Raw genomic sequence first — 57,446 nt, forward strand, 5'->3', positions numbered from 1 at the left:
TTGTTCACGGACGACTAGTTATCCTTCAGAAACGCGATCAGCGCCGCATTCACTTCGGCCGGCTTCTCCTGCTGGATCCAGTGGCCGGCGCCGTCGATGATCAGCTTCTGCTTCAGATTGGGCAGCACCCGCTCGATCGCAGCGAGATGCTTGCCGCTCATCTTGTCTGAGATCACCGGATCGTTGCCGCCGGCAATGAACGCTGACGGCTGTCGGATCTGGGCGCCCTGCCAAGGGGAGGTCAGCTCCCAGTTTCGGTCGATATTGCGATACCAGTTGAGGCCGCCGCGGAAGCCGCTCTCTTTGTACCGTTCGATGAAGAAGGCGAGTTCGGCCTCGCTCAGCCATCCCGGCAACGGCAGCGTGGCGGCCGAGCGGCCGATGAAGCCGCGACCTTCGGGAACGAACAGCGACCGCGCCGGATCGGCGAAGCCGCCGCAGAGCATGCCGCGCATCGTCGCGGCGACGTCGCGCTCGAATTCGGTCTCAGCGACCCCGGGCTTCTGGAAATACTGCCAGTAGAAGTTGGTGATGCCCGCGGCGCGCAGCAGTTCCAGTGGCCGGCCCTTGCCGCGCCATGGCGGCGGCACGCTGAGGCCCGCCACCGCGGCGAACAGGTCCGGCCTGAACAGCGCGGCGTGCCAGGCCACCGGCGCGCCCCAATCGTGACCGATGATCGCGGCGCGGGTTTCGCCGAGCTCGCCCACCAAACCCACCATGTCGCCGACCAGATCGAAGATGCTGTAGGCCTCGACCGGTTGCGGAGCCGAGGAACGGCCGAACCCGCGCATATCCGGCGCCACCACCCGATAGCCGGCATCCGCCAGGGCGGCGATCTGATGCCGCCAGGAGTACGACAACTCCGGCCAGCCGTGGCACAGGATCACCAGCGGACCTTCACCCTGTTCACGCAGGAACAACTCGATGCCATTGACGGTGATCGTGCGAGTGGAAGCCATGATGTGTCCGCCCTGTTTGATTTTTTGAGTTGATCTGGAAGCGAGCTTGCGCCCACGGTAGGATTGATCGTCCGTACCTACAATCGAAAACGGCCGTGTCGGTTGCCTGGCCGACGCGGCCGCAAAGCTACTTGGAAATCCGATCGATGGCCGTCCCGACTTCGCTGCTTCCTCCGCGCTCGTCGCTCTGGCGCGGCCTGTTGGCGGGCTTGATCGCCGTCGCGCTCGGGGCAGGCCCGGTGACTGCTGCCAATCAGAGCGTCCAGGGCGCCAAGAAGGACGACGGCGGCTACGAGACCCAGGCGCCGACCGCGATCCTGATCGATGCCGAAAGCGGCAGCGTGCTGTTCGAGAAGAACGCCGACGAATTGCGCGCACCCTCCAGCATGATGAAGCTGATGACGGTGGAGGTGGTGTTCCACCTGCTCCAGACCGGCGAGCTGCAGCCGACTCAGGAGTACCGCGTGAGCGAGAACTCCTGGCGCTACGGCGGCGCTCCGGCCGGCAACTCGACGATGTTCGCCGAGATCCACAGCAGCATCTCGGTCGACAATCTGCTGCGCGGGGCGGTGATTCAGAGCGGCAACGATTCCTGTATGGTGCTGGCCGAGGGCATCGCCGGCAGCGAGGCTGCGTTCGTCGAGCTGATGACCAAGCGCGCCAGGCAGATCGGCCTGACGCAGTCGACCTTCGGCAATTCCACCGGGCTACCCAATCCCGACAACAAGATGAGCGTGCGCGAGCTGGCCAAGCTCGCCCGCCACATCATCCTGACCTATCCGGAATTCTATCCGCTGTTCGGTGAGAAGGAATTCACCTGGAATAAAATCCGGCAGACCAACCGCAACCCGCTGCTGAATTCGCTGGCCGGCGCCGATGGCTTCAAAACCGGCTACACCAAAGAAGGTGGTTACGGCATGGTCGGCTCTGCGGTGCAGAACGGGATGCGGCTGATCGTGGTGGTGAACGGGCTCGAGGATGCCGACGACCGCGCCAGCGAGACCAAGAAGTTGCTGGAATGGGGCTTCCGCAATTTCGAGTCGCGGGCGTTGTTCGCCGATGGCGCTACCGTCGGCTATGCCCGGGTGTTCGGCGGCCAGACTCGCTACGTGCCCCTGACCCCGGCCACCCCAGTGCGGGTGATGGTGCGCAAGAACGGCAGCGACAAGCTGCTCGCACGGATCGTGTATCAGGGGCCGGTGCCTGCGCCGGTCGAGGTCGGCCAGCGCATCGGTCTGGTGCGGGTGTGGCGCGGCCCCAATGTCGCCGTGGAGGTGCCGTTGAAGTCGGCCGAGGCTGATCCGGTCGGTTCGACCATGCGGCGCGCGGTCGACGGCGCCAGCGAGCTGATGATCGGGGTGCTGCGTGCCGGCCTGGCAAAGCTCTGAACATGGTTGAAAAGAAGCCGATAAAGTCTTCGATGCGCGGTCGCTTCATCACCTTCGAGGGCGGCGAGGGCGCCGGCAAATCGACCCAGATCCGGCTGCTGGCGAAGCGGCTGGAGAAGGCGCGGCTACGCGCGCTGGTGACCCGCGAACCTGGCGGCTCGCCCGGCGCAGAGGCGATCCGCAGCGCGCTTCTCGCCGGCATCGGCAAGCTGATCGGCGGCGCCGACGCCGAGGCGCTGTTGTTTGCAGCCGCGCGCGACGATCACGTTCGTACCCTGATCGAACCGGCGCTGGCACGCGGCGAATGGGTGCTGTGCGACCGGTTCTACGATTCCACCCGCGCCTATCAGGGCAAGCTCGGTGCGGTCAGCCTCGAGCTGCTCGACGCACTGCAGCAGGTGACGATCGGCGACATGAAGCCCGACCTCACCGTGATCCTCGATATTCCGGTCGAGATCGGGCTGGCGCGCGCCGCGGTTCGCCGCGGCAGCGACACACCGGACCGGTTCGAGTCCGAGGCGATCGATTTCCATCGCAGCCTGCGCGAGGTGTTTCGCCAGATCGCCGCGGACGAGCCCGAGCGCTGCATACTGATCGATGCCAATGCGGAGCCGGAGGAGGTCGCCGACCGGGTCTGGCAGGCGGTGCGCTTGCGCCTGCTCGAACCCGCTCGCGTCGGAGCGAAATCGGCATGAGCGCGCGCAAGACCGCTGTTAAGGCTCAGCCGCAGGAGTCCGCCATCCGCCATCCGCGCGAGACCACGGCGCTGTTCGGCCATCATTCCGCCGAGCAGGCGCTCCTCGATGCCTATCGCGGCGGCCGGATCGCGCACGCGTGGCTGATCGGCGGCGCGCAGGGCATCGGCAAGGCGACGCTGGCCTACCGCATGGCGCGGTTCGTTCTGGCGCATCGCGAGCCGCAGTCGGAGGCGGTGCAGGGCGCCGCCTCGCTGGCGGTCGATCCCGACCATCCGGTGGCACGCCACATCGCCGCCGAGGCGCACGGCGGCCTGCTGACGCTGGAGCGTTCGGCGAACGAGAAGGGCGTGCTGCGCAACGTCATCACCGTCGACGAGTCGCGCGAGACGATTTCGTTCTTCGGGGCCACCGCCGCGGTCGAAGGTTGGCGGGTGTGCATCGTCGACACCGTCGACGACCTCAACGCCAACTCGGCCAACGCGCTGCTCAAGGTGATCGAGGAGCCGCCGCAGCGTTCGCTGTTTTTGCTGCTGTCGAATGCGCCGGCGCGGGTGCTGCCGACCATTCAGTCGCGCTGCCGCAAACTGATGCTGCGCCCCTTGGCGACGGCCGACGTGATCGCCGCAGCGGTCGATGCGACCGATATGGACCCCAATGATCCCCAACTCGCCGAGGCAGCCGCGGCCTCCGAGGGCAGCGTCGCGCGCGCGCTGATGCTGATGGGCGGCGGCGCGCTCAGCCTGCAGCAAACCACGACCGCGCTGCTCGACAGCCTGCCCAACGTCGATCCGCGGGCGCTGCATGCGCTCGGCGATGCGATCGGCGGCACAGACCGGGCGACCCTGGCTGCGTTCATCGACGGCATCGACCGCTGGGTCGCGGCGCGGCTGCGCACGCCTGATCCCAACGCGGAACTGCCGCGCCTTGCACGGCTGGCGGAGGTATGGGAAAAGATCGGCCGCGCCGCACGCGACACCGAAGCCTACAATCTCGAGCGGAAACCGCTGGTATTTTCGGTGTTCGGGCTTCTCGCGGAGGCGGTGCGCTGACGCCGATCCGGCGATCGATCGCCCGGCATGGTCAGCGCCGCCGCGCTCAACCGATCCAGATTTGAAAGGCGTCCGCGCAGATGGCGCAGCGAAATTCTTTCTACATCACCACCGCGATCGCGTACCCGAACGGCGCGCCGCATATCGGCCACGCCTATGAGGCGATCGCGACCGACGCGCTGGCGCGTTTTCAGCGGCTCGACGGCAAGGACGTGTTCTTCCTGACCGGCACCGACGAGCACGGCCTGAAGATGATCCAGACCGCGCAGAAGGAGGGCTTGACGCCGCACGCGCTCGCCACCCGCAATGCCGGCCGCTTCCGCGAAATGGACGACCGCCTCGGCGTCTCCTACGACCGCTTCATCCGCACCTCCGAAGAGCAGCATCACGCTTCCGTCCAGGAGATCTGGAAGCGGATGCAGGCCAACGGCGACATCTATCTCGACAGCTATTCCGGCTGGTACTCGGTTCGCGACGAAGCCTATTACGCCGAGGACGAAACCGTCGTCGGCGAGGACGGCGTCCGCCGCGGCCCGCAGGGCACGCCGGTCGAATGGGTCGAGGAGAAGAGCTACTTCTTCAAGCTGTCGGCCTATCAGGACAAGCTCCTCAAGCTCTACGAGGAGCAACCCGATTTCATCGGCCCGGACTCGCGCCGCAACGAGGTGGTCAGCTTCGTCAAAAGCGGGCTGAAGGATCTGTCGGTGTCGCGCACCACGTTCGACTGGGGCGTCAAGGTGCCGGGCGATCCGGAGCATGTGATGTACGTTTGGGTCGACGCCCTGACCAACTACATCACCGGCGTCGGCTTCCCCGACGAGGCCGACGCCAATTGGCACTATTGGCCGGCCGACGTCCACGTCATCGGCAAGGACATCATCCGCTTCCATGCGGTGTACTGGCCGGCGTTCCTGATGTCGGCGGGCGTTCCAATCCAGAAGCGCGTCTACGCCCACGGCTTCTTGTTCAACAAGGGCGAGAAGATGTCGAAGTCGGTCGGCAACATCGTCGATCCGTTCAATCTCGCCGACCAATACGGCGTCGATCAGGTGCGGTACTTCTTTCTGCGCGAAGTGCCGTTCGGCTCCGACGGCAGCTACAATCACGAGGCGATCGTCAACCGTATCAATGCCGACCTCGCCAACGATCTCGGCAATCTGGCGCAGCGGTCGCTGACCATGGTGGCCAAGCAGTGCGAGGGCAAAGTGCCGGAGCACGGCGCGTTCAGCGAAGCCGATAATGCGATCCTGGCGATGGCCGATGGCATGATTGCGCAGGCGCGGACCGCAATGGCGACGCAGCAGATCCATCAGGCGCTGAATACGGTGTGGGCGGTGGTGGCGGAAGCCAATCGTTACTTCGCCGGCGAAGCGCCATGGGCGCTCGCCAAGACCGATCCGGCGCGGCAGAAGACGGTGCTGTACGTCACCGCCGAGGTGCTGCGGCAAATCGCAATCCTGGCGCAGCCGGCGATCCCGACCGCGGCGGGCAAACTGCTCGACATCCTCGGCGTCGCGGAAGGTTCACGCGACTTCGCGGCGCTGGCGACGCGGATCGTGCCGGGCACGCCGCTGCCTGCGCCTGCCCCGATCTTCCCGCGCTATGTCGAGCCGGCGACCGCATGATGCTGGTCGACAGTCACTGCCATCTCGACTTCCCCGACTTTGCCGACGACCTCGCCGGCATCGTCTCTCGCGCCGAGAGCGCCGGGGTGGGGCGAATGGTGACGATCTCGACGCGGGTGCGGAAGCTGCCGGACCTGCTCGGGCTCGCCGAGCGGTTTCCCAACGTGTATTGCTCGGTCGGCACCCATCCGCACCAGGCCGACGAGGAAGACGGCATCACCACGGAGGAACTGGTGAAGCTGGCGCAGCACCCGAAGGTGGTGGCGTTCGGCGAGGCCGGGCTCGATTACTTCTACGAGATGGGCTCGCGCGAGGCGCAGGAGCGCGGCTTTCGCGCCCACATCGCGGCCGCGCGCGAAACCGGCCTGCCGCTGGTGATCCACACCCGCGAGGCGGACGTGGATTGCGGCAAGATTCTCGAAGACGAGATGGGGAAGGGAGCTTTTCGCGCGGTGCTGCATTGCTACACCGGCGGACGCGATCTTGCGATGCAGGCCATCGATCTTGGGCTGATGATCTCCTTCACCGGCATTCTCACCTTCAAGAAGTCGCAGGCGTTGCGCGATCTCGCCGCCGAGCTGCCGGGCGACCGCGTCATGGTCGAGACCGACTCGCCGTATCTGGCGCCCGGCAAATATCGCGGCAAGCGCAACGAGCCGTCTTACGTGGTTGAAACCGCCAAGGTGCTGGCTGACGTCCGTGGCGTGTCGCTCGACGAGATCGCCCGCCAGACGACCGAGAACTTCTTCCGCCTGTTCGGCAAGGTGCCGGCGCCCGCCGCCGCATGACGCCTTTGATATCCGGGGTCGCCGCATGACGCTGACGCTCACCATCCTCGGCTCGGGTTCCTCCGCCGGCGTGCCGCGCCCGGCACTCGGCTGGGGTGCCGCTGATCCGTCCAATCCGAAGAACCGGCGCCGTCGCTGCTCGCTGCTGGCCGAGCGCGTCACGCCGGACGGCATCACCCGGGTGCTGATCGACACCTCGCCGGATTTGCGCGAGCAACTGATCAGCGCCGACGTCGATCATCTCGATGCGGTGTTCCTCACCCACGAGCACGCCGACCAGACCCATGGCATCGACGATCTGCGCTCGGTGGTGATGGCGATGAAGCGACGCATCCCGGTCTATCTCAACAAGTCGACCGGCGAACACGTCCTGTACCGCTTCGCCTACTGTTTTGAACAGGCGCCCGGCAGCTCGTATCCGGCAATCCTGGAGTCGCGCAGCATCGAGGCCGGCGAAAGCAAGACCATCGCCGGCGCCGGGGGCGACATGACGCTGACCGCGTTCCTGCTACAGCACGGCGACATCCCGGCGCTCGGCTATCGCATCGCCGGCGCGGCCTATACGCCCGACGTCCACGACATTCCGGAAGCGAGCTTCGCCGCCCTCGAAGGCCTCGACCTCTGGATCATCGACGGCCTGCGCTACAAGCATCACGCCAGCCACTTCAACATCGAGACCGCCCTGAAGTGGATCGCCCGCTTCAAACCGAAGCGCGCTGTGATCACCAACATGCACGCGGATATCGACTACGAGACGTTGCGCAAGGAATTGCCGGACGGCGTTGTGCCGGGGTTCGACGGGATGCGGCTGGATATCGCCGGCTGATGCTTCGCTCGCGCGAATAAGTTGAGCCCATCATTCCGGGCTAACCTAACAGCGCGCCCAGAGCGGCTCGTTCGACGTGTCGCTTAGTTCCGCCCGGTATCGTGAATTAGACATCCGAACTCGCGAGACGTTCCGATTATTTCGCGCAGATGCGGATGAGCGATGCGCCGGACGCAGACCGTTCCGGACGTTGGTCGTTCTCTCTTTTTCAACCGGTCTTCGGCCTAAGTGGGCCTTCGGACAACGGAGGACGGGCGGTGCGCGACCTGTGGTTCTACGACTGGATGGCTCGGCGGGTACGGCTGAGTTATCGCCTGAAGATCATGACCGTCGCCTTCATCGGCACTCATATGCCCCTGATTGCGGTGGCGATCTACATTGCGGCGGCCCATACGGCGGACTGGTCCGACTTCGTCTCGACCCTGCTGACGACGCTGGTGGCGACGCTCGCCGGAACCGCGTTGACGCTGTTCGTGCTCGATCAATTGCTGCGGCCGGTGCTGCTGACTGCGCGGACGCTGGAGATCTATCGGAACGCCCGCGAGGTGAGGGCGCTGCCACGGCACTACACCGATGAAGCCGGCTTGCTGATGGCGTGCGCGACCGACACCATCGAACATCTGGAACAGACCCTCGACCAGATCGAGCATCGCGACGACGGTACCGGCCTGCCGAACAGCAAACAACTGCTGGTGATGATGACCGCTTTCGTCGTTGACCGCGCGCCGTTCGCCCTGGCAATCGTGCGGTTCACGGACTATCAGCGGGTGAAGACCGCCTATGGCAAAGACGAAGCCGAGCTGGCGATGTCGCTGCTGGCGCGCCGGCTGTCGTCGCGTGTCGCCGAAGGCAAGGTTCTGGCGCGACCGGGACGCGCCGAACTGGCGATCCTCGGTCCAACCGACGAAAATCCGATCGCACACGCTGCGCTCGCGGGGCGGATCCGCGACGTGCTGGAATCTGCTGCCGGCGAACTGGCGATCGGTTCCGTCGTCTTGGAGCCGGAACTGCAAACCGGCCTCGCGTTCTATCCAGCGGACGGCGAGAGCGCCGAGGCTCTGCTCGACGCCGCGTCCGCCGCGGCGCTGCGGAGCAGCCCGGCAGCACCGCTGGTGCTGCATTCTGACGCCGACCGCCGCGCGGCGCAGTCGCGCTTCGAGCTCGAACAGGATCTACGCCGCGCGGTGACGGACGATCAGTTCTCCCTGTACTACCAACCGGTCGTCGATCTGGCCGCCGAACGCATCGTCGGCGCCGAAGCGCTGCTGCGCTGGCGGCATCCGGAGCGCGGCATGGTGTCGCCGACGGAATTCATTCCGATTGCCGAAGCGACCGGCCTGATCCAGCCGATCGGGCTGTGGGTGCTGAACCAGGCCTGCCGGCAGATCCGCAACTGGTCAGGCAGCTCGCTCGGCGACATCAGAGTCGCGGTCAACCTGTCAGCGCGACAATTCCTCGATCGAGACCTGCTGCGCCATGTGCGTGGTGCGCTCGACAGCGCCGGGGTCACGCCGGACCGGTTGGAGATCGAGCTGACCGAGACCGCGGCGATGGCCGACCACGCCCACACCCGACGGATGTTCGCCGCGCTGCGCGATCTCGGCGTCGGCATCGCGATCGACGATTTCGGCGCCGGCTATGCCAGCATGAGCTACTTGCGCAAGCTGCCGTTCAACAAGCTGAAGATCGACCGCGAGTTCGTCAGCCACGTCGACACCTCGTCGGAAAGCCAGGCGATCTGCGACGCGCTGATCGCGCTGTCGCGCGGGCTCGGCCTCGACGTGCTCGCCGAAGGCGTCGAGCGCGAGGAGGAAGTGCAGCATCTCTATGCACGCGGCTGCACCGTCTTCCAGGGCTACCTGTTCGCCCACCCGGTCCCGGCCGAAGAGATCGAACGCACCATCGGCGTTGCCCAGCTCAGAATGCTGCATCGGAAGATGGCGCCACGCGAGCGAGCCCCGACACTCCGCAAGCGCGACGCGAGCTGAGCGCGCGAGAGGCGGCTACGGCATGCCAGCGCATCCTCGCCTCATTCTAAAGCGCTCGCGCAAGCAAGCGAACCCGGAATGTGAGGCGAGTTCGGTCCAGTCGTTGCTAACAATTTCGGGATTCCGGGCTCGCGCTGCGCGCGCCCCGGAATGACTCGGTTGGTGAAAGCCAACTTCACCTCGCGCGATGCGCACTACGTCGCAACGCTATCGAAGTGATTACTCCAAAATCGCCTTCGCCGACTTCACCTGATCGCGCAGCATGAATTTCTGAATCTTGCCGGTCGAAGTTTTGGGGATCGACGAGAACACGATGCTCTTCGGGGTCTTGAAGCCGGGGAGGTGTTCGCGGCAATAGGCGATGATCTCGGCTTCGGTGGCGCTGGCGCCGTCCTTCAGTTCGACGAAGGCGCAAGGCACCTCGCCCCATTTTGGATCAGGCTTGGCGACCACCGCGGCGAACAGGATCGCCGGGTGCTTGTACAGCACGTCCTCGACCTCGACCGACGAGACGTTCTCGCCGCCCGAGATGATGATGTCCTTGGAGCGGTCCTTGATGATCACGTAGCCGTCGGCATCGAGCACGCCGAGATCGCCGGTGTGAAACCAGCCGCCGGCGAGCGCTTCCTTGGTGGCCTTCTCGTTCTTCAGGTAGCCCTTCATGACGATGTTGCCGCGGAACATGACCTCGCCGATGGTCTCGCCGTCGCGCGGCACTTCCTGCATCGTCTCGGGATCGAGCACGGTGACGGCTTCCTGCATCGGGTAGGGCACGCCCTGGCGCCGCTTCAGCTTGGCGCGCTCGGCGACCGGCAAATCGTCCCAGCCGGGCTGCTCGGCGCAGACCGAGGCCGGGCCGTAGACTTCGGTCAGGCCGTAGACGTGGGTCAGCTTGATGCCGATGGTCTCGGCGCCGGCCAGCACCGCCATCGGCGGCGCGGCGCCGGCGATCAGGCCGACGACCGGTTTGGCCGCAGCACCCTTCGGCGCTTCCGGTGCGTTGATCAGCGCGTTGTAGACGATCGGCGCGCCGCACATGTGGGTGACGCGGTGCTTCGGGATCAGCTCGAAAATCTTGGCCGGATCGACCTTGCGCAGGCAGACGTTGATGCCGGCCGCGGCTGCGAGCGTCCACGGGAAGCACCAGCCGTTGCAGTGGAACATCGGCAGCGTCCACAGATACACCGGATGCTGGCCGAGATTGCCGGCCAGGATGTTGCTGACGGCGTTGAGATACGCGCCGCGATGATGCGTCACCACGCCTTTGGGATTGCCTGTAGTGCCGGAGGTGTAGCCGAGCGAGATCGCGTCCCACTCGTCCTCGGGGCGATGGCCCGCAAAGGTCGGATCGCCGGACGCGACGGCGTACTCGTATTCGAGTTCGCCGATGCGGTGGCTGCCGGGATACATCTTGTCGTCGACGTCGATCACCAGCGGCTTCGGCTTGGTCATCAAGGTCAACGCCTCGGCGACGACGCCGGCAAATTCCGGATCGACCAGGATGATCTTGGCGCCGCCATGGTCGAGCTGGAACGCGATCGCGGCGGCATCGAGGCGGATGTTCAGCGCGTTCAGCACGGCGCCTGCCATCGGCACCGCGAAGTGCACCTCGACCATCGCCGGCACGTTGGGCAGCATCACCGCGACGGTATCACCGCGGCCGATGCCGCTCCGGATCAGCCAGGACGCGAAGCGGCGGCAGCGCGCGCGGGTCTCTTTCCAGGTGTAGTGGCGGCCTTCGTACACCACGGAGGTGAGCTCCGGATAGACGTTGGCGGTTCGCTCCAGGAAGCTCAGCGGCGACAGCGGCACGAAATTGGCCGGCGTCTTGTCCAGACCGATGCTGTAGTGACCTTGCGGGGTGCTCATGACGACCTGCCTCTCACTTCACGACGGCGCCGCTGCGTTTCTCCCCGCAGCGCCTCTACAGGAATCCAATCGAAATCCACGGGATCACCGCGACCACGATCAAGCCGATCAGCAGCGCCAGCATATATCCCCAGATCGGGCGCATGCCTTCGGCGGGATCGACGCGGCCGATCGCACAGGCTGCATAATAGCCGACGCCGAACGGCGGTGCGAACAATCCGATGCCCATCGCCAGGATCACCACCATGGCGTAGTGCACTTCGTGGATGCCGACAGCACGGGCGATCGGAAACAATAGCGGCCCGAACAGCACGATCGCCGGAATGCCTTCCAGCACGCTACCGAGAATGACGAAGGCGACGATCGACACCGCCAGGAATGTCGCCGAGCCGCCGGGCAGGCCGGTCATTGCCGCCGCCAGCGCCCGTGAGAAGCCGGACTGCGTCAGGCCCCAGGCCATGCCGGTCGCAGTGCCGATGATCAGCAGGATCGCGCCGGACAGCGCCGCGGTCTCGACCAGCATCGGCCGCAGCCGGCGCCAGTCGAACTTGCGGTACACCAGGATGCCGACCACCACGGCATAGACGATGCCGATGGTCGAGACTTCGGTGGCGGTGGCGACGCCTTCGACCACGGCGGCGCGGATCACGAACGGCAGCGCCAGCGCGGGCAGGGCGACGATGAACGCCTTGCCGATCTCGCTGCCCTTGGCGCGCGTGACGTGGCTGAGATCCTCGCCGCGATAGCGCCACCACACCAGGCTGCACAGCATGATCGCCAGCACCACACCGGGCAGCAGGCCGCCGGTGAACAGCGCCGAGATCGACACGCCGGTGACCGAGCCGATCGTGATCAGCACCAGGCTCGGCGGAATGGTTTCGGTCTGGGCGCCGGTGGCCGAGAGCAGGGCGACCAGATCGCCTGGCTTGGCGCCGCGCTCCTTCATCTCCGGAAACAGCACCGGCGCAACGGCGGCCATGTCGGCGGCCTTGGAGCCTGAAATGCCGGACACCAGATACATCGCGCCGACCAGCACGTAATGCAGGCCGCCGCGAACGTGGCCGAGCAGGCTGGCGAGAAACGCCACCATCGCCCGTGCCATCCCGGTCATTTCGATCAACAGGCCGAGGAAGACGAACAGCGGCACTGACAGCAGGATGAGGTGGCTCATGCCCTCGTCCATCCGGCCGACCAGGATCAACAGCGGCGTCGACGTGGTCAGCGCCAGATAGCCGTAGATCGCGAGGCCAAATCCGAATGCGATCGGCACGCCGGCGAACACGCAACAAGCGACCACGCCGACGAAGAAGATCACCAGGTTGAGGTTGCCGAGCGGCTTGAACAGCGGCTGGGCGAAATAGAACGCGCCGATCAGCAACAGCACCGTCAGCGCCGCCCCGGCGACCAGCTTCAGATCGCCGAATCGGATCAGCCGCAGAGCTGCGAACAGCGCCATCAGCGCGATGCCGACCGGCAGCGCCGCGGCGCGCCAGCTATTGGCGAGCGACAGCGCCGGCGTGGTGATGTAGCTCTCTTCATAGGCGTATTCGTAGGCCGGCGCGGCGATCAGCAGCAAGAACGCCAGCGCTGCGCAGATCCCGACCAGATCGAGCCACGCGCGCAGGCGCGGGGAGGCTCCCGCCACCATCGCGGTCATCCGCATGTGCTCGCCGCGGCGGAACGCCACTGCAGCGCCGAGCATCGCCAGCCACAGAAACAGGATCGACGCCAGTTCGTCGGACCAGATCAGCGGGCTGTGGAAGACGTAACGAGATACCACGCCGGCGAACAGCACGACGATCTCGACCACCACCAGAACGGCGGCCGGAATCTCGACCAGCAGGCCGAGCCCGGCCTCCAGCGCGCCGATCAGCGTCTTGCGCTGGGGCGCGTGGAGCCGTTCACCGGCGGTGAGCTCGGAAGCGTCGGCGCTCGCCATCGGCCAGCCGTTACGCCAGCTTGCCGACTGACTTTTCGAGCAGCGACCACGCCTGATCGCCGTATTTGCCTTTCCATTCGGCATAAAAGCCGGCGCTGCGCAGCTTGTCGCGGAACGGCATCACCGTCGGCTGATTGAAGATCAGGCCCTTGGCAGTCAGCTCTTCCTTGACGGTGGCGTTGAGCTTGGCGGTGTCTTCGCGTTCCTTCACCGCAGCGGCGTTGATGTTCTTGGCGACGATCGCACGGACGTCCGGCGGCAGCTTTTCCCAGGCACGGCGGTTGGCCAGGAACCAGAAGCCGTCCCACATGTGGTTGGTCAGCGAGCAGTACTTCTGGACTTCGTACAGCTTGGCGGTCGAGATCAGCACCAGCGGATTTTCCTGGCCTTCGACCACCTTGGTCTGCAACGCCGAATAGACTTCGCTGAAATTGATCGAGGCGGGGGCCGCATCGAACGCCTTGAACATCGACGTCCACAGCGGCGACACCGGCACACGGATCTTGAAACCCTTGAAGTCGTCCGGGCCGTTGATCGGCTTGGTCGAGGAGGTGGTCTGGCGGAATCCGTTGTCCCAGATCTTGTCCATCACGATCAGGCCGGCCTTCTGGATCTCGCCGCGGACATGGGCGCCGAGTTCGCCATCCATGGCCTTCCAGACCGTCTCATAGTCCGGGAACGCGAAGCCGATGCCGTTGATCGAGGCCGCCGGCACCAGGGTCGACAGGATCAGACCCGACAGTGTGAAGAACTCGACGCCGCCGGCGCGAATCTGGCTCAGCATGTCGGTGTCGGAGCCGAGCTGGTTGTTCGGGAAAACGTCGATCTGGACCTTGCCGTCGGTCTCGGCCTTGATCGCCGCCGACATCTCGCGAGCGCGAACGTTGAGCGGATGGGTGTCGGGCAGGTTGTTGGCGTATTTGTACTTGAACTCGGCCTCGGCAGCGCGCGCCACCCAAGGCGCACCGATGCCGCCGATCGCGGCGGCCGCTGCCGACGCCTTCAACAAGCTCCTGCGTGAAAAACTCATCTCGCTTCCTCCTGCCCGCATGCTCTTTTTTGTGAGAACGCACCCGAAATGTCGACGCGCCCTTGGTCATCATTTCGACTGGTCCGGTCAAGCGATTTTGAGCCATCGGTGGATGGCCGGGCCATCGGCTCGACCAAGGTGACGGCAGGCAGGCATGGCGCGCCGGACCGAGACGGACCGGAGTTGGCGGACGCCGCAGGCTCCAGGCGACGGATGGCCGGGCGACTTGGGCCTACATCGCGCAAGCCGCTAGAGGCTCGGCTAAGCCGGCCGCAAGGCGGCTGCATCGCCGAGCCGCGCACATGATTGCGCGCTCTCGGATGGTCGCAGAGTTGTCGCGACCGCAGCCAGCATAGAGGCTCGCAGCTTCGACAAAGCGGAACGCCCGAACCGTTGAGCACTGCGCAGGCAGAACTTTGCGTATGCCAGACAAGACGTTGGTGAAAAAGGCATATAAAGATATTCCATAATATACCTTATGCGAATTATGGATTGGTCTAACCGGGATCATTGCTTGGCTCTGATTGTCGCGCACTCCATAAGACCGCGTCTGGCTCTCAGCGGACGGAATGTGGCTAGCGGTCGCCCTAACCTTGCAAGAGCGACGTTCGTTTCGAGCATCTGACGCGACTCCGCCGACTTGGCGAAGCCGCAATCTCCGTGTCGCCGAAAGCCTTCAGGCATCTCGCCGGATCACCGCAAACCACATCTTCAAGCCGCCTGCGAACGCCTGAGGATGGGCGGCCATGAAAGCCGGGTTCAGTTCGCTCTCTCTCAGCTCGAGGGATTCGATCGTCCAACCGTCGGAAAAGGCCTGTTGCAGGTCCTGCCGAGAGACGCTGCCATTAGGCGACGCGGGGCATTCGTCGCTGAAGCAGAACAGCAGCAGAAGCCCACCGGGTTGGACGATGCGGGCAAGCCCGCGCACATAGCGCGTCCGCTCTTCGGCCGTGTAGATGTGAAATAGGCCGCTATCGAGGATGGTCGCGAAACGTTCGTCCCACTGCTCCAAGGTCATCGCATCCTTCACGAGGAAGCGGACCGACAACCCACCCTTCTCTGCGGCCTTGCGCTTGGCGCTGTCGATCGCCTTCGGCACGAAGTCGATGCCGGTGACCATATGGCCTTGCTCCGCGAAAAAGATCGCCATTCCGCCCGTGCCGCAGCCGCAATCCAGCACTGGGCTGACAATCTGCGCGGCCGCGTCGACAAACGGCGGTTGCGGCCTTCCGGTGTCCCACGGCGGAGCTTCATTCGCATAGATTTCCGAAAAGCTATCCTTGTGGGTCCGCGTCGAGTCGATGACAGCATCCCCCCGCGCGTTGAAACGCGTGTTCATAGATCGATCTCCTGGTCAGTGGGTGATGTGTGAAGGGCCTACGCTGGCGCACTGCGGGCCGACAGCCCGTCGATGATGACGTCGATGGCCCATTGGCTACGGTTAGGACCGTCGCCTGAAATCATGTCGCTGCGTAAGCGGTGCAAGTGCGGAAATTCATGGGCCGTGACGGCCGACAGAACAGAGGCTACGCGTGTCAGCCCGCGGTCGTCGGTCGTGTGGAGAGCTTGCTCAGCGGCAATCGATGTGACGTACAGCACCAGAAGGTCTACGCCCCAGGCTGCGGTCGTTACGCCAACCCCACCTTCGCTGAGAAGGGCAAGGATGCACTCCCATATCCGCAAGCTGTTCGGCCCGGACGCGATGGTCGAGAGCGCCAGTTGCGCAAGGCCGCGGCGGGCTTCGAGAACGCCGTGATACGAGATCAGCAGGGCCTTCAGCCGGTCGCGCCAGTTTCCCTGCTGAGCGGGCAGGACGACTTCAGAAAAAACATGATCGAGCAGCGCGGCATGTAGTTCATCGGTGTTTGCGAAGTAAACGTAGAGCGACGCAGCGCCGGTATCCAGGCGCTTGGCGATGTTACGCATGCTGAGGCCGCCCTCGCCTTGCTGTTCCAGGATGGCGAGCGCGGCCTCAACGATCGCTTCGCGGCTCAAAGGCGATTTGGCCGGGCGACTCCGGCGGCTGACAATGGTGCGCGGCGGGACTTGGTTCATGTCCCGAGGTTGCCATTACGAACACTGTTCGTCAAGAACGTCGTTCGTTAAATCACGTGCCGGTCGCTTTGATGATCACGGCGTAACCGGCCATTAGATCCCGTTCATTGACCCACGGCGGCTTTGCGCTGAAGTTCGCTTCACCATGCGATTCACCTTCATTCACGCCGCCGACCTCCACATCGACAGCCCGCTGGCCGGGCTCCGGACCAAGGACGAGGATGTCGCCCAGCGGTTCGCCGCGGCCGGACGTAAGGCCGTTCAGGCGCTGGTCGACGAGACCATCGCCAGTGGCGCCGCATTCCTGATCATCGCGGGCGACATTTTCGACGGCGACTGGAAGGATGTCACCACCGGTCTGTTCTTCGTCAGCGCGATCGGCGCGCTCCACCGCGCCGATATTCCGGTATTCATCGTCAAGGGCAATCACGATGCCGAAAGCCTGATGTCGCGTGGGCTGCCCTACCCGGACAGCGTCACGGTGTTTCCGACCAAGGCTGCGACGGTCGAACTCGAACGCTATCGCGTGGCGCTACACGGCCGCAGCTTCGCCGACCGGGTCAACGCCGATTTCGTATCGAGCTACCCGGCGCCCCGCGAAGGCTGGCTCAACATCGGCGTGCTGCACACCTCGCTCGACGGCACCCGCGGCCACGAAGGCTATGCGCCGTGCAGCCTCGATGACCTCAAGCGGTTCGGTTACGACTATTGGGCGCTGGGCCACGTCCACGCCGCCGAGATCGTCAGCCGCGATCCGTGGGTGGTGTTTCCGGGCAATCTGCAAGGCCGCAGCGTGCGCGAAACCGGCCCCAAGGGCGCAATGCGCGTCACCGTCGAGGATGGCCGCATCGTCGAGGTCACGCCGCTGGCGCTCGATGGCGCGCGCTGGGCGCATCTGACGATCAATCTTGCCGACTGCAACGAGGAAACTCAGATTCCCATGCTGGTCAGCGAACGGCTCGCCGAGCTGCACGGACGAAGCGAAGGCCGCGCGCTGGCGGTCCGGGTCACGCTGACCGGCGCCACGATACTGCACGACCGGCTGCTGGTACGCCGCGAGGAGCTGCAGGACGATCTGCGCGCCGGCGCGCTGCAGCTCGCTGCCGATTGCTGGATCGAGCAGCTCAAGATCAAGACCTCGATGCCGGAGCGCGCCGCGGCCACTGCACCGAACGGCGACGACATCGATGTCGCCGCCCTGCTCGCCCAAGGCACGCAGGACCCCGGCTTCGCTGCGGCGCTGGCCGAACTGACCGAGACTATCAAGGCCAAGCTGCCGCGCGATCTGCACGAGGAGTTCGAGGCCTCGGACGTACTTGCCAGCCTGAGCGACGACGCGCGCGCGCTGCTGAGCGGAGAGCTGTCGTGAGGATCGAGCAACTGACGCTGGAGCGCTACGGCATCTTCACCGACCGCGTCCTGTCGTTCGCACCGCAGGCCTCGCTGCACGTCGTGCTCGGCGCCAACGAGGCCGGCAAGACTTCGGCGCTGACCGCGATCGGCGATCTCTTGTTCGGCTTCGGAGCCCGCACCGACTACGATTTCAAGCACGACAGCAAACTGCTGCGGATCGGCGGTAGCTTTCGTCACTCCGATGGACGCCTGATCGGGGCGCGCCGGCGCAAGGGCAACAAGAACACGCTGCTCGATGCCGACGATCGCGCCCTGCCCGATGATCACTTCGCGGCCCTGCTCGGCGACGTCTCGCGCGTCACCTTCGACCGCGAATTCGGCATGACCGCGCAGGCGCTGCGCGAAGGCGGCACCAAGCTGCTCAGCGCTGGCGGCGATCTCGCCGAGACGCTGGCGGCGAGCTCGGCCGGCATGGCCGAGCTTTCGCGGATCAAAGATCGCCTTCAGCAGCAGGCCGATGATCTGTTCACGCCGCGCAAATCGGCGAGCAAGCCGTTCTATCTCGCAGCCGACCGCCGCGACGCCGCCGACAAGGAGCTGCGCGACGCGATCGTGACCCGCGAGGCGCTGCGGCAGCTCCAAGCTGCGGTGCAGGACGCTGAAGCAGAGCTGGAACGGCTGAAGACCGACCATGCCGCCTGCGGCGGCAAGCTGGCGCGCTGGCAACGGACGTTGCGGGTGCGCTCGCAACTTGCCCGGCTCGACCGCATCGAGACCGAGCTGAATGCGCTGGCCGATCTGCCGGCCGTGGCCGAACCGATCCTAGCCGAATGGCGCACTGCGCTCGACAGCAAGACCTCGCTCGAGGCCGAAGTCGCGGCGCTCGACGCGGCAGCGGCGGCGGATGCTGCCGAGCTTGCGACGATCGACGTAGACGAGGCGCTGCTGGCGGAAGCCGGCACGATCGAAGCCCTGCGCGAGCGGCTCGGCGCGGTGCGCAAGGCCGCGACCGATCTGCCGCGGCGCCGCCACGATCGCGCCGTCGCCGAAGCTGCGCTCGACGACAGCGCGCGGCGTCTCGGGCTTGCTTCGCATGTCGAACTATTGGCTTCGCTGCCGACCGAACCGGCGCTCGCAGATGCCCGCGACCGCATCGAGAAAATGCGGCGCACCACTCAGGAGCTGGCTGAACTCGAAGGCAAACACGCGCGCGCGAAGCGTGAGCTCGACAGTGCCGCCGCGACCGGCGACGACCCTCATCTCGTCGATCTGGAGCCGCTGCGCCAGCGCTTCGAGGCGCTCGGCGATGTTCCGGCGCAGGAGGATCGTTTGCGCCGGGAGCGGGCTGCGCTCGCGGTCGAATTCGAGGCACTCGGCAACGCCCTCGCCGCGCTCGACCCGGCACCGGGCCCGCTCGACCGTGTGCGCGCGCTGCCGGTGCCCGACCGCGCCATCATTACCAAATTCGCCAGCGCCTTCGACCTGAGCGAAACCGAATTGAAGCGGCTCGATGCCGAGATAGCGAAGCTGGACGACGCAATTACAGCTTCCGAGGCGGAGCTGGCGAAGCTGTCGAGCGCCGGCGCGGTGCCGACCAAGGCCGATCTGATCGCGGCTCGGCAAACTCGGGACGACCGCCTCGGTGCGCTCTACGATGGGCTCGATGGCGATCGCGGCGAGCGCCGGCTGCGGTTCGACGACGTCGCCGAGGCGTCGCGCACCATCGACGACATCACTGACTCGCTGCTGACCGACACCCAACGCGCAGCCCTGCACGAAGATGCACTGCGGCGGCTTGCGGACACGCGCGGCGAACGAGAGCGCGTGACCGCCAAGCGCGCCGGTTTGCGGCAGGGACTTGCTGACATCGCCGAGGGCTGGACCAGAGCCTGGGCGGCATCCGGAGTACATCCGGCGGGCGCGGCCGAGATGCTGCGCTGGCGCGACCGGCTCGACGAGATCATTGCCAAACTCGCGAAGTGCGACCTGCAACGAGCGGACATCGCCGCGCAGGAGATCGCGCTCAGCGACGGCAAGATTGCGATCATCGGTTTTCTCGACAGCGTTGGCCGCCAGCCCGACGCCACCGCGCCGGCGGGCGTGCTGTATCGCGAAGCCAAGGGCCGGTACGATCAGTTGGTCGCAGCCTGGAGCGACGCCAAGGCGCGCGCCGCAACCCGCGACCGGATAGCGCGCGATCTGGCCGAGGCCGAGACCGCGCGAGCGGCCTGCGAGCACCAACTTGCCGAGCTGCGGCAGCATTGGCCGCAAGTCATGCGCGCAATCGGACTTGCCGACGATGCGTCGCCCGCTCAGGCCGAAGCGGCACTATCGGTGTGGAGTGCGGTCGGCGTGCCGCGCGCCAGTTTCGAGCGCGAAGGCCGCAGCGTCGACACCATCACCTCGGACCTGCAGGAGTTCGAGCGCGACGTCGCCGACATCGTTGGTCGCGTCGCGCCGGATCTGAGTAGCCTCGCGTCCCAGGAAGCCGTGCTGCGCGTCGCCGAGCGGCTGGTCGAAGCGCGCCGCGCCAGCGAAGCCGGCCGCCGCCTGCACGACAATGCCGCCAAGCGCGCGATTACTCGCGGCGCACTGGCGGCCAAGCTCGCCGCGAGCACTGAGACGCTGCAGCGCGCCGGCGAGACCTTGGGAACCGATATCACCGCGGTGCCGGAACGGCTGTCCCGTCTCGTTTCGCGGCTGCAGTTGCAGACTGAACAGGCCGAGCTGCGCAAGCACCTGCTCGAAATCGCCGACGGTCATGACGAGACCGCGCTTCGTCAGGAGCGTGAGGGGATCGATTTCGACCGGCTGCAGGCCGACATCACCAGCGCGACCGAACAGCAGGAGCAGTTACTCAAGGACATCTCGGACGCATCCGCGACCCAGCATCAGCGGCAGCGTGAGTTGGAGGCGCTCACAAAGGGCCGCGACGCTGCGGGTGCCGCCGGCCGGCGCCGCGAGGCCGCCGCCGAGTTGCTGGCAATCTCCGAAGACTGGTTGCTGCGCTCGGCAGCGGCGCTGTTGGCCCGCCGCGTCGTGGAACTGCACCGCGCCAAGGTGCAGGATCCGATGGTTGCACGCGCCGGTGAACTGTTCGCGCTGGCGACGGCAGATGCCTTCGCGGGGCTGGGGATCGATTACAGCGACCAGGACGAGCCGACGCTGGTGGCGCGCCGTGCTTCGGGTGAGCGCGTGCCGCTGTCCGGGCTGAGCGAGGGCACGCGCGATCAGTTGTTCCTGGCACTGCGGCTGGCGCTCCTCGAACGCCGCGCCTCCGAGCCGCTGCCGTTCATCGGCGACGATCTGCTCGCCAGCTTCGACGACAGGCGGACGCTGGCGACGCTCAACCTGTTGGCGGCAGCAGGCCGCCAGCGCCAGATGATCCTGTTCACCCATCACCGCCATGTCGCCGAGCTCGCCCAGTCCCTGCTCGATCATCAGGTCGATCTCGTCGAGCTGTAGAGAACTGATCGTCTCGTTGTTCCGCGCGCCTCTTGGATCCGATCGTGGCCGCGGCCCCAGTGAGCCAAAACGTCGCATCGATCCAAGGCCTGTGCGCTGCCGCGCGGGTTCGACGCGGCTCAATGGTCTTGCTCCGGACGCTCGCAAACCCCATAAAATGAACCACAGCTAAGAACGTTGCCGAAAGGGCTGCGGAACGACAAACCGGATCGGAAGGACCCAGAATGCCGCAGAATGTCTATCTTCTCGCGGTCATCCTTCTTCCGTTCGCCGGCAGCCTGATTGCGGCACTCCTGCCGGCCAATGCGCGTAACGCCGAGGCCTGGCTCGCCGCCGCCGTCGCGCTCGGATGTCTCGGCCTGCTGGCTTTGCTGTATCCTGGGACCGAGGCGGCACCGATCCGCTATCAGCTCGACTGGCTGCCGCAGGCCGGTCTGAGCTTCACGTTACGGCTGGACGGCTTCGCCTGGGCGTTCGCGTGCCTGATTACTGCGATCGGCGCGCTCGTCGTTCTGTATGCGCGCTACTACATGTCGCCGTCCGATCCGGTGCCGCGGTTCTTCTCGTTCCTGCAGGGCTTCATGGGTGCGATGCTGGGCATCGTGCTGTCCGGCAACCTGATCCAGTTGGTGTTCTTCTGGGAGCTCACCAGCCTGTTCTCGTTTCTGCTGATCGGCTACTGGCACCACAACGCCGCAGCCCGCGAAGGCGCCCGCGTCGCGCTGACGGTCACCGGGACCGGCGGGCTGTGCCTGTTTGCCGGTGTCGTCCTGCTCGGCCATATCGTCGGCAGCTACGATCTCGACGCCGTGCTGGCGGCCGGTGCCGAGGTCCGCGGCCACGCGCTGTATGTGCCGACGCTGATCCTGATCCTGCTTGGCGCGCTGACCAAGAGCGCGCAGTTCCCGTTCCACTTCTGGCTGCCGCGGGCGATGACTGCGCCGACTCCGGTCTCGGCCTATTTGCACTCCGCCACCATGGTGAAGGCCGGCGTGTTCCTGCTGGTGCGGTTGTGGCCGGTGCTGGGTGGCACCAATGAATGGCTGTGGATCGTCGGAACAGCCGGGCTCGCGACATTCATCGTCGGCGCCTATCTCGCGGTATTCCAGAACGACCTGAAAGGTCTGCTCGCCTACTCCACCATCAGCCATCTCGGCCTGATCACGCTGCTGATCGGCCTCGATCGGCCGCTGGCGCTGGTCGCGGCGATCTTCCACGTTTTCAACCATGCCACCTTCAAGGCGTCGCTGTTCATGGCGGCGGGCATCATCGACCACGAAACCGGCACGCGCGACCTCCGCCGCCTCAGCGGACTGTGGAAGTTCATGCCGAAGACCGGCGCGCTGGCAATCGTGGCTGCCGCATCGATGGCGGGCGTGCCGCTGCTCAACGGCTTTCTGTCGAAGGAGATGTTCTTCGCCGAAACCATCGAGACCCACGACGGCTCGATCCTCGACGATGCCCTGCCCTATATCGTCACGCTCGCCAGCATGTTCACGGTGGCGTATTCGCTGCGCTTCATCCGCGAAGTGTTCTTCGGACCGCCGCCGACGGACCTGCCCCGCACGCCGCACGAGCCGCCGCGCTGGATGCGGTTTCCGGTCGAGCTGTTGGTACTCACCTGTCTGGTGGTGGGCATCGTGCCGTCGCTGACGATCGGGCCGTTTCTCCAGCTCGCGGTCCACTCGGTGCTCGGCTCAGCGACGCCGTATTACAGCCTCGCGATATGGCACGGCTTCAACTGGCCGCTGCTGATGAGTGTGATCGCGTTGGTCGGTGGCGTAGTTCTATACCTTTTATTGCGCAAACCGCTGCAGCATGGGCTGCGAAGTTCGCTCTTCGCCGGGCGGTTCAAGACCCAGCGGCTGTTCGATCTCGTGCTGGTGACGGTATCTTGGCGCTGGGCGCGCGGCATCGAGCGGGTATTCGGCACCCGTCGGCTGCAGCCGCAACTCCTGCTGCTGGTCAGCGTCGCCCTGGTGGCCGCTGCATTGCCGGCGTTGCTTCACGGTCTCAGCCTGGCTCCGGTCGCGCTCGACGGGATCGATCCGGCGCTGGCGTTGGTCTGGGCCGTCGGCATTGCCTGCGCGCTCGGCGGCACCGCGCTGGCCAAATTCCATCGCCTCGCTGCTCTGATCCTGATCGGCGGATCGGGCCTGACGACCTGCCTCACCTTCGTGTGGTTTTCCGCACCGGATCTGGCGCTGACCCAGATCGGCGTCGAGATCGTCACCACGGTCCTGTTGCTGCTCGGGCTGCGTTGGCTGCCGAAGCAACTCGAAACCGGAGAGATTACCGCCAACCGGAGCGTCCTCAAACGCGTCCAACGGATTCGCGACCTCGCGGTCGCGACCGCCGCCGGCACCGGTGTCGGGGTGCTGGCCTATGCGGTGATGACTCGTGCGGCGCCCGACAGCCTGTCGCGGTTCTTTCTGCAACACGCTTATTCCGACGGAGGCGGCACCAATGTGGTCAACGTCATCCTGGTGGACTTCCGCGGCTTCGATACGCTCGGCGAGATCACGGTGCTGGCCGTGGTGGCGCTGACGGTATTCGCGCTGCTTCGCCGCTTCCGCCCCGCCGCCGACAGTATCGATATCCCCGAACAGCAACGGCTGCAGGACGAGCGTGACGATGCGGCCGCCGATCGGAGCAAGGGCGACACCATCGCCGATTATCTCGAAGTGCCGGCGATGATCATGCAGCTCTTGTTTCCGTTCATCTTCATCGCAGCGATGTACCTCCTGCTGCGCGGCCACGATCAGCCGGGCGGCGGCTTCGTCGCCGGCATCGCGATGGCCGCGGCGCTGATCCTGCAATACATGGCGGGCGGCGCCCGATGGATCGAGGCGCGGCTGCGTATCCACCCGCTGCGCTGGATCGGCATCGGCCTGCTATTGGCGCTGTTCACCGGTGCTGCAGCGCTGCCGCTGGCGCGCCCATTCCTGACCTCGGCCTTCGCCTATGCTGACATCCCGTGGATCGGCAAGGTGCCGCTCGCCAGCGCGGCGCTGTTCGACCTCGGCGTGTTCTCGCTGGTGGTCGGCGCTACCGCGCTGATGCTGCTGGCGCTGGCGCACCAATCGATCCGCGGTCATCGCCGCCCCGCACCCGGCCGCGCCTTAATGCCCGAGACCAACTGATGGAACTGATCGTCTCACTTGCCATCGCCGTGCTGACCGGCTCCGGAGTCTGGCTGTTGCTGCGGCCGCGCACCTTCCAGGTGATCATCGGCTTGGCGCTGCTGTCCTATGCGGTCAACCTGTTCATTTTCAGCACGGGCCGGCTCAAGGTCGGTGCCGCCGCCATCTTGGAGAAAGGTCAGATCGGCGATCCGCAGGCGTTCGCCGACCCGCTGCCGCAGGCGCTGGTGCTCACCGCCATCGTCATCAGCTTCGCCACCACTGCTTTGTTTCTGGTGGTGCTGCTGGCCTCGCGCGGCCTCACCGGGAACGACCACGTCGACGGCCGGGATCCCGAATGACGAACTGGACCGACCATCTGATCATTCTTCCGATCCTGCTGCCGCTGTTCGTCGGCGCGGCGATGCTGCTGATCGACGAGCGCCACCAGCAGATCAAGGCGTTCGCCAATCTCGGCTCGATCGTGCTGATGGGCATCACTGCGCTGCTACTGATGCGCGCTGCGGATACCGCGACCGTAACCGGGGCCGCACCGATCGCGGTGTACCGGCTCGGCGACTGGCCGGCGCCATTTGCGATCGTGCTGGTGGCTGACCGGCTGTCGGCCCTGATGCTGGCGCTCACCAGCCTGCTCGCATTCGCCTCCACTGTGTTCGCGACCGCCGGATGGCAGCGGCTCGGCGCGCATTTCCATTCGCTGGTGCAGTTCCTGCTGATGGGGCTGAACGGCGCGTTCCTGACCGGCGACCTGTTCAACCTGTTCGTATTCTTCGAACTGCTGCTGGCGGCGTCCTACGGTCTTGTGCTGCACGGTTCGGGACCAGCGCGGGTGCGCGCCGGCCTGCAATACATTGCCGTCAACCTCACCGCCTCGGTGCTGTTTCTGATCGGCGTCAGCCTGATCTACGCGGTCACCGGCACACTCAACATGGCCGATCTCGCGATCCGAATTCCGCATGTGCCGGCGCAGGACCGCGCGCTGCTGGAAGCTGGCGCCGCAGTGCTCGGCGTTGCGTTCCTTGTCAAGGCCGGGATGTGGCCGCTGTGCTTCTGGCTGCCGACGACCTACGCCGCGGCCGCCGCGCCGGTCGCGGCGATCTTCGCGATCATGAGCAAGGTTGGCATCTACATCCTACTGCGACTGTCGCTGCTGTTGTTCGGCGCGGACAGCGGCGCATCGGCGATGTTCGGCGCCAACTGGCTGATCGCCGCCGGCATCGCAACGATCCTGTTCGGCCTGATCGGAGCGCTGGCGTCGCAGGAAATCTCGCGGCTCGCTGGCTATGCCGTCCTGGTGTCGTCCGGCACCGTGCTGGCGGTCGCAGCCGCGGTCGGCCAGCCTGCCGTGACCGCCGCGGCGCTTTTCTATTTGGTCAACTCGACGCTGGCGATTGCGGCGTTCTTCATGCTGATCGAGCTGCTCGAACGCGGCCGTGATCCCGGCGCCGACATGCTGGCGGTGACGCGCGAGGCCTATGGCGAGGACATGCCGGACGATCCGGATGCCGAGGAAGTCGGCCTCGTGATCCCGGCCTCGATGGCGATCCTCGGTTGGTGCTTCGTCGGCTGCGCCGCGGTGATCGCCGGTCTGCCGCCGGTGTCGGGCTTCATCGCCAAATTCGCGATGCTCACGGCGCTGCTCGGCGACGACGCCGCCGCCGGCATCTCGCCGCTGAGCTGGACCCTGCTGGCGCTGTTGATGCTGTCCGGCCTGACCATGTTGATCGCCATGACCCGCGCCGGCATTCGCACGCTGTGGTCGCCGACCGAGCGCGCCGACCCGCGGGTGCGGCTGGCGGAGATCGTGCCGATCGCGCTTCTGCTGCTCGGCTGCGTGGCCATGACCGTTCAGCCGCAGCCCGCGCTGAGCTACATGCAGGGCGCGGCCAATTCGCTGCACGCGCCTTCGGCCTATACCGACAGCGTGTTGTCGCCGTCGCCGTCGCGCATCAAGACCGGAGGCGGCTCATGACCAGGCTGTTGCCGTTTCCGCTGATCTCGCTGTGCCTGCTGGCGATGTGGCTGTGGCTCAGCCAGAGCCTGTCGCTCGGCCCGATCCTGCTCGGCAGCCTGTTCGCCCTGATGGGCGGCTGGCTGTTGCGGTTGTTGCAGTCCGATGCCGACCGCGTGCGCAATCCGAGCGCGATCATCCAGCTCGCCGGCTTGGTGCTGATCGACGTGATCCGGTCGAATATCGCGGTCGGCAGCATCATCCTCGGCGGCCAGCGCAACAACATCACCTCCGGCTTCGTCGATATCCCGCTCGATCTGCGCAGCCGTCAGGGGCTCGCGGTGCTGGCCTGCATCATCACCTCGACGCCCGGCACGCTATGGGTGAACTTCACCCGGGAGACCGGCGTGCTGCAGCTTCACGTTCTCGATCTCGTCGATGAGAGCGAGTGGGTCGAACGCATCAAAGGGCGCTACGAACGCCGGCTGTTGGAGATCTTCGAATGAGCAGTGTGGTTCTGACTTGGTCGGTCGTGATCGCGCAGATGATGCTCGCCGTCGCCATGGCCTGCGCCGCCTATCGGATGCTGGTCGGCCCGCGCGCCCAGGATCGCGTGCTCGGACTCGATACGCTTTACGTCAATGCCATGCTGATGATGTTGACGGTCGGCATCCGCACCGGCAGCGACGTGTATTTCGAAGCGGCCTTGGTCATCGCCCTGCTCGGCTTCGTCGGTACGGTGGCACTGGCCAAATTCCTGATGCGCGGCGAGGTGATCGAATGACCCATGCGGCGGAGCTTCCGGCCTGGGCGGCGTGGTGCGTGGCGCTGCTGTTGCTGCTCGGCGCCGGCATTACCCTGATCGGGTCGCTCGGAATGCTGCGGCTCGACGGGTTCTATCAGCGCGCACACGCGCCGACCCTCGGCACTACGCTCGGCACCGCCTTCATCTGCGGCGCATCGATGCTCTGCTTCTCGCTGCTGGAATCGCGACCTCTGCTGCACGAGGTGCTGATCCTCGGCTTTGTCACTATCACCACCCCGGTGACGCTGATGCTGCTGGTGCGCGCAGCCCTGTTCCGCGACACCGCAGAAGGGCACATCGACGACATCGTCCGCCGCGCCAAGCAAACGCCCGGGGACGAGGAGCTGCGCTGACCCGGCTTTGCCGCACCTACCGATCGACGTTCGTTTCCGGCCAGTAGTACTGATCGCTGGTCGGCCGGGCGCCAAAGATCGCCTGTCCGACCCGCACCACCGTCGCCCCCTCCTCGATCGCGATCTCGAAATCACCCGACATGCCCATCGACAGATGCGTCAATCCGGGGTGAACGTCGGTGGCGCGATCGCGCAGGTCGCGGAGCAGCCGGAAGCAACTGCGAACGCGTTCTTCATCGGCACTGAAGATCGCGAGCGTCATCAGACCGCGTGGCTTGAGCCTCGGGTAGTCGGTCAAACGCTGAACGAACGGAACAAGATCACCAGGTGAAAGTCCGTACTTGCTCGCCTCGCCCGAGGTGTTGACCTGCACGAACACGTCGAGGTCCCGTCCCACCGCATCCAGGCGACGATTCAGTTCATCAGCGAGGCGCAGACTGTCGAGGGCATGGAATTCGTCGGCAAGCCTGGCGAGATACTTCACCTTGTTGGTCTGAAGGTGGCCGATGATCGACCATCGGATCGGCAGATCCGCGAGGATAGCCCGCTTGTCGCGGGCTTCCTGAAGCTTGTTCTCGCCGAAATCGGAAATGCCGGCCGCATAGGCATGGCGAAGCACACTGGCCGGCACAGTTTTGGTAACGGGCAAAAGACGCACGTCATCGAGGCGCCGCCCGCAGCGTTGGCAGGCTGCCGCGATGCGATCCCGAACAAGCGCCAGATTCGTGGCAAAGGCCGTAGCAGGATCGGCGCCGAAACGTGCGACCTCGTTCGGCGAGAGCTCAACACTGGCAGGCATCATGATGCAAAGCGTCCCGGTCAGTAAGGCAGCGGAAAGCGCGCGACGAGCCGGCGCACACGCGCGTTGATCTCGATCCGCTCTGCGTCCAACGTCCCATCGCGGACGGCGTGCAGCGTGTCGAGCACAAGGCTGGCGATCTCACGATATTGGTCCGTGCCGAAGCCGCGGGACGTGCCGGCGGCCGTACCGACCCGAATGCCCGACGTCACCATCGGCTTCTCCGGATCGTTCGGAATTGCGTTCTTGTTGAGCGTGATCCCCACCGACTCCAAGGCCTGCTCGGCGATATTGCCGGTCACGCCGAATGGCCGCAGGTCGACAACGGCGAGATGACAGTCGGTGCCGCCGGAGGTGATCGTCAGTCCGCCATCCGCAAGCGCTTGGGCCAGGACACGGCAATTCTCAACGACGGCCTTCGCATAATCCTTGAATTCCGGTTGCAGCGCTTCGCCAAAGGCGACAGCCTTGCCGGCGATGACATGCATCAGCGGACCGCCCTGAAGCCCAGGGAACGTCGCCGAGTTGATCTTCTTGGCGATGTCCGCATCATTGCTCAGAACGAAACCGCCGCGCGGCCCACGGAGCGTCTTGTGCGTCGTCGAGGTCACGACATCGGCGAACGGAATGGGGGAAGGATAGACGCCGCCGGCCACAAGGCCCGCGAAATGCGCCATGTCGACCATCAGGATTGCCCCGACCTCGTCGGCGATCTGACGGAAGCGGCCGAAATCCATGATCCGCGGATAGGCCGACCCGCCGGCGATCAGTAGCCTCGGTCGATGCTGGTGCGCCAGCGCCGACACCTGATCCATGTCGATGCGGTGGGTTTCGGGGTCGACGCCATAGCTGACGGCCTTGAACCAGCGGCCGGACATGTTGACCGCTGCGCCATGGGTCAAATGGCCGCCAGCCTTCAAGTCCAGGCCAAGGATCGTATCGCCGGGTGCGAGCAACGCCAGAAGCACCGCCTGATTGGCCTGGCTTCCGGAATGCGGCTGGACGTTGGCGTAAGTGCTGCCGAACAGCTCATTGACGCGTGCAATCGCCAGATCCTCGACCGCGTCCACGTTCGCGCAACCGCCGTAGTAGCGACGATGCGGATAGCCTTCGGCATATTTGTTGGTCAGCACCGATCCCTGCGCATCGAGAACCGCCCGGCTGACGAAGTTCTCCGAGGCGATCAACTCGATCGAGTCGCGCTGGCGACTTTCCTCTTTGGCGATCGCAGCGGCAACAGCATGGTCGGCCGCGGCCAGACCGGCAGCCCTCACGCTCGGGTTTGCGGTGGTGTGGACGGCATGCTGCGCGACCGATGTGCCCATGGCTGATCTCCTTGACCTGGACGACTGTGCCGCGTGCGACGGAAGCCTGCGCGCGGTCTCGTTGATCAGCAGCTAGCATGGGCATGGTCTGGCACATCCATCCACTTCTGACCCCATGACCAGACCAATTTGTCACGGTGGGACCGCGTCGCGGCTCAAGGTCTCGCGGCTGCCCGAAGGGCTTTGGCCAACTTCCTCACCGCGGCTTCGATCTCGAGCGGCGTATACGCAGCAAAGCCCATCAGGAAGCCGGCCTCGCCGCCGCGGGCGTGATGCAACCCGGACAGACCGAGCAACTCGATCCCGACACGGTGTGCGGCTTCGACGGCGGTACGCTCCGCAAGGTCACACGTCAGCACGCAGGGGAGTTGCAGGCCGCCGATCGGCACGCGCGGCTCGACGAAATCGGAGAGATACTTTCCGACCAGACGGGCCAGCACGTCGAGGCGCTCGGCATAGACGCCGCGCATCGTGCGAACATGGGCGCCGAAATGTCCGCCTTCCATGAAACGAGCCAGTGTGAACTGTGCCATTGAGGCGCTGTGACCGTCCAGCAGGGTGCGGGCGACCGTCATCGGCATCACGAGTTGAGGCGGCAAGACGACGTAGCCGATCCGCAAGCCCGGAAACAGCGATTTGGTGAAGGTGCCGATGTAGACGGTCCGGTCGTGCGGATCGAGACCTTGCACGCAAGCCGTCGGCTTGCCGGAGTAATGGAATTCGCTGTCGTAGTCGTCCTCAATGATCCAAGCCTGATGCCGCGCCGCCCATTCGATCAGTGCGAGACGGCGATCCAGCGCCAGCGTCGCGCCGGTCGGAAACTGGTGGGACGGCGTGAGAAAGACGGCCTTGGCCCGGCGCGGCTGGGCCGTGATCTGTTCGACGATAAGGCCCTGCCGATCGACCGGAATCGGAACGCACTCCAGACCCGCAGCATCGAACGCTTTACGCGCGCCGTAATAGGCAGGGTCTTCGATGAAGATGCGATCGCCGGGATCGAGCAGCATATTCGCGCACAGTGACATCGCCTGCTGCGAACTGGTGAGCACCAGAACCCGATCCGCCGATGCGCGTCCGCCGCGCTCGAGATTTACGTAGTCGGCGATCGCGCGGCGAAGCGGCTCGGTGCCCTGCGGGTCGCAGTGAAGCAGCGTCTGCACGCCCAACTCCTTCCGGACTTGGCGTTCCAGCCGATCCCAGAGCTGAACTGGGAAGGTGCGCGTTTCCGGCACACCATGGACGAACGGCCGCGGCGATAGCTGCTCGCGAACGCCGCCGCTGCCGAACATTGCAGCTCCGCGTTTGCTGAGATTCGGTGCCTGGTTGCGGCTCAGCGCGTCCCGCTGCGACAGCCGCCGGCCCGGCTTGAATTCGGTCATCTCCGCGACAAAGCTGCCGCTGCCCACGCGCCGCTCGATGAAGCCCTCGGCATGAAGCTGGCCGTAGGCCGCTTCGATCGTATCGCGCGACACGCCCAGCGATTGAGCGAGCGCGCGCGAAGCGGGCAGCGGCTTGCCTGCACCCAGCGCACCGTCGACGATCAGCTGACGGATGGCACGCTGAACCCGCGCGTGCAGCGGCATCGCCGCGTGAGCCGGATGTGCGACCCAGGCTTTGACGGATTCGAGCTGGGAGTGCCTGAACAAATGGTCTGCCCCTATTGCGGGAAATGGATGGGCTCATCAGGCCATCGAGGGCTTAAATGTCAATGCGACCAGCGCGCTCCCGCTTTCTCAACCAGAAGACTCTCAGACGCATGTCGCCCTGCCCTTCGCCTTCCGCTGTCCGCCTCGGCGACCTCACCCATCCGGTCATCGCCGGTCTGATCTCGGTGATCGTCAACTACGGCGGCACCTTCATCCTGGTGTTTCAGGCCGCCAAGATCGGTGGCCTCAATCCCGAACTCACCGCATCCTGGGTCTGGTCGATCTCGATCGGCGTCGGATTGACCGGGCTAGTCCTGAGCCTGCGCTACCGTGAGCCGATCATCACCGCATGGTCGACGCCGGCAGCAGCGTTCTTGGTCACCGCTCTGGCGACGACGCCTTATCCGGAAGCGATCGGCGCCTACATGATCTCGGCAGCGGCGTTCGTTGTGCTCGGCATGTCGGGCTATTTCGAGAAGGTGATCCGCCTGATCCCGCCCGGAATCGCCTCGGGTTTGCTGGCCGGCATTCTGCTGCAGTTCGGCATCGGAGCCTTCGGCGGCGCCAGCGTCGATCCGTGGCTCGTCGGCTTGCTGGTCGCTGCCTACGTCGCGTTGAAGCGCTTTTCCGCGCGTTATGCCGTGGTCGGCATCCTGCTGCTCGGGGTCGCGTTCCTGCTGACGCAAGGGCGGGTCGATCTGTCAGGCCTCGAGCTGGTGCTGGCTGCGCCGGTGTTCAGCATGCCGGAATTTTCGCTGAATGCACTGCTCTCGGTTGCGTTGCCGCTGTTCCTGATCACGCTCACCGGTCAATACATGCCGGGAATGCTGGTGTTGCGGAACGACGGCTTCAAGACCAGCGCCAATCCGATCGTCACCGTCACAGGTTTGGGCTCGCTCATCATGGCGCCGTTCGGCTCGCATGCCTTCAACATCGCGGCGATCACGGCGGCAATCGCCACGGGCAAGGAGGCTCATGAAGACCCGTCCAAGAGATGGATTGCCGGCATCGCGGCGGGCTGCTTCTACGTGCTGGTGGGTGTGTTTGGCGTTACGCTCGCTGCCGTGTTCATGGCCTTTCCAGCCACCTTCATCACCACCCTCGCTGGGCTGGCCCTGCTCGGCACGATCGGCGGCAGCCTTGCCGGGGCGATGGCAGATCCAACCACGCGCGAGGCAGCATTGATCACCTTCCTGGCGTCCGCCGCGAACATCAAACTGCTCGGCATCGGCGGCGCATTCTGGGGGCTGCTGATCGGCGGACTCGCCTATCTTGTCCTCAATGGCCGCGGCCCTTCCCTCGCGACCACCGACCTCCCTGCGGTTGACACGACCGCGAAATGAATCACGGGACCAAGCCGATGACGACCTCCATCATTTCGATTCAGAGCCAGGTCGTGCATGGGCACGTCGGCAACAGCGCCGCAGTGCTGCCAATGCAGGTCCACGGGCTGAACGTGGCGGCGGTCCCGACAACGCTGCTCTCCAACCATCCGGGCTTTCCGACGACCCGCGGCCGGGTGCTGGACGCCGAACTGGTCGGTGACCTGCTGCGCGGGGTGGAAGAGCGCGGGCTGATCGAGAAAAGCCGCTACATCGTGTCCGGCTATCTCGGCTCGCCCGCCAACGGCGACGTGGTCGCCGCCTTCGTCAAAAGAGCAAGGCAGCTCAATCCCACCATCACCTACATCTGCGATCCGGTGATGGGAGACGCCCATGTCGGGGTCTTCGTCGCCGATCAGGTCGTCGCGTGCATCTGCAACGAACTCGTCCCGCTCGCCGATCTGCTGACGCCCAACCAGTTCGAGGTCGGACTGATCGCTGGCAGCCCGCCGACGACATGGCCCGAGCTCGAAGCGGCGGTCCACAAGATCCAGACCTCGCGGCGAGCCAAAGTGGTCGTCACCAGTTGCAGGCTAGCGGATACGCCGAACGGCTCTCTCGAGAATATCGTATTCGAAGACGCGACCTCCACGCGACTGCCCTCGCCACGCCTGGAGATGGCAGCCGCCGGAACCGGCGATCTCTACACCGGGCTTCTCACTGCGGGACTCGCAGACAATCTCAATCTGGTCGATGCGGCGCGCCGCGCCGCCACCATCGTCCTCGACGTCCTGAACCGCACCACAGCCGGTGGAGACCACGAGATGCAGCTTGCCGGCGTCATCGAGGCGCTCCGCCCCGCCTGGAAGGAGCCTCCTCGATGACGACGGAACATCAATCGTATTTGCCGTCGTCGGCTTGCGGCGCCTGAAACGCTACAGGCCCGGCGACACCCAGGCGGTCGAGATTGCGCCGCGGGCGTTCAAAGCGATCCGCCAATAGAGCATCCGCTGCTCGTGGCGAACAAGGTAGACGTCGACGCCGCCATTGCCGACGCCGACGAACTCGACCAAGCCGGCCGGCCCGGCGTCGCTGATCTCCGACTGTAGCGTGGGCATTTGCTGTCTGGTCGCTTCGGCGACCACCTCCGTCATCTCGTCGTAGTGAGGTTGACCGCTGCGGAACCCTTCGATCAGGCGGCGCAGCGCGGCCTCCGTGCCGGGGCTCGGCTGGCCGCCCGTCAGCCGCTCGGCGACGAGCTCTTCGATCCGCCGCGCCTCATTGGCGTCGATCCGCGGCATCGGAATGTCGAGGCCGTTCTGATGCAGTACCAGCGACTGCGCAACGCCCACTGCATCCGTCACGAAGCTGATCTGCGCGTTGACGACCCTGGCGAAGAATTTCGTCCGGCTCTCGGCAAACAGCGGCACGCCGGGCTGGCCGGTGAGACGCGAAGTGAGCCGGCCATCTTCGCGGCTGATCGTCATCACCCCCTGCTCGGCGAGATGATAAAATCCCACGTAGCGATCGAGGATCACGGGATCGAGCCGGATCTCGTGCGGCTCGGATGAATCGCTCCGGGCGGCTGACGAATCTCGCGCTGCGCCGCCGGCCGACTGCACCGCGGCCGACAGGACGTTCCAATTCTGGCAGCCAAGAACCTTGGCGATCAGCTCCAGGCTCTCGCTGTGGGTGAGTTCGGCTTTCGGCTTGATGGCCTCGCGCAACGTCTGCGCCATGGCCTTTGCGTCGCGGAAATCGCGCATCATGAACCCTCTGCAGGGCGAACTGATCAGGTCAGATGCTTGCGTTACTGACTCCGTTCGCCTCGGCAAGAGGGAGACGCGGGTCGTTGCGATACGTTCACCTTCCCCGGACAGGGCGCAAGCGGCGGGTCGTATCTACCCGACGCAGATTCTGGCGCACTCCCAACTCGGTGTCAAACCCATGCGCAGCGGCGAGCGATCGCGACCACGCGGCACGCTGCCGCGGGGCCGGATCGCTCTAAATGACCGATCAGTTCTTCGGTGCGGCCTCCCCGGCCTCGCCCTTCGGTCCTGCCGGGCCAGCATCGCCCTTGGGACCAGCGTCGCCCTTCGCGCCGGCGGGACCCGCAGGGCCGGCCGGACCAGCCGGACCGGCGTCGCCCTTCGGACCTGCGGGACCGGCCGGTCCGGTATCACCCTTTGGACCAGCGGGGCCGGCCGGACCGGCCGGGCCCGCCTCGCCCTTCGGTCCGCGCAGGCCACAATTGGCGACAATCAGGTCCTTGGCGGTCTGGTCGCCGGCTTTCAGATCGATCTTGCAGGTCTCGGGCAGATAGCTGAGCGAGAACTTGAAGCGACGCGACGACGAGCTCTTGACCTTGTCGCCGGTGCCGACGACCTCGACCTCCTGCCCGCCCTTGGCGGTCTTGCCACTGATCACCAGCTTGCCGCGCTCGATCGCCACGGTATCGAGATCGAGAGCCAGCGCGTTCGCCGAGGTCATCACCACGATCGCCGCCCCTACCAATAAGGATCCTCGCACCATCCAGCTTCCCCTCTGTCCTCACGGCGTCGCTTGCCGCGCTGCAACGCGATCGCGGACCATCCGCGACCGCCTGAATCATAACCCAACTCCGCGGCAGCATAGCCGGCAGCCCGTGACATTTTTTTCCGCGCGCCATCGGACAGTCCTTGCCGGCGCAATCGGATGCAACACGAGGCCGGCGAAACGCCATTGCGAACAAAGCAGGAATCTGGAAGCGTCAGGTCTTCACCCGACAGGCGCTGATTCGTGTCTCTGCCCGCTCCGATTCTCGACGGTCTCAATCCAGAGCAACGCTGCGCCGTCGAGCATGGCGCGGCGGCAAGCTGCCCGCCGCTGCTGGTGATCGCCGGCGCCGGCAGCGGCAAGACCAACACGCTGGCTCATCGGGTCGCGCATCTGGTGGTCGGCGGTGCCGACCCGTATCGCATCCTGCTGATGACGTTCTCGCGCCGCGCGGCCGCCGAGATGACCCGCCGGGTCGAGCGGATCGCCCGCAAAGTGCTCGGCGATCGCGCTTCCGCGCTGAGCGGCGGCCTGCATTGGGCCGGTACGTTCCACGGCATCGGCGCCCGGCTGCTGCGCGACTATGCCGAGCGGATCGGGCTCGATCCCGGCTTCACCATCCACGACCGGGAGGACTCAGCCGACCTGATGAATCTGGTCCGGCACGATCTCGGCTTCTCCAAGACCGAAGCCCGGTTTCCGGCCAAGGCGACCTGCCTGTCGATCTACTCACGCTGCGTCAATGCCGGCCAACCGCTCGACGTCGTGCTCGGCGCCAACTATCCGTGGTGTGCTGGCTGGGCCGCCGAGCTCAAGCAACTGTTCGCCGCCTATGTGGACGCCAAACAGCGCCACAACGTGCTCGATTACGACGACCTCTTACTGTACTGGGCGCAGGTGATGGAGGAGCCGGCCTTTGCCGAGGAGATCGGCGGACGGTTCGATCATGTGCTGGTCGATGAGTATCAAGACACCAACGCGCTGCAGGCGCGCGTGCTGCTGGCGCTGAAGCCCGACGGCACGGGCCTCACCGTGGTCGGAGACGATGCCCAGGCGATCTATTCGTTTCGAGCTGCGACGGTGCGCAACATTCTCGACTTCCCGAAGGCGTTCAATCCGCCCGCCCGCGTCGTCACGCTGGATCGCAACTATCGCTCGACCCAGGCGATCCTGTCGGCCGCCAATGGCGTGATCGATCTGGCGCGCGAGCGCTTCACCAAGAATCTGTGGACCGACCGCGCCGGAGGCGCACCGCCATTACTGGTCGGCGTCCGCGACGAGGCCGATCAGGCGCGCTACATCGTCGAGCGCGTGCTCGACGCACGCGAGGGCGGCGCGACGCTGAAGCAGCAGGCGGTGCTGTTCCGCACATCGTCGCATTCGGCACCGCTCGAGCTCGAACTGACCCGACGCAACATCCCATTCGTCAAATTCGGCGGACTGAAGTTTCTCGATGCTGCCCACGTCAAGGACATGCTGGCGCTGCTGCGCTTCGTGCAGAACCCGCGCGACCGCGTCGCTGGCTTCCGGGTGATGCTGCTGATGCAGGGCGTGGGCCCGGCCTCGGCGCAAAAGGCCTTGGATGCGCTCGCCCCCGAGGCCGATCCGCTCGGCTCGCTCGCCACCCTGCCCGCACCGCCGCGCGCCGGTGCCGACTGGCGAGGCTTCGTCGAAGCGGTGCAGGAGCTGCGCAGCGGCGATGCCGGCTGGCCGGCGGAGATCGAACGTGCGCTGATCTGGTACGCGCCCCATCTCGACCGCATCCATGAGGACGCCGAAACCCGCCGTGCCGACCTGGTGCAGCTCGCGCAGATCGCATCAGGCTATCCGTCGCGCGAACGCTTCCTCACCGAACTGACGCTCGATCCGCCGGATGCGACCTCCGATCAGGCCGGCGTGCCGACGCTTGATGACGACTATCTGATCCTGTCGACGATCCATTCCGCCAAGGGGCAGGAATGGAAGCAGGTGTTCGTGCTCAACGTCGTCGACGGCTGCATGCCGTCCGACCTCGGTACGGGCACCTCGGCCGAGATCGAGGAAGAGCGCCGCCTGCTCTATGTCGCAATGACGCGGGCGAAGGACGATCTGCACCTGGTCGTGCCGCAGCGCTTCTTCACCCACGGCCAGAACGCGCAAGGCGACCGTCACGTCTACGCGGCACGCACCCGCTTCATCCCCGACCGGCTGCTGCCGCTGTTCGAGCGCACCAGTTGGCCTCGCGTCGCTCCCGAAGCCGCCGCGGCCGCAGCCCAGCGCGTCCCGCGTATCGACATCAACTCGCGGATGCGGCGGATGTGGACGTAGTTGCGATCACGCTGCCGCGCTGGTGGTAATCGTACCGCCGTCGGCGTTGTCGACGATGACGGGGCTGTCGAACCAGGTCATTACCGGCTCTGCGCCGTACAGCGCGGCGACGCGGGCGCGCCATTCGCCGGCATAGACGGCTTCAGCGGCCGCGCGGTTCTCCCAGAGATAGATTCCGCCGGCAGTCATGCCGTCTTCAGAGCGGATGTAGTATTTGCGGATCAGGCCCGGCAGCTTTTGGTATTTCGGCGCGCTGCTCTCGAACCGCTTCTTCGCCTCTTCCAGGCTGATCGGCGTCGCCATGTGAAACTGCACGACGGTGGTGATCATCGATGCCTCCTTGCTATTTTTGGGCAGTGTAACGCATCCACGGCCCGGCGTCCCCTCACCGGCCGCGGAACCGCGGTTTGCGGCGTTGCAAGAAGGCGTCGACGCCTTCGCGGTGATCGTCGCTGAAGCCGGCGAGTGCGAATTGATCGAGGTCCATGTGGCTCGCGAGATCGTCGAGCGCATGGGTCAGCCGGTTGACCGTCAGCTTGGTCATCATCACCGGCATCGGTGGCTGCGCGCTGTTTGGTGCGCGCCGGTCCGATGAGATGCAGCATCCGCGGCACGCTCTGCCAGCTCATGTTCATGCCGAGGCCGATTTCCGGCACGCGCAAATGCGCATCGCTGGCCATCACGCGGAAATCCAGCGCAACCGCCAGAGCGACGCCGCCGCCGATGCAGAAGCCTTCGATCGCCGCGATCGTCACCTGCTCGATCTCGTGCCACGCACGCGTCAGCCGCGGCCCGATCTTGAGATGCCGTCGCAGCGCGCCTAGATCCATCTCGGCCCGGCTTCGGCCCTCGGGATCCTTCAGGTCGAAGCCGGCGCTGAACGCGGTCGCACAGCCGGTCAACACCACAACCGAGGAGTTCGTGTCGTCCTCGAAACTGCGAGCAGCGTCGGTGAGTTGTCGCATCGCATCCGGTGACAGCGCGTTGAGGCCGTCGCCGCGGTCGAACCTGACGATCGCCACACGTCCTTCCGGTCCCAGCCCCCGTTCGATGGTCACGCATCCTCTCACGCTGTCCTCCCCGGCCGTTGCTCTTGGTTGCGCCGAGTCTAGCAGCCTCGCCGCTCGACAGCGCGGCAAAATCCAATCTATCTTGCGACGCATGAGCAGCGAGCATCTTCACCACCACGATCACGACCATTCCGAATTGTCGGAGACCGAGCTGCGGGTGCGCGCGCTCGAAACCATCCTCACCGAAAAGGGCTACGTCGATCCCGCCGCGCTGGATGCGCTGATCGAGACCTACGAGACCAAGGTCGGGCCGCGCAACGGTGCCCGGGTGGTCGCCAAAGCGTGGAGCGATCCTGCCTATCGGCAGCGGCTGCTGCACGACGCCACCGCGGCGATCGCCGAGCTCGGCTATACCGGCCGCCAAGGCGAGCACATCGTCGCGGTCGAGAACACGCCTGCGACCCACAACATGGTCGTGTGCACGCTGTGCTCCTGCTACCCCTGGTCTGTGCTCGGCCTACCGCCGGTCTGGTACAAATCGGCGCCGTATCGATCGCGCGTGGTCAAGGAGCCGCGCGCGGTGCTGGGCGAATTCGGCGTGACGCTGCCGCAGGGCACTTCGATCCGCGTTTGGGATTCCACCGCGGAGATCCGCTATCTGGTGATCCCGATGCGGCCCAACGGCAGCGACGGCCTCAGCGAAGATCAGCTCGCCGATCTCGTCACCCGCGACAGCATGATCGGCACTGGCGTCGCCCGCATGCCATCGGAGCTTACGGCATGAACGGCGCACACGACATGGGCGGCATGGACGGCTTTGGGCCGGTGATGCCCGAGCCTGATGAACCGCTGTTTCACGCGGCCTGGGAACGGCGCGCCTTTGCGCTGACGCTGGCGATGGGCCGGCCCGGCGGCTGGAACATCGACATGTCCCGGTTCGCCCGCGAGAACCGCGCCCCGGTCGATTATCTGTCGATGAGCTACTATCAGCTCTGGCTCGCCGGCCTCGAAGCGCTGATGGCCGAGCGCGGCCTCGTCACAGCCGACGAGATCGCCGCCGGATCACCGCTGCATCCGCCAAAGGATGTACCTGTGCTCAAGGCTGCCGATGTTGCGCCGATGCTGGCGCGCGGTACGCCGACCGAACGCGACGCCCCCGTCCCTGCCCGGTTCGGCGTCGGCGACCGGGTGCGCGCCAGGGAACTGCATCCGCGAACCCACATCCGCCTGCCGCGCTACGTCCGCGGTCGCATCGGTACGGTCGAACTGGTGCACGGCGCGCACGTCTTTCCCGACAGCCACGCCCATGGCGGCGGCGAACAGCCGCAATGGCTGTACACAGTGGCGTTCGAGGCTCGCGAATTGTGGGGCGACGACGCCGATCCGGCTTCCCGGGTCTCGGTCGACGCCTGGGATTCCTATCTGGAGCCGGCATGATGAGTAGCCAGACCGAAGCAGCGGCGATCGCTGCCCGCAGCGTTCCCGGCCTGCCGCGCGACGACGACGGTCCGGTGTTTCGCGAGCCATGGGAGGCGCACGCCTTTGCGATGGCGGTGACACTGCACGGCCGCGGGCTGTTCACTTGGCCGGAATGGGCGGCGGAACTCGCCGCTGAAATCCGCCGTGCCCAAACCGCCGGAGACCCCGATTGCGGCGACACCTACTACCGCCATTGGCTGGCGACCCTGGAGCGCCTGGTGGCCACCAAGGGTGTCGCCAGTTCCGAGACGCAGCTCCGCTATCGCGATGCCTGGGACCGCGCCGCCGATCGCACGCCGCACGGCCAGCCGATCACGCTCGATCCAAGCGATTTTTCGCCCACCTGACCCGCGATTGGTTGCAAATCCGCCATGTTAACGTTGACGGAACAAGTTTGTCCCGCGATTGAATCCAATCAACAGAGCTAGAACCATTCGACGCTAAGGTCTCCGCTGTCTGCACCTCGATCGGGTGCCGACATCCGGCGGCGACGGGTTGAATGATGGCGCAGATCGACGTGATGGAACGGCCGATGCGGTGGGCGGCGAACACCGCCGGTCGCTATGTGGCCGAAGCCAGCACAGATGCCGATCAGTTTCTGCAACGCGCCGCGGCCCTCGGCCCCTCCGCTGCGGTCACGCCGTTCCAATCGACCGAATGGCTCCGCGCATGGCTGGCGGTGGTCGGGCCTTCAGCGGCCGTGGAGCCGCTTCTGATTACCGTGCGCGATACTCTTCGCGATGAGATCGCGATGCTGCTGCCGCTGGTCGTGCGCAGGCTGTGCGGCGTGGCACTGGTCGAATTCGCCGACCTGTCGGTTTCCGACTACAACATTCCGCTGCTCGGTCCCGCGGCGCCATCGACACCCGGAGCTGCCGCGGCGGCGTTCGAGGCGGCGTTGGCTGCAATGGCTGATATCGACGTGGTACGGCTGAGCAATCTGCCGCTCACCGCCGGCGGTCGCGTGAACCCGCTGGCCCTCGTGGCATCGACGCCCTCGACCTCGGTCCGCAACGTCACCACGCTGCCGCGGACCTGGGACGATTACCTCGACTCGCGGTCGCGCAAGTTTCGCAAGGCGCTGCGTCAGCATCACCGTGCGCTCGACGCGCTGGGCGGCGTGCGGGTGCGGATGATCACATCGCCGGGGGACGAGGCCACGCGGCTGTTCGGCAAACTCGACGAGTTTCAGCGCGCCCGGATCACGGCGCTGGGCAAGCGCTACGTGCTCGACCGGCCGTGTTATGCGAAGTTCTATCGCGAGGTGCTTTCGCGCGGCCGAGCGATGCTGTCGGTGATGGATTCCGGTGACCGGGTCGTCGCGATCGCTTACAGCCTGCTGCACCGGCAGAGCTGCACCACGGTCCGCCTCGCCCATGCCGGGGCCGAGTGGAATCGCGGCTCGCCGGGCATCGTGCTGGTCAGCGAGATCATCCGCTGGCTGATCGACAGCGGCGTCGAGCAGTTCGATCTCGGGGCTGGCGGCTACGACTACAAGAGGCAGCTCGGCTGCGAAGTGCAGCCACTGCTGACCCTGCAGAAGGCATTGACGCTGAAGGGGCGGATGGCTCTGTCGGCGTGGTCGACCTATTCGGGCGGCCGTTCGCTGGTTCAGTCGCTGACCGCAAAGGCGTCGTAGACCAGCTTCTTGAACATCGGGACTACGCGGCCGCGTTCGGTCTCGGTCTGTTGCATCAGGATGTAGATCATGTCCAGCTTCGGATCGACGCCGAAATAAGTACCGCTGCCGCTGTCCCATTTCAGTTCGCCGATCGATCCCGGCGCCGGCGGCCTCGCCTCGCCAGGCTCGACCCGCACCGCCAATCCGTAGCCGTAGCCGAAGCCATCACCCGGAAAATAGAAGTAATCGCGCTCGACGCCGGAGCCCGGGCCGATCTGGTCCGTCGTCATCGCCTTGAACGCGGCCGGGCTGAGATAGCGCCGGCCGTCGAGCGCACCGCCTTCGAGCAGCATTTGCGCGAACCGCGCGTAGTCGGTGGCGGTCGACAGCAGACCGCCGCCGCCCGATTGCCATTCGGGATGGGCACGGCGCTGACGTTCGGATTCGACCAATACCGTATCGGCAGGAAACACTGCCGCCATCCGCGCCCGCTCCGCCTCGGTGCGCAGCACAAAGCCGGTGCTGATCATGCCGAGCGGATCGAACAGCCGCTGCTTGAGGAAGTCGTACAGCGGCTGGCCCGAAACGATCTCGATGACGCGGCCGAGCACGTCGGTGGAATGGCCGTAGCGCCACAGCGTGCCTGGCTGACGCCCCAGCGGCAGGCGGGCGATCCGATCGGCAAAGATGGCGTTGTCGAACCGGCCGGCGAACAGATGCGCCCGCTGATACGCCACCATGATCAGCTCGCCGCCGATATATTCGTAAGTGATCCCAGAGGTGTGGCGCAGTAGGTCTTCGATCGTCACCGGACGGTGCGGCGCAACCAGCTTCAGCGCCGGCTTGCCGTGCTTCGTCGCCTCGATCCCGACCTTCACGCGCGCGAACGCCGGGATGTATTTCGCCAGCGCATCGTGTAGTCCCAGCCGTCCCTCGTCGATCAGCATCATCGCCGCGACGCTGGTGATCGGCTTGGTCATCGAATGCAGCGCGAAGATCGTGTCCGGCGTCATCGGGTGCCGCCGCGCAGCGGTGCGCCAGCCGAAGCAACGCTGGTACACAGGCTTGCCGTGCTGCTGGATCAACACCACGGCGCCCGGCAGTTTGCGGGTCGCAATCTCGTGATCGAAGAAAGCAGTGAGCCGCTCCAGTTTGTCGGGATTCGGCACCGGCACCGAAGGCGCGGCGTGCCCCGGCAAAGGCGACATCGCCAGCATTGCGCCGAGGCCTCGCAGAACTTCGCGACGGCTGATCAAAATGAAGGGTGACGGCATGGCGAAGCGGTCCTTGGCGGCCCCCAGGGAACCCCGGTCTTTGCACGCGCACCCCGGTCGGCTCGATCATACTGCGGGGTACGGTCGGTCAGGCCCCTGCTGCGTGTTCATTCCAGCCCTTGGCGCGCAGCCGACACGCCGGGCATTCGCCGCAGCCGTAGCCCCAATCGTGGCGCGCCCCACGCTCGCCGAGATAGCAGGTGTGGGAGTCCTCTCGGATCAGATCGACCAGCGGATCGCCGCCGAGGTCCTGGGCGAGCTGCCATGTGGCAGCCTTGTCGCGCCACATCAGCGGCGTGTGTAAGGTGATGTCGCGCGCCATGCCGAGCGACAGCGCGGTCTGCAGCGCCTGGATGGTGTCGTTGCGGCAATCCGGATAGCCGGAGTAATCGGTCTCGCACATTCCGCCGACAATGTCGGTGATGCCACGCCGATACGCCAGCGCCGCCGCGAAGTTCAGGAAGATCAAATTGCGGCCGGGCACGAAGGTGTTCGGCAGGCCGTCGGCGCCCATCGCGATTGCGACGTCGCGGGTCAGCGCGGTGTCGGAAATTTCCGCCAGCGTCGGGATCGTCAACGTGTGATTGTCGCCGAGCTTGGCGGCCCAGTCGTCGCTGATGGCGCGGAAGCCGTCGAGCAGCCGCGCGCGGCACTCCAGTTCGATCAGATGCCGCTGGCCGTAATCGAAGCCGATGGTCTCGACCTTGGCGAAGCGCGCCAGCGCCCATGCCAGACAGGTTGCGGAGTCCTGCCCGCCGGAGAACAGCACCAGCGCGGTCTTGTCGGAAGAATGCTCGGTCATGGCGCAGCCTCTAGCACTGTGGGGCGTCTCCGCCAATCCGGTGCGGTTTTCGCTGGGATGGCGGCGCCGGTTGCGGCATACGAGACGGGACTTCCTCATGCCTTGGACCCGCCCGATGAACCCTTCCCGCGATATCGCCCGCCTGATCGAGATCATGGCCGCGCTCCGCACTCCGGTGACCGGTTGCCCGTGGGACCTCGAGCAGGACTTCGCCAGCATCGCGCCTTACACCATCGAGGAAGCATTCGAGGTCGCCGAGGCGATTGCCCGCCATGATCTCGACGACCTGCGCGAAGAGCTCGGCGATTTGTTGCTGCAGGTGGTGTTTCACGCCCGGATCGCCGAGGAGCGCGGCGCGTTCGCATTCGGCGACGTGGTCGAGGCGATTACCCGCAAGATGATCCGCCGCCACCCGCACGTCTTCGCCGACGCCAATGGCAATCTGACACCGTCGCACGTCGAGGGCGTCTGGGACCGGATCAAGGCGGAGGAAAAGGCCGAGCGCGCCGCCCGCCGCGGCCTGACCGAACAGCCGTCCAGCTCGGTGCTGGCCGGCGTTAAATCCGGTCAGCCGGCGCTGTCGCGAGCGATGGATCTGCAACGCAAGGCCGCCAAGGTCGGATTCGACTGGAACGATCCGCGCGCGGTGCTCGCCAAGATCCGCGAGGAGACCGACGAGATCGAGGCCGCGCTCGACCGCGGCGATCAGGCGCACATCACCGAGGAGACCGGCGACCTGCTGTTCGCGCTGGTCAACCTCGCCCGCCATGCCAAGGCCGATCCCGAGATCGCGCTGCGCAGCGCCAACGCCAAATTCGAGCGCCGGTTCGCCTATATCGAGCAGGCGCTGGCGGCGCAGGGCCGCACGCCGGATGACGCCACGCTCGCCGAAATGGATGCGCTGTGGAACGAGGCGAAGCGCGCGGAGCCGACGAAATAGCGCCGACCGGTTCCGATCCGGCCCCCGACTCCCTATCTATGCCTGCAGCGAAACAAACGTAGGGGGGCTCGCGAGCATCATGCTCTCGGTGGAATTAGCAATCGTTGTCGTCCTGATCGTCGTCAACGGTCTGCTGTCGATGTCCGAACTGGCGATCGTCTCGTCGCGGCCTGCAAGGCTGTCGATCCTGGCACAGCGGGGCGTCCTCGGCGCCCGCCAGGCGCTCAAGCTGAGCGAAGACCCCGGCCGGTTTCTCTCCACCGTCCAGATCGGCATCACCCTGGTCGGCGTCGCATCCGGCGCGTTCTCCGGCGCGACGCTGGGACAACGGCTGAGCGATTGGCTGACCGCATCCGGCGTGCCGTTCGCCGACATCATCGGCGTCGGATTAGTGGTGACGCTGATCACCTACGGAACGCTGATCATCGGCGAACTGGTGCCGAAGCAGCTCGCGCTGCGGGACCCTGAAGCGGTGGCGGTGAAGGTCGCGCCGGCGATGGTGTTGCTCGCCAGGATCGCGCTGCCGGTGGTGGTGGTACTCGACGTCTCCGGCAAGGCGATGCTGGCGCTGCTGGGCCAGAGCGGCGAGCCCGAGGATAAGGTTTCCGAGGAGGAGATTCACAGTCTGGTGTTGGAAGCCGAGACCGCCGGCGTACTCGAGCCCGGCGAGCGGCAGATGATCGCAGGCGTGATGCGGCTCGGCGACCGCCCGGTCGGCGCGGTGATGACGCCGCGCCCCGAGGTCGACATGATCGATCTTTCGGATCCGCCCGAAGTCATCCGCGCCGCCTTCGTCGAGAGTCCCCATTCAAGGCTGCCGGCCACCGACGGCGATCGCGACGATCCGATCGGCATCATCCAGGCCAAGGACGTCTTGGAAATCTACCTGCGCGGCGACACGCCGGACTTCCGCACGCTGGTGCGCGACGCGCCGGTGATCCCCTCCTCGGCCGACGCCCGCGACGCGCTGCTGATGCTGCGCAATAACTCGGTGCATATGGGATTGGTGTACGACGAATTCGGCGGCTTCGAAGGCGTGGTCAGCACCGCCGACATTCTGGAATCGATCGTCGGTGCGTTCAGCTCCGAAGACGGCCCGCCGGAGCCCGCCGCCGTGCGACGCGACGACGGCTCCTATCTGATCGCGGGTTGGATGCCGGTCGACGAATTCGGCGATCTGCTCGGCGTTCTGGTGCCGACGCCGCGCGATTACCACACCGTGGCGGGCCTGGTACTGTCGCATCTCGGCGCGTTGCCGAGTGTCGGCGACAAGTTCGACTTCCAGGGCTGGCGGTTCGAGATCCTCGACCTCGATCACCGCCGGATCGACAAGATCCTCGCGAGCCGCCTGCCCGACGACGAAGCCTCGCCATGACCGAGCCGCCACCGCTGCACGAACGACGGCAGGCGCGTGCGCTGGCCGCGGTGCGGCTGCTGCATACCGCGATCTGGGCGTTCTTCGCCTCGTCGATCGTCGCCATCCCGGTCACAGTCTGGTTCGGGCAACTGGTCGCCGCGCTGTGGCTGAGCGTGTTCGTGTGGGGCGAAGTGTTTGTGCTGCTGCTGAACCGGATGCGCTGTCCGCTGACCACGCTGGCGGCGCGCTACACTGACGACCGCGCTGACAATTTCGACATCTGCCTGCCGCGCTGGCTGGCCCGCTATACCAGCGGCTGTTCGGCACGCTGTTCGCCCTTACCCAGCTCCAACTCGGCTGGGCTCTGCTGGTGCGCTGACCGCTTCGCCGGCACCCAAGCCGCAGTTCCTCTGAAACGGCGACGGCCGCTGCACAAGGAGCGCAGCGGCCGTCGGCTGACACATCATCCCCGGCCGATCGCGGCCGGAGGGGAAAGGCTGTGCAAAGGAGCTCAGAACGGGATGTCGTCGTCCATGTCGCTGCGGCCGCCGCCGCTGCTGGCCGGCATCGGGCGCCGGGCACCGCCGCCGCCCGACGGGCCGCTGGAGCCGAAATCGCCGCCGGAATTGTCGTCGCCGTAGCCGCCGCCACCACCGCCACCGCTGCGGCCGTCGAGCATCGTCAGCGTCGAGTTGAAATTCTGCAGCACAACCTCGGTGCTGTAGCGCTCAGCGCCGCTCTGATCGGTCCATTTGCGCGTCTGGAGCTGGCCTTCGATATAAACCTTCGCGCCTTTTCTCAGGTACTGCTCGGCGACCTTGCACAACCCTTCGTTGAAGATCACCACGCGATGCCATTCGGTCTTTTCCTTGCGCTCGCCGGTGGCGCGGTCGCGCCAGGACTCCGAGGTCGCAATCCGCAGATTCGCGATCGGACGTCCATCCTGGGTCCGCTTGATCTCCGGATCGGCGCCGAGGTTTCCGACCAGGATCACCTTGTTCACGCTGCCCGCCATCGACGTCTCCTCTCAAAATCAACCAACTGCTCGCCGCTCCGCACGCCGATCCGGCGTCTCAGCGACCTTCCGCCCAAGCGCTTACGCTGTCGGCGCCGCGTCGCCCATACGCCCACGCGCGAAAATACCCGCAGCGCCCGCGTTATCCACCGCGGCGAGCAACACAATTATGTTCTATTTTTGTTCCGATGAGAAGCGCAAAGTCAGCCACCTGCGAGACGCGCCGCACCGGCGCGTAGTACCGCAGATGGCTGGATCGGTATCTAGGATGCAATTTCAGGATTACGTTCCGCTATTACCAGTTTCAGAGCGATTTTTTGCGCGCGATTGTTGCAAATCGGCGACGTCGCACGCATCAAGACGAGCGTATAGTCACAGCCGGAATTTGAGATGGGCACTCGCGCTTCCTTTGGTCCGCAGCGGGACAACTGGCGGATCAGGAACCGGTGAAGCAAACAACCGGAGAATTGCGATGAAGAAATTTCCGTTGGGGACCGTTGGTCTGATTGCGTTGGGTGGCCTGATTGCCACGAGTTCGGTGCCGGCGATGGCCGCCGACCTCGCGGCCCGCCCCTACCCCAAGGCGCTGCCGATGATCCCGGTGATGTACAACTGGTCCGGCTTCTACGTCGGCGCCAATGGCGGCTGGGGCACCAGCCGCAACTGCTGGGACTTCGCCGGCACCACGGCGCAACCGCTTGCAGCCAACTTGGGCGAGGGTTGCCACGATGCCTCAGGCGGCACAGTCGGCGGCCAGTTTGGTTATGTTTGGCAGATAGGAGCCTGGGTATTTGGTCTCGAAGCTCAAGGCAACTGGGCCGACTTCAAGGGGACTAATGTGAGCCTTCTCCCCACGCCGGGGACGATCAACGATTCTAATGTGGACGCATTCGGCCTATTCACCGCCCGCGTCGGCTACGCGTGGGAAAACACGCTGATCTATGCCAAGGGCGGTGCGGCGCTCACAGGCGACAAATACACAGTGTATGGCACTAGGACAGGCGCGGTCACCGACACAGCTAAAGAAATCCGATGGGGCGCGTCGGTAGGTGCTGGTTTGGAATACGGCTTCGCTCCTGCCTGGTCGATCGGTTTCGAGTACGACCACCTGTTCATGGGAAACCGCGACATCGCCTTTGCGACCACCTCCGTCGACCGCATCAACCAGGACCTTAACGTCGTTAGCGCCCGCATCAATTATCGATGGGGAGGCCCAGTCGTGGCGCGGTATTGAGCTTCTGGGCGCTTACGACAGCCGCGAAGGCTAACGACGAGGACACTCGCCGCTCTTCTGTGTCCAAGTATAGATTCCACGGGGGCCGGCCTCCGAGGTTGACAGGGCAAGAGCAGAATTATTCAATCAAATGTTGCAGCCCGGCTACAGACTTCTGTCTTTTTCCGCGTATCATGTGTGCAGTTGATTGATTTGCGCCGTGCCCATTGGAGAGCGAAATGAAGAAATTTCTTCTTTGTACTACCGGAATGATTGCGCTAAGCGCACCCGCCTCAGCAGCTGATATGGCTGCCCGTCCTTACACAAAAGCACCGCCTCCTATAGTTGCAGCGATGTACGATTGGTCCGGTTTTTATATCGGCGCCAATGCGGGTTGGGGACAAAGTCGCGACAACCGCTATAGGACCGATCGCAATCCGGCCTTGGACCTTGGTGCCTATAACGCCAACGGCGCAACGGCTGGTGGCCAAATCGGCTATCGTTGGCAAACCGGTGCCTGGGTATTCGGCGTTGAAGCACAGGGAAACTGGGCCGATTTTCATGGTAGTATACAGAATCAATTTAACCTAGCGAACCAGATTTACTCGAAGACTGACGCTTTCGGTCTGTTCACCGGCCAAGTCGGCTACGCCTGGAACAACATACTACTCTACGTCAAGGGCGGCGCTGCGGTGACTGATCGCCAGTACGAATTCATCTCGAACGCTACTGGTGCCGCGACAGCGGTTACGGACTATCACACTCGCTGGAGTGGGACTGTCGGTGGGGGATTCGAGATCGGCTTCGCTCCGAACTGGTCTATCGGAGTGGAATACAATCACATCTTCGAAAATCGCCACGACGTTCAGTTCAATAGCGCAGCTACTGGTGCGCCGATCGCCGGGAGTTACGAATCGGGTGGGGATACCGATCTCGTGCTAGCCCGCATCAATTATCGCTGGGGCGGCCCGGTGGTGGCGCGCTACTGAGAACCGCTTCGCTGCACTCAGCTTCGGTTCGGAAGGCCGGCCTCGCGCCGGCCTTCTGCATTTCCGGGCGCAGGTTCCGGACCGAAACGCGGGAGCCGCTGCGGCGCGACCTTTCGGCCTTTGTCCGGTCGGACTGGAAACCGCGCCAGTCGGACGCAACAATCCGGTTGATGGCGCACCGAGGCTCTGGCAATCGCGCCTCGTTCTTCCTATGTTCCGATTTCAGCCCATCCGGCGTCAGCTCCGGTCGCTCCGGCGCGCGCCCCAACCGGCGCGTTTCCGCGCGTCTGGACACCCGCATGGACGAAGTGATCAAGGCGAAGCGTCAGACCCCCGCGGCCTCGAGCCGGACCGCCATCACCATTCGTGGCGCCCGCGAGCACAATCTCAAGAACGTCGACGTCACCATCCCGCGCGATAAGCTCGTGGTGTTCACCGGCCTGTCCGGCTCCGGCAAGTCGTCGCTGGCGTTCGACACCATCTATGCCGAGGGTCAGCGCCGCTATGTCGAGTCGCTGTCGGCCTATGCCCGGCAATTCCTCGAGATGATGCAGAAGCCGGACGTCGACCAGATCGACGGCCTGTCGCCAGCGATCTCGATCGAGCAGAAGACCACCTCGAAGAACCCGCGCTCGACCGTCGGCACCGTGACCGAGATCTACGACTACATGCGCCTCTTATGGGCGCGCGTCGGCGTGCCCTACTCGCCGGCGACCGGCCTGCCGATCGAGAGCCAGACGGTATCGCAGATGGTCGACCGGGTGCTGGCGATGCCCGAAGGCACCCGGCTGTATCTGCTGGCGCCGGTGGTGCGTGGCCGCAAGGGCGAGTACCGCAAGGAGCTCGCCGACTGGCTGAAGAAGGGCTTCCAGCGCGTCAAGATCGACGGCAGCTTCCACGAGCTCGCCGAAGCGCCGACGCTCGACAAGAAATTCCCGCACGACATCGACGTCGTGGTCGACCGCATCGTGGTGCGTCCCGACATCGGCCAGCGCCTCGCCGAGAGTTTCGAGACCGCGCTGAAGCTGGCCGAGGGGCTGGCGGTGATCGAGTTCGCGGATGCGCCCGCCGCGGCGGCCGCACCGGCGCCCGCTCCTGACGAGCCCGGCGACAAGAAGAAAAAGGCCGACAAGAAGGTCGCCAAGATCCACGACAAGAGCGGCGCCGAGCGCATCCTGTTCTCGGAGAAATTCGCCTGCCCGGTGTCCGGCTTCACCATTCCGGAGATCGAGCCCAGGCTGTTTTCGTTCAACAACCCCTACGGCGCCTGTCCGGAATGCGGCGGCCTCGGCATCGAGCAGCACATTGACGCTGACCTGGTCGTGCCCGACAAGGAACTGACGCTGCGCAAGGGCGCGATCGCGCCGTGGGCGAAGTCGTCCTCGCCGTACTACCTGCAGACGCTGACCGCGCTCGGCAAGCATTACAAATTCACGCTCGACACCAAGTGGAAGGACCTCCCCAAGAAGGTCCAGAACGTGCTGCTGCACGGCTCCGGCGACGACGAGATCAAGTTCTCCTACGAGGACGGCGTCCGCTCCTACGACACCAAGAAGCCGTTCGAAGGCGTCGTCACCAATATCGAGCGCCGCTTCCGCGAGACCGAGAGCGAATGGGCGCGCGAGGAGCTCGGCAAGTACTTCTCCGACGTGCCGTGCGATGCCTGCGCCGGCCATCGCCTCAAGCCGGAGGCGCTGTGCGTCAAGATCGGGGGGAAGCATATCGGCGAGGTCTCCGAGCTGTCGGTCAAGGCCGCCGGCGACTGGTTCACCTCGGTGCCCAAGCTGCTCAACACCCAGCAGAACGAGATCGCCGTTCGTATCCTGAAGGAGATCCGCGACCGGCTCAGCTTCCTGCTCGACGTCGGCCTCAACTACCTGACGCTGTCGCGCTCGTCCGGCACGCTGTCGGGCGGCGAGAGCCAGCGCATCCGCCTCGCCTCGCAAATCGGCAGCGGCCTCACCGGCGTGCTCTACGTGCTCGACGAGCCGTCGATCGGCCTGCACCAGCGCGACAACGCCCGGCTGCTCGACACCCTCAAGCGGCTGCGCGATCTCGGCAACACCGTGATCGTGGTCGAGCACGACGAGGACGCCATCCTGCTCGCCGACCATGTGCTCGACATCGGCCCCGGCGCGGGCGTCCATGGCGGCCACATCATCGCCCAAGGCACGCCGGCCGAGATCATGCGCAATCCGAAGTCGCTGACCGGCAAGTATCTGACCGGCGAATTGTCGGTGCCGGTGCCGGAGCGCCGGCCGCCGAACCATCGCCGCACCCTGAAGCTGGTCAACGCTCGCGGCAACAATCTGAAGAACGTGACCGCCGAAATCCCACTGGGCCTGTTCACCTGCGTCACCGGTGTCTCCGGCGGCGGCAAGTCGACGCTGTTGATCGACACCTTCTACAAGGCGATCGCGCGCAAGCTGAACAACGCCAGCGAACCGCCGGCGCCGCACGACCGCATCGAGGGCCTCGAGCACATCGACAAGATCATCGACATCGACCAGTCGCCGATCGGCCGCACCCCGCGCAGCAATCCCGCGACCTACACCGGCGCGTTCACACCGATCCGCGAGTGGTTCGCCGGCCTGCCCGAGTCCAAGTCGCGCGGCTACGAGCCGGGCCGGTTCTCGTTCAACGTCAAGGGCGGCCGCTGCGAGGCCTGCCAGGGCGACGGCGTCATCAAGATCGAGATGCACTTCCTGCCCGACGTCTACGTCACCTGCGACGTCTGCAAGGGCAAGCGCTACAACCGCGAAACGCTCGACGTGCTGTTCAAGGGTAAGTCGATCGCCGACGTGCTCGACATGACGGTCGAGGAAGCCGCCGAGTTCTTCAAAGCGGTGCCGCGCGTGCGCGAAACCTTCAAGACGCTGCAGCGCGTCGGCCTCGACTACATCCATGTCGGCCAGCAGGCCACCACGCTGTCCGGCGGCGAAGCCCAGCGCGTCAAGCTTGCCAAGGAGCTCTCTAAGCGCGCCACCGGCCGCACCCTCTACATCCTCGACGAGCCGACCACCGGCCTGCACTTCCACGACGTCGCCAAGCTACTCGAAGTGCTGCACGAGCTGGTGGCGCAGGGCAACACCGTGGTGGTGATCGAACACAATCTCGAAGTCATCAAGACCGCCGACTGGGTCATCGACCTCGGCCCCGAAGGCGGCGACGGCGGCGGCGAAATCGTCGCCTGGGGCCCGCCGGAAGACATTGTCAAAGCGCCGAGGAGCTACACGGGGAAGTTCTTGAAGCCGGTGTTGGAGAAGAAGAGGCCGGCGAAGGCGGCGAAGAGGAAGGCGGACGAGGCGGCGGAGTGATGTAATTGAGAAACCGATTTGGTTTAAGCCGCAACATTCCTGCTGATGTTCGGCGCCAAGTCCGACGACGAGATGGATTTGGCTGCATTGTTTGCGGAAAAGCCATCTACGACTACGAGCATATTAACCCCGAATTTGCCGACGCAACACGGCATGACCCTGATGGAATTGTGCTACTTTGCATAAGTTGTCACGGTAAGAAGACGCGAGGCTTTCTTTCCTTAGAGACAATCTGCGCCGCACGAGCCAACCCTAAATGCAAGCAACAAGGCTTCTCGTTTGAGCCTCTGGACATCGGCCAATCACCTCCGCAAATCATCATTGGCACACTTGAGGCAATAGGTGTTCAGTCCCTTATTGAGATAGACGGCGTCAGTATTTTTTCGATAGCTACCCCGGCTGCAGATAAGCTGCCTTTTCGCGTAAACGCCCAGCTCAGCGACGACAATGGCGCGGAGATCTTGCGAATAGTCGACAACGAATGGAGAAGCTCTGCCGACAATTGGGACGTTGAAACATCCGCTGCTCGAATTACTATCCGTCGAGGGGTTGGTGATATTGTTCTCGCCTTGAGGGTCGAGCCGCCCAGATTAATTGTAATTGAACGTCTATCGATGTTCTTCCGCGGAACAACAATTCGATGTGCCGAGAAGGAGGAGATTGAGATCATTACGCCTTCGGGGCGGGTACTTTCATCCGGGGGCATGTCTCTAAAAGGCTGCCGAGTTGGGATACAGGTGGATCACAACGGCCTATCCGTTGGTGTGGGTGGAGGCGCAGTATCGATCAGACAAATGACGCTCTCTTGCCAAAAGCCAAGATGGCTAAGCGCTTCTAATAACATTCGGCGGAACAGCCCTTGTAACTGTGGAAGCGGCCAGAAGTATAAGCATTGTTGCGGCGCGTTTCTTAAGAAGCGAGGATAGGCAGGAAGATCGAGAACAGCAGACATGGCACGCTCCGCACGCTCTTGCCTAAACGCTGAGCAGCAAGCGTAGCCCCATGAGCGAAGCCACACCTGGGGCTATAGCTTGCCGCATATCGCTGCGCTGATGCGGACTAACACGCGGCGCGACCGCGTCGCTGCAATTTGAATCGCCCTGCCGCTCCCTCGCGTCTACACTCCCCCCATGTCCCGCCTCACCTCCCTCACGCTCGCCGTCGCCCTCGCCCTGCTCCCCGCCCCCGCCTCGGCGGCTTCGCACAAGAAGCACGCCAAGCGCTCGCAGGGCCACGGCTTCCTGCCGGGCTATGTGCAGCCGCCGAACAATGCTGTGCCGTTGTTCATGCAGAAGCTGTCGCCGGCGCAGCGGGCGATGCTGCGGCCGAAGCGGCCGTGGTACATCGATCCGACGCCGGATTATTATCGCTGGAACGGCCCCTGGAGCGGCGAGTGGCGCTATCCCGGCCGCGCCGGCTTCTATCGCGGCCGCTACAACGGCGGCAGCTTCGGGCCGTGCTGGACGCAGACGCCGATCGGGCCGATCTGGAATTGCGGGAAGTAGAGCTCGGTTACGGCCAACGCGGGGCGACGATTTCGACGACGGCTTCCGCCTGCTTCGCGGCGAAGACAAGAGCCGCATTTATGTCTTCGTTATCGAGGTAGGCGTAGTCCTGCAGGATCTCGTCACGCGGCGCGCCGGAAGACAGTAACGCGAGCACATCTGCGACGCTGATCCGCATACCGCGGATGCAAGGCCGGCCGTGGAGCACCTCAGGGTCGATCGTGATGCGCGCCAGAAGGTCCGACATCTGTTCCTCCGAGGCGCCAAGGCCAACATGGAACGGCCAGGCTGTCAGTCGTCGCCGATCCGCTCCCAAGCCCCCCGGCACGCACCCGGCGCCCCGTCACCGCCCCCATTGCATCCCGCGCCCGTCCCGGGCCAATAATCCGGGATGACGCTGCACGATGTCCGACTCGCCGTTCGCCGGCTCTACGACGGGGCGACTCCGCGCGGGGTCGCGTTCCGCTACGGCCTGTTGGCGTTCGATGTCGTCACCCTGCTGTTCATCGTCGGAACTTCGTTCCTGCCGCGAACGCCGATCATCGAGACGTTCGATCTGGCGTTCGGGGTCTTGATCATGATCGACTTCACCGCGCGGCTATACGCCAGCCGGCGACCGATGCTGGAGTTCGGCCGGCTGGCGACCTGGACCGACCTGGTCGCGATCGCCTCGTTCCTGGCCCCGCTGCCCGGCGAGGGCGCGGGCTTCCTGCGCATCCTGCGCACGCTGCGTGCGTTCCAGGATTACCAGATGCTGACCCGGCTGCGCAGCGACAGCAGCTTCTTCCGCCGCCACGAAGACGTGGTGATCGCCGTGGCGCGGCTGGCCGTGTTCATCTTCGTGATGACGGCGATCGTCTACGAGACCCAGCACTTCCGTAATCCGCAGATCGCCAACTATGCCGACGCGCTGTACTTCACCGTCACCGCGCTGACCACCACCGGGTTCGGCGACATCACGTTGCCCGGCACGTTGGGGCGAATGATCAGCGTGGTGATCATGATCTTCGGCGTGACGCTGTTCTTCAATCTGGCGCGCGCGCTGATCAGTCCGAACAAGGTGCGCTTCCCTTGCCCGACCTGTGGACTGCAGCGGCACGACGCCGATGCGGTGCATTGCAAGGCGTGCGGCACCGTGCTGAATATTCCGGACGAGGGGCGCAACTGAACCTGTTGCGGCGCCCTCGATACCGACAGGACCCGCCATGTTCAGCCGCCGTCTCGTGCTCGCCTCGCTCGCCGCCCTCACTGTGCCAGCCGCGGCGCTGGCACAGGCTCCCAGGCAGAAATCCGGCGATCCTGCCGCACTGCTCACCAGGCTCTACAAGGCCGCCGCCAAGGACAATGCCGGCGGCGCCTTCGTCAACAACGCCAAGGAGCGCGCGAAGTATCTGTCGACGTCGTTCGCCGCACTGTGGACCAAGGCCGAGGCCAAGGTGCCGGACGGCGAGATCGGGCCGATCGATTTCGATCCGGTGAGCAATTCGCAGGATCCGGACATCAAGTCGTTCGTGATCAAGACGGAGCAACAGGACGATGCGCGGGCAACGCTGGCGGTGGCGCTGATCGGCAGCCAGCGACGCAAGGTCGGCGTCGACAGCGTGATCCGCTACGATCTGGTGCGGGACGGCGCCTCGTGGCGGATCGACGACATCCGCGGCAGCGTCGAGGGCCAACCCTGGTCGGTACGGCAGATGCTCGAGGCATCGCTGAAAAACTAATCGAGTCCGTCAACGCGCACGACCGCCGCCGGCGCGACGTAATGTGTACCGTGACGCACGACATCTTCGCAATGGCTCCGGGATTCTCCGGGTTGCGCGACGCAGTCCGGTGTGGCCATACCCTCGGCACGATCCATCGTCGCTGGCAGCAGCCGCGACAAAGCTTCGCTGCCATGCCACGCACCCTTGACATCACCGGGCGCGGCATCACTTGACAGCCAACGGCACGTCCGGCTCCGGCCGGCGCGCCGAACATTGAGAATGAGGGGACGCTATGAGCGGGACTACGACCGAAGCCGATGTGCGCGACAACAAGGCGCTGAACCGCTTCGAACTCGACTCCCATGGCGAGATCGCGTTCGCCAATTATCGCCGCGCCGGCGGCCGCGTCGTCATCACCCACACCGAGACCCCGCCCCCGCTGCGCGGGCGCGGCATCGCCTCGCGTCTGGTGCGCGGCGCGCTCGATCTGATCCGCGCCGAGGGCGCCAAGGTCAGCGCCGGCTGCGGATTCGTCGCCGATTATCTCGACGCTCACCCCGAATACGCCGACCTTACCGCCTGAGGCCTTGGCCGGGCCGCGTGCGCCGTCCGGCAATTGCCCGCTGCGGTCCGCTGTGGCATCGGTTCCCTTGCGCGCGGCGCGTAGGCAGATCCTTTGATCGCCTGCGGTCGCGCTCCGCAGGAGCCGTGAAGATGACTGTTTCACCGCCGCCGGGCTTTCAACCGTTTGCCGTTCAGGACGGCTACATCGGCACCAACGGGCCGTATTATTGGCGTCAAGGCGCCGACGGCCAGCCGGAGTTCGGCTTCCTCAGCGACGAGCGTCACGGCAATCCCAACGGCGTGCTGCACGGCGGCGCGCTGCTCGGCTTTCTCGATACCATCCTGGGATTTTCGGTGGTGCTTGCGGGACAGCGGCGTTGCGCCACGGTGTCGCTCGACAGCCGCTTCATCGCCACCATCGAGCCCGGCGGCTGGATCACCGGCCGCACCACGATGAAGAAGCTGTCGCGCAGCCTGGCCTTCATCGACGCCGAAGCGCTCGCCGGCGACAAGCTGCTGGTGACCACCAGCGCGGTGTTCAGGATCTTCGAGTCCTAACGCGTCGTCACGCGGCAATGCCGTGCCGCAAGCGTGCGGCACGGCAGATCGTCCGAGATGCCGTGTGAAATTAGTGCTTGATATCGGCCGGCAGCTTGCCGCCATTGGCCGCCAGCTTCGCCATCACCTGCTTGTGCAGCCAGATGTTCATCGTGGCGGAATCGTTCATATCGCCGCTGTAGCCGAGCTCCTTGGCGAGCTCTTTGCGGGCCGACAGGCTGGAATCGATATCGAGCGCCTTCATCAGATCGACGATCGAGGTGCGCCACTCCAGCTTCTCGCCCTTGGCCTTCACCGCTTTGTCCAGGATCGGGGCGACGTCGACGGTTTCCGCCGGAGCGGTTTGCGCCGGCGCAGTGCCGGACCCAGCCGTCGTCGTTGTCGACGCGGTCCCGGGCGCCGCGGCGGCGCTGTCGCCGAAAATCGCGCTCATGATCTTGCCGAAAATGCTCATCTGAACTCCCCCTGTTGCGATGCCACGCATCGTCCGCTTCAACAACGTGGATGCCCGTTGGGTTCCCCGCGCGGATCATCGACGCGGCACGAATGCCGCGCCGAAACAGCCTGCACTGCAGCATCGCTCGCTCACCAAAGCTTGAGCAACCACTGGCCGCGAACGGCGTTACGTTACCACCACAGGTCGCGGCAAGTTCGGGTCACAAGACCAGTTCGTTCGTTGCTCTCGCGTCTGGCTCCTTCTGATCGTTCGTGTCCGCGCAAGAAGCGCCCGGCCCGCCGTCCTCGGCGCAACGGCCGGTGATCACCAGTGTCGATCATGGGAGGACGCTACGCATGGCCACGACCTATTCATCCGCTTCACCGGCGATCGCTGAGGACCAGACCGCCCCCGCCGTTCATCGCATTGGCATCGCCGATCTCGG

51 protein-coding genes and 1 pseudogene (1 of these 52 running past the window's edge) are annotated in these 57,446 nt (G+C 65.2%); 34 read left to right on the forward strand and 18 right to left on the reverse strand.

The window, feature by feature from the left end; genetic code table 11:
• Positions 1–14: 14 nt before the first annotated feature.
• Entirely contained in the window at positions 15–959 is a 945-nt protein-coding gene (locus tag M9H71_RS13820) for an alpha/beta fold hydrolase (RefSeq protein WP_455405553.1), read from the reverse strand.
• A 146-nt stretch (positions 960–1,105) separates the two neighbouring features.
• Here M9H71_RS13820 and M9H71_RS13825 point away from each other — a divergent pair, with 146 nt between their 5' ends.
• The 7 genes from M9H71_RS13825 (at position 1,106) to M9H71_RS13855 (ending at position 9,321) form a co-directional block, all read left to right on the forward strand.
• Positions 1,106–2,347, forward strand: a complete 1,242-nt coding sequence (locus tag M9H71_RS13825; protein ID WP_455405554.1) for a D-alanyl-D-alanine carboxypeptidase family protein — start codon at positions 1,106–1,108, stop codon at positions 2,345–2,347.
• Between the two features lie 2 nt (positions 2,348–2,349).
• A complete protein-coding gene (gene tmk, locus M9H71_RS13830) occupies positions 2,350–3,042 on the forward strand; it encodes a dTMP kinase (RefSeq protein ID WP_455405555.1) in 693 nt (230 codons plus the stop codon).
• Positions 3,039–4,094 (forward strand): DNA polymerase III subunit delta', encoded by a 1,056-nt coding sequence (locus M9H71_RS13835; RefSeq protein WP_455405556.1) that lies wholly within the window; start codon positions 3,039–3,041, stop codon positions 4,092–4,094. The genes tmk and M9H71_RS13835 overlap by 4 nt, the downstream gene beginning before the upstream one ends.
• 80 nt (positions 4,095–4,174) lie before the next feature.
• On the forward strand, positions 4,175–5,719 hold the full coding sequence (metG, locus tag M9H71_RS13840; protein ID WP_455405557.1) for a methionine--tRNA ligase: 1,545 nt from the start codon (positions 4,175–4,177) through the stop codon (positions 5,717–5,719).
• A complete protein-coding gene (locus M9H71_RS13845) occupies positions 5,719–6,507 on the forward strand; it encodes a TatD family hydrolase (protein WP_455405558.1) in 789 nt (262 codons plus the stop codon). Before metG ends, M9H71_RS13845 begins: the two co-directional genes overlap by 1 nt.
• Positions 6,508–6,532: 25 nt before the next feature.
• The gene (locus tag M9H71_RS13850) at positions 6,533–7,333 is read left to right on the forward strand and encodes an MBL fold metallo-hydrolase (protein WP_455405559.1); all 801 of its coding nucleotides are present in this window, start codon (positions 6,533–6,535) and stop codon (positions 7,331–7,333) included.
• Positions 7,334–7,590: 257 nt separating this feature from the next.
• Positions 7,591–9,321: a putative bifunctional diguanylate cyclase/phosphodiesterase gene (locus M9H71_RS13855; RefSeq protein WP_455405560.1), complete on the forward strand. Its 1,731-nt coding sequence runs from the start codon at positions 7,591–7,593 to the stop codon at positions 9,319–9,321.
• Positions 9,322–9,540: 219 nt separating this feature from the next.
• Here the strand turns inward: M9H71_RS13855 and M9H71_RS13860 are convergent, their stop codons facing one another.
• The 5 genes from M9H71_RS13860 to M9H71_RS13880 form a co-directional block, all read right to left on the reverse strand.
• Positions 9,541–11,190, reverse strand: a complete 1,650-nt coding sequence (locus M9H71_RS13860) for an acyl-CoA synthetase (protein ID WP_455405561.1) — start codon at positions 11,188–11,190, stop codon at positions 9,541–9,543.
• Positions 11,191–11,245: 55 nt separating this feature from the next.
• The gene (locus tag M9H71_RS13865; RefSeq protein WP_455405562.1) at positions 11,246–13,129 is read right to left on the reverse strand and encodes a TRAP transporter large permease; all 1,884 of its coding nucleotides are present in this window, start codon (positions 13,127–13,129) and stop codon (positions 11,246–11,248) included.
• Positions 13,130–13,139: 10 nt separating this feature from the next.
• Entirely contained in the window at positions 13,140–14,159 is a 1,020-nt protein-coding gene (locus M9H71_RS13870) for a TRAP transporter substrate-binding protein (protein WP_455405563.1), read from the reverse strand.
• A 676-nt stretch (positions 14,160–14,835) separates the two neighbouring features.
• The gene (locus M9H71_RS13875) at positions 14,836–15,498 is read right to left on the reverse strand and encodes a class I SAM-dependent methyltransferase (RefSeq protein ID WP_455405564.1); all 663 of its coding nucleotides are present in this window, start codon (positions 15,496–15,498) and stop codon (positions 14,836–14,838) included.
• 38 nt (positions 15,499–15,536) lie between these two features.
• Positions 15,537–16,214 carry a TetR/AcrR family transcriptional regulator gene (locus M9H71_RS13880; RefSeq protein ID WP_455405565.1) on the reverse strand — a complete coding sequence of 226 codons (678 nt, stop codon included), beginning with the start codon at positions 16,212–16,214 and terminating at the stop codon, positions 15,537–15,539.
• A gap of 145 nt (positions 16,215–16,359) precedes the next feature.
• Between M9H71_RS13880 and M9H71_RS13885 the strand changes: the two genes are divergently transcribed.
• From M9H71_RS13885 to mnhG, 8 genes are all read left to right on the forward strand, one after another.
• Positions 16,360–17,583 (forward strand): metallophosphoesterase, encoded by a 1,224-nt coding sequence (locus M9H71_RS13885; RefSeq protein WP_455405566.1) that lies wholly within the window; start codon positions 16,360–16,362, stop codon positions 17,581–17,583.
• Positions 17,580–21,032, forward strand: a complete 3,453-nt coding sequence (locus tag M9H71_RS13890) for an AAA family ATPase (protein WP_455405567.1) — start codon at positions 17,580–17,582, stop codon at positions 21,030–21,032. The genes M9H71_RS13885 and M9H71_RS13890 overlap by 4 nt, the downstream gene beginning before the upstream one ends.
• 224 nt (positions 21,033–21,256) lie before the next feature.
• Entirely contained in the window at positions 21,257–24,175 is a 2,919-nt protein-coding gene (locus M9H71_RS13895; protein ID WP_455405568.1) for a monovalent cation/H+ antiporter subunit A, read from the forward strand.
• Positions 24,175–24,516: a Na+/H+ antiporter subunit C gene (locus M9H71_RS13900; protein WP_455405569.1), complete on the forward strand. Its 342-nt coding sequence runs from the start codon at positions 24,175–24,177 to the stop codon at positions 24,514–24,516. The genes M9H71_RS13895 and M9H71_RS13900 overlap by 1 nt, the downstream gene beginning before the upstream one ends.
• The gene (locus M9H71_RS13905) at positions 24,513–26,147 is read left to right on the forward strand and encodes a monovalent cation/H+ antiporter subunit D (RefSeq protein WP_455405570.1); all 1,635 of its coding nucleotides are present in this window, start codon (positions 24,513–24,515) and stop codon (positions 26,145–26,147) included. Before M9H71_RS13900 ends, M9H71_RS13905 begins: the two co-directional genes overlap by 4 nt.
• Positions 26,144–26,632 carry a Na+/H+ antiporter subunit E gene (locus M9H71_RS13910; protein ID WP_164601226.1) on the forward strand — a complete coding sequence of 163 codons (489 nt, stop codon included), beginning with the start codon at positions 26,144–26,146 and terminating at the stop codon, positions 26,630–26,632. The genes M9H71_RS13905 and M9H71_RS13910 overlap by 4 nt, the downstream gene beginning before the upstream one ends.
• Positions 26,629–26,910 (forward strand): K+/H+ antiporter subunit F, encoded by a 282-nt coding sequence (locus tag M9H71_RS13915; protein WP_164601224.1) that lies wholly within the window; start codon positions 26,629–26,631, stop codon positions 26,908–26,910. The genes M9H71_RS13910 and M9H71_RS13915 overlap by 4 nt, the downstream gene beginning before the upstream one ends.
• Positions 26,907–27,284, forward strand: a complete 378-nt coding sequence (gene mnhG, locus M9H71_RS13920; protein WP_230763556.1) for a monovalent cation/H(+) antiporter subunit G — start codon at positions 26,907–26,909, stop codon at positions 27,282–27,284. Before M9H71_RS13915 ends, mnhG begins: the two co-directional genes overlap by 4 nt.
• 16 nt (positions 27,285–27,300) lie before the next feature.
• Here the strand turns inward: mnhG and M9H71_RS13925 are convergent, their stop codons facing one another.
• The 3 genes from M9H71_RS13925 to pdxR all read right to left on the reverse strand — a co-directional run bounded on the left by M9H71_RS13925 (position 27,301) and on the right by pdxR (position 31,054).
• Entirely contained in the window at positions 27,301–28,083 is a 783-nt protein-coding gene (locus M9H71_RS13925; protein ID WP_455405660.1) for a YggS family pyridoxal phosphate-dependent enzyme, read from the reverse strand.
• A gap of 20 nt (positions 28,084–28,103) precedes the next feature.
• Positions 28,104–29,408 (reverse strand): serine hydroxymethyltransferase, encoded by a 1,305-nt coding sequence (locus M9H71_RS13930; RefSeq protein ID WP_455405571.1) that lies wholly within the window; start codon positions 29,406–29,408, stop codon positions 28,104–28,106.
• A gap of 155 nt (positions 29,409–29,563) precedes the next feature.
• Positions 29,564–31,054, reverse strand: coding sequence for a MocR-like pyridoxine biosynthesis transcription factor PdxR (gene pdxR / locus M9H71_RS13935; protein ID WP_455405572.1), 1,491 nt, complete (start codon positions 31,052–31,054; stop codon positions 29,564–29,566).
• Between the two features lie 110 nt (positions 31,055–31,164).
• Here pdxR and M9H71_RS13940 point away from each other — a divergent pair, with 110 nt between their 5' ends.
• A complete protein-coding gene (locus M9H71_RS13940) occupies positions 31,165–32,397 on the forward strand; it encodes a benzoate/H(+) symporter BenE family transporter (RefSeq protein WP_455405573.1) in 1,233 nt (410 codons plus the stop codon).
• Positions 32,394–33,260, forward strand: a complete 867-nt coding sequence (gene pdxY, locus M9H71_RS13945; protein WP_455405574.1) for a pyridoxal kinase — start codon at positions 32,394–32,396, stop codon at positions 33,258–33,260. Before M9H71_RS13940 ends, pdxY begins: the two co-directional genes overlap by 4 nt.
• A gap of 51 nt (positions 33,261–33,311) precedes the next feature.
• Here pdxY and M9H71_RS13950 read toward each other — a convergent pair whose 3' ends face one another.
• Positions 33,312–34,145: a DUF3471 domain-containing protein gene (locus tag M9H71_RS13950; protein ID WP_455405575.1), complete on the reverse strand. Its 834-nt coding sequence runs from the start codon at positions 34,143–34,145 to the stop codon at positions 33,312–33,314.
• 247 nt (positions 34,146–34,392) lie between these two features.
• Positions 34,393–34,908: a collagen-like protein gene (locus tag M9H71_RS13955; RefSeq protein ID WP_455405576.1), complete on the reverse strand. Its 516-nt coding sequence runs from the start codon at positions 34,906–34,908 to the stop codon at positions 34,393–34,395.
• A gap of 246 nt (positions 34,909–35,154) precedes the next feature.
• Here M9H71_RS13955 and M9H71_RS13960 point away from each other — a divergent pair, with 246 nt between their 5' ends.
• Complete coding sequence (locus tag M9H71_RS13960; RefSeq protein ID WP_455405577.1) at positions 35,155–37,218, forward strand: ATP-dependent helicase; 2,064 nt, start codon at positions 35,155–35,157, stop codon at positions 37,216–37,218.
• 6 nt (positions 37,219–37,224) lie between these two features.
• Here M9H71_RS13960 and M9H71_RS13965 read toward each other — a convergent pair whose 3' ends face one another.
• Together M9H71_RS13965 and M9H71_RS13970 are read right to left on the reverse strand one after the other, a co-directional pair.
• Complete coding sequence (locus M9H71_RS13965; protein WP_455405578.1) at positions 37,225–37,548, reverse strand: YdhR family protein; 324 nt, start codon at positions 37,546–37,548, stop codon at positions 37,225–37,227.
• A gap of 55 nt (positions 37,549–37,603) precedes the next feature.
• Positions 37,604–38,288: pseudogene (locus tag M9H71_RS13970) on the reverse strand (enoyl-CoA hydratase/isomerase family protein).
• Positions 38,289–38,379: 91 nt separating this feature from the next.
• On the opposite strand from M9H71_RS13970, the gene nthA reads away from it, so the two are divergent.
• The 4 genes from nthA (at position 38,380) to M9H71_RS13990 (ending at position 41,346) form a co-directional block, all read left to right on the forward strand.
• On the forward strand, positions 38,380–39,012 hold the full coding sequence (gene nthA / locus M9H71_RS13975; protein WP_455405579.1) for a nitrile hydratase subunit alpha: 633 nt from the start codon (positions 38,380–38,382) through the stop codon (positions 39,010–39,012).
• Positions 39,009–39,665, forward strand: coding sequence for a nitrile hydratase subunit beta (gene nthB / locus M9H71_RS13980; protein ID WP_455405580.1), 657 nt, complete (start codon positions 39,009–39,011; stop codon positions 39,663–39,665). The genes nthA and nthB overlap by 4 nt, the downstream gene beginning before the upstream one ends.
• Positions 39,665–40,054, forward strand: coding sequence for a nitrile hydratase accessory protein (locus M9H71_RS13985; protein WP_455405581.1), 390 nt, complete (start codon positions 39,665–39,667; stop codon positions 40,052–40,054). Before nthB ends, M9H71_RS13985 begins: the two co-directional genes overlap by 1 nt.
• 155 nt (positions 40,055–40,209) lie before the next feature.
• Positions 40,210–41,346 carry a GNAT family N-acetyltransferase gene (locus M9H71_RS13990; protein WP_455405582.1) on the forward strand — a complete coding sequence of 379 codons (1,137 nt, stop codon included), beginning with the start codon at positions 40,210–40,212 and terminating at the stop codon, positions 41,344–41,346.
• On the opposite strand, the gene M9H71_RS13995 is transcribed toward M9H71_RS13990, so the two are convergent.
• Together M9H71_RS13995 and queC are read right to left on the reverse strand one after the other, a co-directional pair.
• The gene (locus tag M9H71_RS13995; RefSeq protein WP_455405583.1) at positions 41,319–42,602 is read right to left on the reverse strand and encodes a serine hydrolase domain-containing protein; all 1,284 of its coding nucleotides are present in this window, start codon (positions 42,600–42,602) and stop codon (positions 41,319–41,321) included. The two genes, M9H71_RS13990 and M9H71_RS13995, sit on opposite strands and share 28 nt — an antisense overlap.
• 88 nt (positions 42,603–42,690) lie before the next feature.
• Positions 42,691–43,404 (reverse strand): 7-cyano-7-deazaguanine synthase QueC, encoded by a 714-nt coding sequence (queC, locus tag M9H71_RS14000; protein ID WP_455405584.1) that lies wholly within the window; start codon positions 43,402–43,404, stop codon positions 42,691–42,693.
• A 115-nt stretch (positions 43,405–43,519) separates the two neighbouring features.
• Here queC and mazG point away from each other — a divergent pair, with 115 nt between their 5' ends.
• Entirely contained in the window at positions 43,520–44,344 is an 825-nt protein-coding gene (gene mazG / locus M9H71_RS14005; protein WP_455405585.1) for a nucleoside triphosphate pyrophosphohydrolase, read from the forward strand.
• A gap of 79 nt (positions 44,345–44,423) precedes the next feature.
• The gene (locus M9H71_RS14010; protein ID WP_455405586.1) at positions 44,424–45,719 is read left to right on the forward strand and encodes a hemolysin family protein; all 1,296 of its coding nucleotides are present in this window, start codon (positions 44,424–44,426) and stop codon (positions 45,717–45,719) included.
• Between the two features lie 493 nt (positions 45,720–46,212).
• Here M9H71_RS14010 and M9H71_RS14015 read toward each other — a convergent pair whose 3' ends face one another.
• Positions 46,213–46,716 (reverse strand): single-stranded DNA-binding protein, encoded by a 504-nt coding sequence (locus tag M9H71_RS14015; protein ID WP_455405587.1) that lies wholly within the window; start codon positions 46,714–46,716, stop codon positions 46,213–46,215.
• A gap of 472 nt (positions 46,717–47,188) precedes the next feature.
• Between M9H71_RS14015 and M9H71_RS14020 the strand changes: the two genes are divergently transcribed.
• From M9H71_RS14020 to M9H71_RS14040, 5 genes are all read left to right on the forward strand, one after another.
• The gene (locus M9H71_RS14020) at positions 47,189–47,950 is read left to right on the forward strand and encodes an outer membrane protein (protein ID WP_455405588.1); all 762 of its coding nucleotides are present in this window, start codon (positions 47,189–47,191) and stop codon (positions 47,948–47,950) included.
• A gap of 218 nt (positions 47,951–48,168) precedes the next feature.
• Entirely contained in the window at positions 48,169–48,918 is a 750-nt protein-coding gene (locus M9H71_RS14025) for an outer membrane protein (RefSeq protein WP_455405589.1), read from the forward strand.
• Positions 48,919–49,217: 299 nt separating this feature from the next.
• Entirely contained in the window at positions 49,218–52,235 is a 3,018-nt protein-coding gene (gene uvrA, locus M9H71_RS14030) for an excinuclease ABC subunit UvrA (RefSeq protein WP_455405590.1), read from the forward strand.
• A 5-nt stretch (positions 52,236–52,240) separates the two neighbouring features.
• On the forward strand, positions 52,241–53,161 hold the full coding sequence (locus M9H71_RS14035; protein WP_455405591.1) for an SEC-C metal-binding domain-containing protein: 921 nt from the start codon (positions 52,241–52,243) through the stop codon (positions 53,159–53,161).
• A 204-nt stretch (positions 53,162–53,365) separates the two neighbouring features.
• Positions 53,366–53,740, forward strand: coding sequence for a hypothetical protein (locus M9H71_RS14040; RefSeq protein ID WP_455405592.1), 375 nt, complete (start codon positions 53,366–53,368; stop codon positions 53,738–53,740).
• Between the two features lie 7 nt (positions 53,741–53,747).
• Here the strand turns inward: M9H71_RS14040 and M9H71_RS14045 are convergent, their stop codons facing one another.
• Positions 53,748–53,987 carry a DUF433 domain-containing protein gene (locus M9H71_RS14045; RefSeq protein WP_455405593.1) on the reverse strand — a complete coding sequence of 80 codons (240 nt, stop codon included), beginning with the start codon at positions 53,985–53,987 and terminating at the stop codon, positions 53,748–53,750.
• Positions 53,988–54,131: 144 nt separating this feature from the next.
• Between M9H71_RS14045 and M9H71_RS14050 the strand changes: the two genes are divergently transcribed.
• The 4 genes from M9H71_RS14050 (at position 54,132) to M9H71_RS14065 (ending at position 56,565) form a co-directional block, all read left to right on the forward strand.
• Positions 54,132–54,908, forward strand: a complete 777-nt coding sequence (locus tag M9H71_RS14050; protein ID WP_455405594.1) for a potassium channel family protein — start codon at positions 54,132–54,134, stop codon at positions 54,906–54,908.
• 37 nt (positions 54,909–54,945) lie between these two features.
• Positions 54,946–55,461 carry a DUF3828 domain-containing protein gene (locus M9H71_RS14055; protein WP_455405595.1) on the forward strand — a complete coding sequence of 172 codons (516 nt, stop codon included), beginning with the start codon at positions 54,946–54,948 and terminating at the stop codon, positions 55,459–55,461.
• A gap of 274 nt (positions 55,462–55,735) precedes the next feature.
• Complete coding sequence (locus M9H71_RS14060; RefSeq protein ID WP_164607866.1) at positions 55,736–56,026, forward strand: GNAT family N-acetyltransferase; 291 nt, start codon at positions 55,736–55,738, stop codon at positions 56,024–56,026.
• 131 nt (positions 56,027–56,157) lie between these two features.
• Positions 56,158–56,565, forward strand: a complete 408-nt coding sequence (locus tag M9H71_RS14065; protein WP_455405596.1) for a PaaI family thioesterase — start codon at positions 56,158–56,160, stop codon at positions 56,563–56,565.
• Between the two features lie 70 nt (positions 56,566–56,635).
• On the opposite strand, the gene M9H71_RS14070 is transcribed toward M9H71_RS14065, so the two are convergent.
• Complete coding sequence (locus M9H71_RS14070) at positions 56,636–57,019, reverse strand: DUF3597 domain-containing protein (RefSeq protein WP_455405597.1); 384 nt, start codon at positions 57,017–57,019, stop codon at positions 56,636–56,638.
• A gap of 338 nt (positions 57,020–57,357) precedes the next feature.
• On the opposite strand from M9H71_RS14070, the gene M9H71_RS14075 reads away from it, so the two are divergent.
• Positions 57,358–57,446 carry the 5' end (the start) of a DUF2189 domain-containing protein gene (locus M9H71_RS14075; protein WP_455405598.1) on the forward strand. Its footprint extends 808 nt past the window's final position, so the window shows 89 of its 897 coding nt (coding positions 1–89); its start codon is at positions 57,358–57,360; the stop codon falls past the right edge of the window.

This window comes from Rhodopseudomonas parapalustris (assembly GCF_053772255.1).

Coding starts and splice junctions, on each gene's coding strand:
- M9H71_RS13915 (WP_164601224.1), top strand. CDS start 26,629: ATGAGCAGTGTGGTTCTGACTTGGTCGGTCGTGATCGCGCAGATGATG.
- M9H71_RS14010 (WP_455405586.1), top strand. CDS start 44,424: ATGCTCTCGGTGGAATTAGCAATCGTTGTCGTCCTGATCGTCGTCAAC.
- M9H71_RS13965 (WP_455405578.1), bottom strand. CDS start 37,548: ATGATCACCACCGTCGTGCAGTTTCACATGGCGACGCCGATCAGCCTG.
- M9H71_RS14015 (WP_455405587.1), bottom strand. CDS start 46,716: ATGGCGGGCAGCGTGAACAAGGTGATCCTGGTCGGAAACCTCGGCGCC.
- M9H71_RS13985 (WP_455405581.1), top strand. CDS start 39,665: ATGAGTAGCCAGACCGAAGCAGCGGCGATCGCTGCCCGCAGCGTTCCC.
- tmk (WP_455405555.1), top strand. CDS start 2,350: ATGGTTGAAAAGAAGCCGATAAAGTCTTCGATGCGCGGTCGCTTCATC.
- M9H71_RS13870 (WP_455405563.1), bottom strand. CDS start 14,159: ATGAGTTTTTCACGCAGGAGCTTGTTGAAGGCGTCGGCAGCGGCCGCC.
- M9H71_RS14020 (WP_455405588.1), top strand. CDS start 47,189: ATGAAGAAATTTCCGTTGGGGACCGTTGGTCTGATTGCGTTGGGTGGC.
- M9H71_RS13990 (WP_455405582.1), top strand. CDS start 40,210: ATGGCGCAGATCGACGTGATGGAACGGCCGATGCGGTGGGCGGCGAAC.
- M9H71_RS13850 (WP_455405559.1), top strand. CDS start 6,533: ATGACGCTGACGCTCACCATCCTCGGCTCGGGTTCCTCCGCCGGCGTG.
- M9H71_RS14070 (WP_455405597.1), bottom strand. CDS start 57,019: ATGAGCATTTTCGGCAAGATCATGAGCGCGATTTTCGGCGACAGCGCC.
- M9H71_RS13955 (WP_455405576.1), bottom strand. CDS start 34,908: ATGGTGCGAGGATCCTTATTGGTAGGGGCGGCGATCGTGGTGATGACC.
- M9H71_RS14065 (WP_455405596.1), top strand. CDS start 56,158: ATGACTGTTTCACCGCCGCCGGGCTTTCAACCGTTTGCCGTTCAGGAC.
- M9H71_RS14055 (WP_455405595.1), top strand. CDS start 54,946: ATGTTCAGCCGCCGTCTCGTGCTCGCCTCGCTCGCCGCCCTCACTGTG.
- M9H71_RS14050 (WP_455405594.1), top strand. CDS start 54,132: ATGACGCTGCACGATGTCCGACTCGCCGTTCGCCGGCTCTACGACGGG.
- uvrA (WP_455405590.1), top strand. CDS start 49,218: ATGGACGAAGTGATCAAGGCGAAGCGTCAGACCCCCGCGGCCTCGAGC.
- M9H71_RS13910 (WP_164601226.1), top strand. CDS start 26,144: ATGACCAGGCTGTTGCCGTTTCCGCTGATCTCGCTGTGCCTGCTGGCG.
- M9H71_RS13905 (WP_455405570.1), top strand. CDS start 24,513: ATGACGAACTGGACCGACCATCTGATCATTCTTCCGATCCTGCTGCCG.
- nthA (WP_455405579.1), top strand. CDS start 38,380: ATGAGCAGCGAGCATCTTCACCACCACGATCACGACCATTCCGAATTG.
- M9H71_RS13835 (WP_455405556.1), top strand. CDS start 3,039: ATGAGCGCGCGCAAGACCGCTGTTAAGGCTCAGCCGCAGGAGTCCGCC.
- M9H71_RS13865 (WP_455405562.1), bottom strand. CDS start 13,129: ATGGCGAGCGCCGACGCTTCCGAGCTCACCGCCGGTGAACGGCTCCAC.
- M9H71_RS13885 (WP_455405566.1), top strand. CDS start 16,360: ATGCGATTCACCTTCATTCACGCCGCCGACCTCCACATCGACAGCCCG.
- M9H71_RS13880 (WP_455405565.1), bottom strand. CDS start 16,214: ATGAACCAAGTCCCGCCGCGCACCATTGTCAGCCGCCGGAGTCGCCCG.
- M9H71_RS13900 (WP_455405569.1), top strand. CDS start 24,175: ATGGAACTGATCGTCTCACTTGCCATCGCCGTGCTGACCGGCTCCGGA.
- M9H71_RS13925 (WP_455405660.1), bottom strand. CDS start 28,083: ATGCCTGCCAGTGTTGAGCTCTCGCCGAACGAGGTCGCACGTTTCGGC.
- M9H71_RS13950 (WP_455405575.1), bottom strand. CDS start 34,145: ATGATGCGCGATTTCCGCGACGCAAAGGCCATGGCGCAGACGTTGCGC.
- M9H71_RS13820 (WP_455405553.1), bottom strand. CDS start 959: ATGGCTTCCACTCGCACGATCACCGTCAATGGCATCGAGTTGTTCCTG.
- mnhG (WP_230763556.1), top strand. CDS start 26,907: ATGACCCATGCGGCGGAGCTTCCGGCCTGGGCGGCGTGGTGCGTGGCG.
- M9H71_RS13845 (WP_455405558.1), top strand. CDS start 5,719: ATGCTGGTCGACAGTCACTGCCATCTCGACTTCCCCGACTTTGCCGAC.
- M9H71_RS13930 (WP_455405571.1), bottom strand. CDS start 29,408: ATGGGCACATCGGTCGCGCAGCATGCCGTCCACACCACCGCAAACCCG.
- M9H71_RS14040 (WP_455405592.1), top strand. CDS start 53,366: ATGTCCCGCCTCACCTCCCTCACGCTCGCCGTCGCCCTCGCCCTGCTC.
- M9H71_RS13860 (WP_455405561.1), bottom strand. CDS start 11,190: ATGAGCACCCCGCAAGGTCACTACAGCATCGGTCTGGACAAGACGCCG.
- metG (WP_455405557.1), top strand. CDS start 4,175: ATGGCGCAGCGAAATTCTTTCTACATCACCACCGCGATCGCGTACCCG.
- M9H71_RS13875 (WP_455405564.1), bottom strand. CDS start 15,498: ATGAACACGCGTTTCAACGCGCGGGGGGATGCTGTCATCGACTCGACG.
- M9H71_RS13895 (WP_455405568.1), top strand. CDS start 21,257: ATGCCGCAGAATGTCTATCTTCTCGCGGTCATCCTTCTTCCGTTCGCC.
- queC (WP_455405584.1), bottom strand. CDS start 43,404: ATGACCGAGCATTCTTCCGACAAGACCGCGCTGGTGCTGTTCTCCGGC.
- M9H71_RS13940 (WP_455405573.1), top strand. CDS start 31,165: ATGTCGCCCTGCCCTTCGCCTTCCGCTGTCCGCCTCGGCGACCTCACC.
- nthB (WP_455405580.1), top strand. CDS start 39,009: ATGAACGGCGCACACGACATGGGCGGCATGGACGGCTTTGGGCCGGTG.
- M9H71_RS14060 (WP_164607866.1), top strand. CDS start 55,736: ATGAGCGGGACTACGACCGAAGCCGATGTGCGCGACAACAAGGCGCTG.
- M9H71_RS14025 (WP_455405589.1), top strand. CDS start 48,169: ATGAAGAAATTTCTTCTTTGTACTACCGGAATGATTGCGCTAAGCGCA.
- mazG (WP_455405585.1), top strand. CDS start 43,520: ATGAACCCTTCCCGCGATATCGCCCGCCTGATCGAGATCATGGCCGCG.
- pdxY (WP_455405574.1), top strand. CDS start 32,394: ATGAATCACGGGACCAAGCCGATGACGACCTCCATCATTTCGATTCAG.
- M9H71_RS14045 (WP_455405593.1), bottom strand. CDS start 53,987: ATGTCGGACCTTCTGGCGCGCATCACGATCGACCCTGAGGTGCTCCAC.
- M9H71_RS13825 (WP_455405554.1), top strand. CDS start 1,106: ATGGCCGTCCCGACTTCGCTGCTTCCTCCGCGCTCGTCGCTCTGGCGC.
- M9H71_RS13995 (WP_455405583.1), bottom strand. CDS start 42,602: ATGCCGTCACCCTTCATTTTGATCAGCCGTCGCGAAGTTCTGCGAGGC.